Annotated in this window: 55 protein-coding genes and 1 tRNA gene (2 of these 56 running past the window's edge); 15 read left to right on the top strand and 41 right to left on the bottom strand. The window is 65.9% G+C overall.

Annotated elements, in window-relative coordinates:
* From uxuA to BLT73_RS04145, 8 genes are all read right to left on the bottom strand, one after another.
* Positions 1-896 carry the 5' portion of a mannonate dehydratase gene (gene uxuA / locus BLT73_RS04180; RefSeq protein WP_090521189.1) on the bottom strand. The gene continues 331 nt to the left of window position 1, outside the view, so 896 of the gene's 1,227 nt are visible here — the first part of the coding sequence; the start codon lies at positions 894-896; its stop codon lies off the left edge, out of view.
* Positions 893-2,065, bottom strand: coding sequence for an alpha-hydroxy acid oxidase (locus BLT73_RS04175; protein WP_090521188.1), 1,173 nt, complete (start codon positions 2,063-2,065; stop codon positions 893-895). The genes uxuA and BLT73_RS04175 overlap by 4 nt, the downstream gene beginning before the upstream one ends.
* 3 nt (positions 2,066-2,068) lie before the next feature.
* Positions 2,069-3,112 carry an L-idonate 5-dehydrogenase gene (locus BLT73_RS04170; RefSeq protein ID WP_090521187.1) on the bottom strand — a complete coding sequence of 348 codons (1,044 nt, stop codon included), beginning with the start codon at positions 3,110-3,112 and terminating at the stop codon, positions 2,069-2,071.
* Between the two features lie 3 nt (positions 3,113-3,115).
* Positions 3,116-4,390: a TRAP transporter large permease gene (locus tag BLT73_RS04165; RefSeq protein ID WP_090521184.1), complete on the bottom strand. Its 1,275-nt coding sequence runs from the start codon at positions 4,388-4,390 to the stop codon at positions 3,116-3,118.
* Entirely contained in the window at positions 4,387-4,887 is a 501-nt protein-coding gene (locus BLT73_RS04160; RefSeq protein ID WP_090521183.1) for a TRAP transporter small permease, read from the bottom strand. Before BLT73_RS04160 ends, BLT73_RS04165 begins: the two co-directional genes overlap by 4 nt.
* Positions 4,888-4,990: 103 nt before the next feature.
* The gene (locus tag BLT73_RS04155; protein ID WP_090521182.1) at positions 4,991-5,977 is read right to left on the bottom strand and encodes a TRAP transporter substrate-binding protein; all 987 of its coding nucleotides are present in this window, start codon (positions 5,975-5,977) and stop codon (positions 4,991-4,993) included.
* Positions 5,978-6,019: 42 nt separating this feature from the next.
* The gene (locus BLT73_RS04150; protein ID WP_090521854.1) at positions 6,020-6,700 is read right to left on the bottom strand and encodes a GntR family transcriptional regulator; all 681 of its coding nucleotides are present in this window, start codon (positions 6,698-6,700) and stop codon (positions 6,020-6,022) included.
* A gap of 186 nt (positions 6,701-6,886) precedes the next feature.
* Positions 6,887-7,984 (bottom strand): branched-chain amino acid aminotransferase, encoded by a 1,098-nt coding sequence (locus BLT73_RS04145; protein WP_090521180.1) that lies wholly within the window; start codon positions 7,982-7,984, stop codon positions 6,887-6,889.
* Between the two features lie 290 nt (positions 7,985-8,274).
* On the opposite strand from BLT73_RS04145, the gene BLT73_RS04140 reads away from it, so the two are divergent.
* Together BLT73_RS04140 and BLT73_RS04135 are read left to right on the top strand one after the other, a co-directional pair.
* Complete coding sequence (locus BLT73_RS04140) at positions 8,275-8,478, top strand: dodecin family protein (protein ID WP_090521178.1); 204 nt, start codon at positions 8,275-8,277, stop codon at positions 8,476-8,478.
* 124 nt (positions 8,479-8,602) lie between these two features.
* Positions 8,603-9,352 (top strand): sulfite exporter TauE/SafE family protein, encoded by a 750-nt coding sequence (locus tag BLT73_RS04135; protein WP_090521177.1) that lies wholly within the window; start codon positions 8,603-8,605, stop codon positions 9,350-9,352.
* Here the strand turns inward: BLT73_RS04135 and BLT73_RS04130 are convergent.
* The gene (locus BLT73_RS04130) at positions 9,349-9,765 is read right to left on the bottom strand and encodes a SufE family protein (protein WP_090521176.1); all 417 of its coding nucleotides are present in this window, start codon (positions 9,763-9,765) and stop codon (positions 9,349-9,351) included. The genes BLT73_RS04135 and BLT73_RS04130 overlap by 4 nt on opposite strands.
* Before the next feature lie 120 nt (positions 9,766-9,885).
* Here BLT73_RS04130 and BLT73_RS04125 point away from each other — a divergent pair, with 120 nt between their 5' ends.
* Entirely contained in the window at positions 9,886-10,395 is a 510-nt protein-coding gene (locus BLT73_RS04125; RefSeq protein ID WP_090521174.1) for a hypothetical protein, read from the top strand.
* Between the two features lie 3 nt (positions 10,396-10,398).
* Here the strand turns inward: BLT73_RS04125 and BLT73_RS04120 are convergent, their stop codons facing one another.
* The 8 genes from BLT73_RS04120 to rpsB all read right to left on the bottom strand — a co-directional run bounded on the left by BLT73_RS04120 (position 10,399) and on the right by rpsB (position 16,795).
* Positions 10,399-10,842 carry a GNAT family N-acetyltransferase gene (locus BLT73_RS04120; protein ID WP_090521173.1) on the bottom strand — a complete coding sequence of 148 codons (444 nt, stop codon included), beginning with the start codon at positions 10,840-10,842 and terminating at the stop codon, positions 10,399-10,401.
* On the bottom strand, positions 10,839-11,471 hold the full coding sequence (locus BLT73_RS04115; protein ID WP_245727060.1) for a phosphoribosylanthranilate isomerase: 633 nt from the start codon (positions 11,469-11,471) through the stop codon (positions 10,839-10,841). The genes BLT73_RS04120 and BLT73_RS04115 overlap by 4 nt, the downstream gene beginning before the upstream one ends.
* Positions 11,472-11,499: 28 nt before the next feature.
* Positions 11,500-11,907, bottom strand: coding sequence for a LapA family protein (locus BLT73_RS04110; protein ID WP_090521170.1), 408 nt, complete (start codon positions 11,905-11,907; stop codon positions 11,500-11,502).
* Positions 11,908-11,945: 38 nt separating this feature from the next.
* Entirely contained in the window at positions 11,946-12,230 is a 285-nt protein-coding gene (gene ihfB / locus BLT73_RS04105) for an integration host factor subunit beta (RefSeq protein ID WP_090521169.1), read from the bottom strand.
* Positions 12,231-12,422: 192 nt separating this feature from the next.
* Positions 12,423-14,129 (bottom strand): 30S ribosomal protein S1, encoded by a 1,707-nt coding sequence (gene rpsA, locus BLT73_RS04100; RefSeq protein ID WP_281246292.1) that lies wholly within the window; start codon positions 14,127-14,129, stop codon positions 12,423-12,425.
* Positions 14,130-14,353: 224 nt separating this feature from the next.
* Positions 14,354-14,944, bottom strand: coding sequence for a (d)CMP kinase (locus tag BLT73_RS04095; RefSeq protein ID WP_090521166.1), 591 nt, complete (start codon positions 14,942-14,944; stop codon positions 14,354-14,356).
* 111 nt (positions 14,945-15,055) lie between these two features.
* On the bottom strand, positions 15,056-15,934 hold the full coding sequence (gene tsf / locus BLT73_RS04090; RefSeq protein WP_090521164.1) for a translation elongation factor Ts: 879 nt from the start codon (positions 15,932-15,934) through the stop codon (positions 15,056-15,058).
* Between the two features lie 69 nt (positions 15,935-16,003).
* Positions 16,004-16,795 (bottom strand): 30S ribosomal protein S2, encoded by a 792-nt coding sequence (gene rpsB / locus BLT73_RS04085; protein WP_245727058.1) that lies wholly within the window; start codon positions 16,793-16,795, stop codon positions 16,004-16,006.
* A 352-nt stretch (positions 16,796-17,147) separates the two neighbouring features.
* Between rpsB and BLT73_RS04080 the strand changes: the two genes are divergently transcribed.
* The 7 genes from BLT73_RS04080 to BLT73_RS04050 are packed head-to-tail and all read left to right on the top strand — an operon-like array spanning position 17,148 to position 22,101.
* The gene (locus BLT73_RS04080; RefSeq protein WP_176804900.1) at positions 17,148-17,423 is read left to right on the top strand and encodes an STAS domain-containing protein; all 276 of its coding nucleotides are present in this window, start codon (positions 17,148-17,150) and stop codon (positions 17,421-17,423) included.
* A complete protein-coding gene (locus BLT73_RS04075) occupies positions 17,420-17,785 on the top strand; it encodes a response regulator (RefSeq protein ID WP_090521161.1) in 366 nt (121 codons plus the stop codon). Before BLT73_RS04080 ends, BLT73_RS04075 begins: the two co-directional genes overlap by 4 nt.
* A 13-nt stretch (positions 17,786-17,798) precedes the next feature.
* Positions 17,799-19,991, top strand: a complete 2,193-nt coding sequence (locus BLT73_RS04070) for a chemotaxis protein CheA (RefSeq protein ID WP_090521159.1) — start codon at positions 17,799-17,801, stop codon at positions 19,989-19,991.
* 4 nt (positions 19,992-19,995) lie between these two features.
* Positions 19,996-20,463: a chemotaxis protein CheW gene (locus tag BLT73_RS04065; protein ID WP_090521158.1), complete on the top strand. Its 468-nt coding sequence runs from the start codon at positions 19,996-19,998 to the stop codon at positions 20,461-20,463.
* A complete protein-coding gene (locus tag BLT73_RS04060; RefSeq protein WP_090521156.1) occupies positions 20,460-21,302 on the top strand; it encodes a CheR family methyltransferase in 843 nt (280 codons plus the stop codon). The genes BLT73_RS04065 and BLT73_RS04060 overlap by 4 nt, the downstream gene beginning before the upstream one ends.
* A 20-nt stretch (positions 21,303-21,322) precedes the next feature.
* Positions 21,323-21,709 carry a response regulator gene (locus BLT73_RS04055; RefSeq protein WP_090521154.1) on the top strand — a complete coding sequence of 129 codons (387 nt, stop codon included), beginning with the start codon at positions 21,323-21,325 and terminating at the stop codon, positions 21,707-21,709.
* Positions 21,706-22,101 (top strand): hypothetical protein, encoded by a 396-nt coding sequence (locus tag BLT73_RS04050; RefSeq protein WP_090521152.1) that lies wholly within the window; start codon positions 21,706-21,708, stop codon positions 22,099-22,101. The genes BLT73_RS04055 and BLT73_RS04050 overlap by 4 nt, the downstream gene beginning before the upstream one ends.
* 595 nt (positions 22,102-22,696) lie before the next feature.
* Here the strand turns inward: BLT73_RS04050 and BLT73_RS04045 are convergent.
* The 10 genes from BLT73_RS04045 to BLT73_RS04005 all read right to left on the bottom strand — a co-directional run bounded on the left by BLT73_RS04045 (position 22,697) and on the right by BLT73_RS04005 (position 35,498).
* A complete protein-coding gene (locus BLT73_RS04045) occupies positions 22,697-25,741 on the bottom strand; it encodes a CapA family protein (RefSeq protein ID WP_090521151.1) in 3,045 nt (1,014 codons plus the stop codon).
* A gap of 46 nt (positions 25,742-25,787) precedes the next feature.
* Positions 25,788-27,137 (bottom strand): HlyD family type I secretion periplasmic adaptor subunit, encoded by a 1,350-nt coding sequence (locus tag BLT73_RS04040; protein ID WP_090521149.1) that lies wholly within the window; start codon positions 27,135-27,137, stop codon positions 25,788-25,790.
* A gap of 2 nt (positions 27,138-27,139) precedes the next feature.
* Positions 27,140-28,855: a type I secretion system permease/ATPase gene (locus BLT73_RS04035; RefSeq protein ID WP_090521147.1), complete on the bottom strand. Its 1,716-nt coding sequence runs from the start codon at positions 28,853-28,855 to the stop codon at positions 27,140-27,142.
* 111 nt (positions 28,856-28,966) lie between these two features.
* Positions 28,967-30,715 carry a transposase gene (locus BLT73_RS04030; RefSeq protein WP_176804898.1) on the bottom strand — a complete coding sequence of 583 codons (1,749 nt, stop codon included), beginning with the start codon at positions 30,713-30,715 and terminating at the stop codon, positions 28,967-28,969.
* A gap of 354 nt (positions 30,716-31,069) precedes the next feature.
* Entirely contained in the window at positions 31,070-31,291 is a 222-nt protein-coding gene (locus BLT73_RS16955; protein WP_143025621.1) for a hypothetical protein, read from the bottom strand.
* A gap of 50 nt (positions 31,292-31,341) precedes the next feature.
* Entirely contained in the window at positions 31,342-32,229 is an 888-nt protein-coding gene (locus tag BLT73_RS04025; RefSeq protein ID WP_143025620.1) for an alpha/beta hydrolase, read from the bottom strand.
* A gap of 127 nt (positions 32,230-32,356) precedes the next feature.
* Positions 32,357-32,433: transfer RNA gene (locus BLT73_RS04020), tRNA-Arg, on the bottom strand.
* Positions 32,434-32,507: 74 nt separating this feature from the next.
* The gene (locus tag BLT73_RS04015) at positions 32,508-34,517 is read right to left on the bottom strand and encodes a Hint domain-containing protein (protein WP_176804896.1); all 2,010 of its coding nucleotides are present in this window, start codon (positions 34,515-34,517) and stop codon (positions 32,508-32,510) included.
* Between the two features lie 208 nt (positions 34,518-34,725).
* Positions 34,726-35,199 (bottom strand): GNAT family N-acetyltransferase, encoded by a 474-nt coding sequence (locus BLT73_RS04010; protein ID WP_245727056.1) that lies wholly within the window; start codon positions 35,197-35,199, stop codon positions 34,726-34,728.
* A complete protein-coding gene (locus BLT73_RS04005; protein ID WP_090521849.1) occupies positions 35,187-35,498 on the bottom strand; it encodes an ETC complex I subunit in 312 nt (103 codons plus the stop codon). Before BLT73_RS04005 ends, BLT73_RS04010 begins: the two co-directional genes overlap by 13 nt.
* 181 nt (positions 35,499-35,679) lie before the next feature.
* Here BLT73_RS04005 and BLT73_RS04000 point away from each other — a divergent pair, with 181 nt between their 5' ends.
* On the top strand, positions 35,680-36,429 hold the full coding sequence (locus BLT73_RS04000; protein ID WP_176804894.1) for a superoxide dismutase family protein: 750 nt from the start codon (positions 35,680-35,682) through the stop codon (positions 36,427-36,429).
* Between the two features lie 70 nt (positions 36,430-36,499).
* The gene (uvrB, locus tag BLT73_RS03995) at positions 36,500-38,686 is read left to right on the top strand and encodes an excinuclease ABC subunit UvrB (RefSeq protein WP_090521138.1); all 2,187 of its coding nucleotides are present in this window, start codon (positions 36,500-36,502) and stop codon (positions 38,684-38,686) included.
* 13 nt (positions 38,687-38,699) lie between these two features.
* On the opposite strand, the gene BLT73_RS03990 is transcribed toward uvrB, so the two are convergent.
* On the bottom strand, positions 38,700-38,963 hold the full coding sequence (locus BLT73_RS03990) for an I78 family peptidase inhibitor (protein WP_090521137.1): 264 nt from the start codon (positions 38,961-38,963) through the stop codon (positions 38,700-38,702).
* 123 nt (positions 38,964-39,086) lie between these two features.
* On the opposite strand from BLT73_RS03990, the gene BLT73_RS03985 reads away from it, so the two are divergent.
* A complete protein-coding gene (locus BLT73_RS03985) occupies positions 39,087-39,404 on the top strand; it encodes a hypothetical protein (protein WP_090521135.1) in 318 nt (105 codons plus the stop codon).
* 52 nt (positions 39,405-39,456) lie between these two features.
* On the opposite strand, the gene BLT73_RS03980 is transcribed toward BLT73_RS03985, so the two are convergent.
* The 3 genes from BLT73_RS03980 to BLT73_RS03970 all read right to left on the bottom strand — a co-directional run bounded on the left by BLT73_RS03980 (position 39,457) and on the right by BLT73_RS03970 (position 40,926).
* Positions 39,457-39,762 carry a hypothetical protein gene (locus BLT73_RS03980; RefSeq protein WP_090521134.1) on the bottom strand — a complete coding sequence of 102 codons (306 nt, stop codon included), beginning with the start codon at positions 39,760-39,762 and terminating at the stop codon, positions 39,457-39,459.
* Between the two features lie 131 nt (positions 39,763-39,893).
* Positions 39,894-40,529 (bottom strand): ParA family partition ATPase, encoded by a 636-nt coding sequence (parA, locus tag BLT73_RS03975; protein WP_090521132.1) that lies wholly within the window; start codon positions 40,527-40,529, stop codon positions 39,894-39,896.
* A gap of 73 nt (positions 40,530-40,602) precedes the next feature.
* Positions 40,603-40,926: an antibiotic biosynthesis monooxygenase family protein gene (locus BLT73_RS03970; protein WP_090521130.1), complete on the bottom strand. Its 324-nt coding sequence runs from the start codon at positions 40,924-40,926 to the stop codon at positions 40,603-40,605.
* Between the two features lie 116 nt (positions 40,927-41,042).
* On the opposite strand from BLT73_RS03970, the gene BLT73_RS03965 reads away from it, so the two are divergent.
* Positions 41,043-42,092, top strand: a complete 1,050-nt coding sequence (locus BLT73_RS03965) for a dipeptidase (RefSeq protein WP_090521128.1) — start codon at positions 41,043-41,045, stop codon at positions 42,090-42,092.
* Here BLT73_RS03965 and BLT73_RS03960 read toward each other — a convergent pair.
* The 3 genes from BLT73_RS03960 to BLT73_RS03950 form a co-directional block, all read right to left on the bottom strand.
* Complete coding sequence (locus BLT73_RS03960; RefSeq protein ID WP_176804893.1) at positions 42,070-42,738, bottom strand: thiamine diphosphokinase; 669 nt, start codon at positions 42,736-42,738, stop codon at positions 42,070-42,072. The genes BLT73_RS03965 and BLT73_RS03960 overlap by 23 nt on opposite strands.
* Entirely contained in the window at positions 42,735-42,950 is a 216-nt protein-coding gene (locus tag BLT73_RS03955; RefSeq protein ID WP_090521126.1) for a DUF2842 domain-containing protein, read from the bottom strand. The genes BLT73_RS03960 and BLT73_RS03955 overlap by 4 nt, the downstream gene beginning before the upstream one ends.
* Positions 42,951-43,037: 87 nt before the next feature.
* Entirely contained in the window at positions 43,038-44,330 is a 1,293-nt protein-coding gene (locus BLT73_RS03950) for an adenylosuccinate synthase (protein WP_090521124.1), read from the bottom strand.
* Positions 44,331-44,562: 232 nt separating this feature from the next.
* Between BLT73_RS03950 and BLT73_RS03945 the strand changes: the two genes are divergently transcribed.
* Positions 44,563-44,781, top strand: coding sequence for a hypothetical protein (locus tag BLT73_RS03945; protein WP_090521123.1), 219 nt, complete (start codon positions 44,563-44,565; stop codon positions 44,779-44,781).
* 74 nt (positions 44,782-44,855) lie between these two features.
* On the opposite strand, the gene BLT73_RS03940 is transcribed toward BLT73_RS03945, so the two are convergent.
* The 7 genes from BLT73_RS03940 to BLT73_RS03910 form a co-directional block, all read right to left on the bottom strand.
* Positions 44,856-47,021 (bottom strand): calcium-binding protein, encoded by a 2,166-nt coding sequence (locus tag BLT73_RS03940; RefSeq protein ID WP_090521122.1) that lies wholly within the window; start codon positions 47,019-47,021, stop codon positions 44,856-44,858.
* Positions 47,022-47,248: 227 nt separating this feature from the next.
* On the bottom strand, positions 47,249-48,715 hold the full coding sequence (locus BLT73_RS03935; protein ID WP_143025619.1) for a calcium-binding protein: 1,467 nt from the start codon (positions 48,713-48,715) through the stop codon (positions 47,249-47,251).
* Between the two features lie 134 nt (positions 48,716-48,849).
* A complete protein-coding gene (locus BLT73_RS03930) occupies positions 48,850-50,379 on the bottom strand; it encodes a calcium-binding protein (RefSeq protein ID WP_176804891.1) in 1,530 nt (509 codons plus the stop codon).
* A gap of 654 nt (positions 50,380-51,033) precedes the next feature.
* Entirely contained in the window at positions 51,034-53,685 is a 2,652-nt protein-coding gene (gene alaS / locus BLT73_RS03925; RefSeq protein WP_090521117.1) for an alanine--tRNA ligase, read from the bottom strand.
* A 209-nt stretch (positions 53,686-53,894) separates the two neighbouring features.
* Entirely contained in the window at positions 53,895-54,329 is a 435-nt protein-coding gene (locus BLT73_RS03920; protein WP_245727054.1) for a DUF4174 domain-containing protein, read from the bottom strand.
* 69 nt (positions 54,330-54,398) lie between these two features.
* Positions 54,399-56,489: a glycine--tRNA ligase subunit beta gene (gene glyS / locus BLT73_RS03915; protein WP_090521116.1), complete on the bottom strand. Its 2,091-nt coding sequence runs from the start codon at positions 56,487-56,489 to the stop codon at positions 54,399-54,401.
* Positions 56,489-56,569: the final stretch of a DUF6446 family protein gene (locus BLT73_RS03910; RefSeq protein ID WP_245727052.1), read on the bottom strand. It continues 396 nt past the right edge of the window; 81 of the gene's 477 nt are visible here — the last part of the coding sequence; its start codon lies beyond the right edge, outside the window; it ends in the stop codon at positions 56,489-56,491. Before BLT73_RS03910 ends, glyS begins: the two co-directional genes overlap by 1 nt.

The raw sequence follows: 56,569 nt of genomic DNA, 5'->3' as shown, positions 1-56,569 counted from the left end.
CGATCCCCCAGCCGCGCCATCATGCCGGGCAGATCATTGTCGGGCCGCGCGCCGAGCGAGCCCGCGCAGAGCGTGATCCCGTTGGCGGGCAGATCCACCGCCGCCATGCGTTCGGCGTAATCCGCCTCGGTCGACATGATCCGTGGCAGGCCGAGCAGGCTGAACGGCGGATCGTCGGGATGGCAGCACAGCCGCACGCCGATCTCCTGCGCGGCGGGGGCGACCTGTTCGAGGAAATCATGGAAGTTCCGGCGCAGCACCGCGTCGGTGACCGGTGCGTAGCTGTCCAGAAGGTCGCGCACATCCTGAAGGCTGAAGCGCTCCGCCGCGCCGGGCAGCCCGAAGACGACATTGCCGGCAAGCGCCTCGCGCTGCGCGTCGTCCATCTCGGCAATGCGCCTGTCGGCCGCCTCGCGCACGTCGTCTGGGAAATCCTCGGCTGCGCCGCGGCGTTGCAGGATATGAATGTCGAACGCCGCGAAATCGGTGAAATCGAAGCGCATGCAGGTTGCGCCGCTGGGTCGCCGCCAGGCCAGATCGGTGCGTGTCCAGTCGAGGACCGGCATGAAATTATAGCAGATCACATCGATCCCGGCGTCGCGCAGGTTCCGCATGGAGGTGATCCAATTCTCGACATGGGCGCGCCAGTCGCCGGTCTGGGTCTTGATGGCCTCGCTGACCGGTAGGCTTTCGACCACCTCCCAGGCCAGACCCGAGGGCTGGCCGTCGCGCATCAGGCCGATTGCCTCCTGCCGCTTGGCGATCTCCTCCGGCGTCCAGATTGCGCCGGTCGGCAAATGATGCAGCGCGCTGACGACGCCCTGAACACCGGCCTGTCGCATGTCATCGACCGAGACTCGGTCCTGCGGTCCGAACCAACGCCATGTCTGTCTCATCCGCGCCCTTCCCTGAATGTCTGTTCCAATTCCGGCGACCACAGGCAGTGCGGCCCGAAATCGGCAATGTCGTTGACGCCGCACAGCGCCATGGTGATGTCCATCTCGCGCCGGATGATCTCGATCGCGCGGGTCACCCCCGCCTGCCCCATCGCGCCGAGCCCATAGGTGAAGGCCCGGCCGATGAACACCCCGTCCGCGCCGCTGGCGATGGCTTTCAGCGCCGCCTGCCCCGACTGGACGCCGCCATCGAGATACAGCGGATACTCCGGCCCCACCGCCCGGCGGATCGCGGGCAGCATGCGGATGGTGGAGGGCGCGCCGTCAAGCTGCCGCCCGCCATGGTTCGAGACCAGGATCGCATCGGCCCCGGTCTGCACCGCGCGCTGCGCATCCTCGGGATCGTTGATCCCCTTGAGGATCACCTTGCCGCCCCACTTCGCGATGATCTGCTCGACGCGAGCCCAATCCAGCCGCTGATCGAACTGGCGCGAAGTCCATTCCATCAGATCGCCCATATTGGTCACGCCCCTGGCATGGCCGATGATATTGCCGAAACCCCGCCGCTTCGTGCGCGCCATGCCTGCGCACCAATGCGGGCGGCGGGCCATGTCGATCAGATTGGCGACGGTCAGGCGCGGCGGCGCGGTCATGGCGTTGCGCAGATCCGCGTGGCGCTGCCCCTGGATCTGCAGATCGAGCGTCAGCACCAGCATCTCGACCCCGGCGCGGCGCGCGCGGTCGAGCACATTGTCCAGAAACTCCTCGTCGCGCAGCGTGTAGAGCTGGAACCAGAACGGCGCCCGCGTCGCCGCCGCCACATCCTCGATGGAGCAGATCGACATGGTGGACAGGGTGAAGGGCACGCCCGCATCGCGGGCCGCGCGGGCGGCCTGGATCTCTCCATCCGCGTGCTGCATCCCCAGCAGCCCCACCGGCGCAAGCGCCACCGGCATCGAGACATCCTCGCCCATCATCCGGCTGGCCAGGCTGCGGCGCTCGATATCGCGGGCGACACGCTGGCGCAGCAGGATGCGGTCGAAATCGTCGCGATTGGCGCGATAGGTGGACCCGCTCCACGAGCCGACATCGACGTAATCATAGAACATCCGCGGCACGCGGCGGCGATGCATCCGGCGCAGATCCTCGATTTCGGCAATCACCGGCACGGATCAGCCCCCGAACGCGAGCTGGACCTTGACCGCCTGCGCCCGGTCGCCCGCCAGATCGAAGGCGCGCCCCGCGTCGGCCGCCGGGATGACCTGCGTCACCATGGGCGACAGGTCGATCTCTCCTGCGCCGATCATGCGCACGGCCTCGCCGAACTCGGCGTCGAAGCGATGGGTGCCGCAGAGGCGCAACTCCTTGCTGACGATCATGTTCAGCGGCAGGGGCAGCGTGCCGCCGACCCCGATCTGGATGATGCTGCCCTGCGGGCGCGTCACCGCGATGGCCTGCGCGATGGCATGCGGATTGGCCGAACATTCCAGCACGATATCCACGCGCCCCTTGCCCGGCGCCAGATCGGCCAACCCGTCAGGATCGCTGGCCACATTCACCACCCGGTCGGCACCCATCCGCCGCGCCACATCGAGCGTAAAATCCTGCACATCCGTCACCACCACCTCGGCCGCGCCGCGCAGCCGCGCAAGCGCCGTGCAGATCGCGCCGATCGGACCCGCGCCGGTGATCAGCACCCGCCGATCCGTCAGCGGCGGGGCCATGTTCAGCGCGTGCAGGCAGACCGCCAGCGGCTCCGCCCCGGCGGCCTCCTGTGGTGACGCCCCGTCTGGCAGTGCAAAGCATTGCGCCGCAGGATGATACAGCAGATCCCGGAACAGCCCCTGCTCATGCGGCACGCGCATGGCCGAGCCGTTGAAGCGCATCTCCACACAGTGACGTTCATCGCCCGCGCGGCAGAAATCGCATGTGCCGCAGGGACGGGATGGTGACAGCGCGACAAGCTGGCCCTTGCGCAGACCGGACCCCTCCGGCGCGTCCTCGACGATCCCGGCGGCCTCATGGCCCAGAATGATCGGCTCCTGCAAGCGGATCGGGCCGAAGCCGCCATCGTGGTAGTAATGCAGATCCGAGCCGCAGATCCCGCCGCGCAGCACCCGGATCAGCGCCGCATCGGCCGCGCGCAACGGCTCCGACAGGGGCTCGACGCGCAGGTCACGGGCGGCATGAAGGCGGCAGGCAATGTCCTGTGGCATGTCTCAATCCATCAGCGAGGGAAGCCAGGTGCTGATCCACGGCACATAGGACACCAGGAGCAGCACGAGGATGTTGGTCATCAGATAGGGAATCAGCGCCCGGATCACCGGCCCGAGCGGAACGCGGGCGATATTGGCGCAGATGAACATGCAGACCCCGACCGGCGGGGTGCTGAGCCCGATCATCAGGTTCAGCACGGCGAAGACCGCGAAATGCATCGGATCGACGCCGACGCTCTGCGCCAGGGTCAGCAGCGGCACGAACAGGATGATGAGCGCGGCGATGGTCTCCATGAACATGCCGACGATCAGCAGCACGATGTTGATGAGCAGGATCACCAGGATCCTGTTATCGGTCACAGACAGCACCGACTCGGCGATGAATTGCGGGATCCGCTCGCTGACCAGGATCCAGCCGAACACATTGGCGATGCCGACAAGCGCCAGGATCGCGGCCGAGGAGACGGCGCTGTCGATCAGGATGCCCGGCAGCTTCGCCAGCGGCAATTCGCGGTAGATGAAGGCGCCGACCACCACCGCGTAGATCGAGGCGATCACGGCGGTCTCGGTCGGGGTGACGAAGCCGGTCAGCATCCCGCCCACGATCAGCGCGGTCATGGCGAGCGCCCAGAACGCCCCCAGAAACGACGCCCCCAGCTCGCCCCAGCCCTGCCAGGGCTGGCGGGGAAAGCCGCGGCGCACGGCGATGATATACGTCGTGACCATCATCGCGAGGCCCAGCATGATGCCGGGCAGTGCGCCCGCGATGAACATCTTGCCGACCGAGATCCCGGCCAGTGATCCCACGATGATCATCGGAACCGATGGCGGAATGATCGGCCCCACCGTCGACGACGCCGCCGTCACCGCGGCCGAGAAATCCGCCGGGTAGCCCGCTTTCTTCATGCCGGGGATCATCATCCCGCCGATCGAGGCCGCATCCGCGACCGCCGTGCCGGAAATCCCGCCGAACAGCATCGAGGAGGCCACATTGGTCTGCGCCAGCCCGCCCCGGATCCAGCCGACAAGTGCCTGCGCAAAGCGGATGATCCGTTCGGTGATGCCGCCGCTGTTCATCAGGTTCCCGGCCAGGATGAAGCCGGGAATACACAGCAGCACGAACACGTCGATCCCCGCATACATCTTCTGCGGCACCACGACGAGCGGCATGCCCTGATAGAGCAGATAGGCAATCGAGGAGACGCCGAGCGTGATCGCCACCGGCAGCCCGATGATCAGCCCCAGCAGGAAGGTCAGTCCGAGGATCGCCAGGCTCATTCGGTCTCTCCCACCAGATGCTCGGGCTTGCCGTCGCTCACCCCGGTCACCATCCCCAGCACGCGCAGCACCCCCGCCAGCGTCAGCGTCGCCAGCAAAAGCAGCACGCTGCCATGAATGAAATTCATCGGCACGCCCATCGCGGGCGAGGTCTGCATCGCGCCGATCTGGGTGAAGCGCCAGGCCGGTGCGATCAGCACCGCGCCAAAGCCGATCACGATCAGCCCCGAAATCAGCCGCAGAAGCCACGGCACCCGGCCCGGCAGGCTTTCGCTGACCAGATCGACATTGACCAGATCACCGGACAGCAGCGACAGCCCGGTGCCGAATCCGGCCAGATAGAGCAGCGCGAACCGCGTCAGCTCCTCCGTCCAGACCGGAGAGCCGCCCATCGTGCGCCCGGCCACCTGCATGGTGACCGAGGCAATCAGCACCAGGAAGGACAGCGCGGTGCCCGCCCTCAGGATCAGTCGGACCCAGTGGATCAGCGCGTTCATCTCTGTCCTCCTCACAGCGAATGGGGGCACGCCCGACTCGGGGCGTGGCCGATGGATCGGGGACGGGCGGGCGAAGCGTCAGGAACCGTCCGCCCGCCAGGGATCAGCCCTGCGCGGCAAACAGGTCCTCGACGATCGGGCGGATCTCGTCGCCGACACTGCCCAGAACCGCGTCGCGGGCTTGGGCTGCAAAGGCCTCCCGGTCGCTGTCCACGAAGGTCATGCCGCGCTCTTGCAGCGCCTCGACCAGCCGGTCCTCATCGGCGAGGAACAGTTCGCGCTCGTAATCCTGCGCGATCTGCGCGGCCTCGGTGAGGGCGGCCTGATCGGCCTCGGACATCTGGCTCCATTTCATCTCGGAAATGGTCAAATAGATCCAGGACCGGACATGCTCGGTCAGGTTCACGAATTGCTGGACCTCGTTGAAATTCGCCGACTCGATCAGCGCCAGCGGGTTTTCCTGCGCATCGATGGTGCCGTTCTGCAGCGAGGTGAAGACCTCGCTGAATGCCATCGGCGTCGGCTGCGCGCCGAGCGCCTGCCAGGTGTTCACGAACAGCGGCACATTCGGGACGCGCAGCTTCAGCCCGTCGATCTGGTCGGGCGTCACGATCTCGCGGTTGGAGGTCAGGTTGCGCGGGCCGCGCGCGAAATAGGTCAGCGGGCGGATCTGGGCGTTGGAAATGATCTGTTCCTCGATCTGCGCGCCGATCTCGCCCGAGGCGACCTCGTCCATCTGCTCCAGCGACAGATAGGCGTAGGGCACCGCCAGAAGCGCCGCCATCGGCGCCCAGTTCTGAAGGCTTTCGCCGGTGATGGTCATGTCGGCCGTGCCGAGCTGCATGCCGTTGATGAGATCGATTTCCTTGCCGAGCGATTCGTTCGGGAACACCTCGACCGCGATCCGGCCCTCGCTCAGCCGCGCGGCCTCCTCGCCGAATTTCAGCGCGGCCTTGTGCCAGCTGTTCTGTTCATTAGCCAGATGGCCCAGCTTCAGCGTCACCTCGGCGGCATGGGCCTTGATGGCGGGTGCGGCCAGAACCGAGGCTCCGGCCAGTATGGTGAACTGGCGGCGATTGAGATTGGTCATGGTGGTCTCCTCCTGTTGAACTTGCTGAAACGCGGCGGGCGGTCACGGGCAGAACAGATCCGGCGCGCGTTTCTGGATTTCGGGCAGATCGTGCAGCACCTCGCAGAGATGCCGGCGCATGGCGGCCTCGGCCGCGTCCGCGTCGCCGGCGCGCAGCGCATCCACGATGGCTTCATGCTGGTCGATCAGCTTATGGGCGTCGAACGCCTTCACGGTGATGTGGCGCAGCCGGTTCATCTGGGATTTCAGCCCTTCCAGCACCGACCACACCGCATCCTCGCCCGCCTCGACGGCCAGCAGGCGGTGAAACCTGTCGTCGAGATTGACGAATTCCACCGCGTCCTCGCGCGACAGCGCCCGGCGCTGCGCGGCGATCTCGGCCTCGAAGCGCCGCACCATCTCCGCATCGGCCCGCGCGGCGACCTTTCGGGACAGGTCGCTCTCGACCGCCTCGCGGATGAAACGCGCGCACATCACGGCCGAGACCGAGATCCGGCTGATATAGGTGCCGCGCTGCGGGCGGATCTCGGCCAGCCCGTCGGCGGCGAGGCGGATAAAGGCCTCGCGCACCGGCTGGCGGCTGACGCCGATGCGCCCGGAGATTTCGGATTCGCTCAGCCGCGCACCGGGGATGAGATTGCCGCGCAGGATTTCCTCGCGCAGCCAGCGATAGACCTGCTGCGCCGTGGAGACCGCGAAGTCGAGTTCGGGCTGTGCGACCATCTTCCCCCCTTGCCGCAGGGTCAGCTTACGGCGTTTCTGCCGAATGCATACTTCCATACCAGTCGGGAGGCAAGAGGGGTGCGCATGTCCCGGGGAGCCGAGCGGCATGTTGCTGCCTTGTCGGGTCAGCCGCGCCGGATCGCGCGGCGGTGGATCACCGCGCGGCGACGCGCCAAAGGGTCAGGTTCAGAACACCCGATCCACCCAGCCATGCGGGTCCTCGGCGCGGCCGAACTGGATGTCGGTCAGCGCCTTGCGCAGCTCCGCCGTGACCGGCCCCATGCCGCCCGAGCCGATGGTCAGGTCGAAATCCCTGCCCTTGATCTGCGCAATCGGGGCCACGACCGCGGCGGTCCCGCAGGCGAACACCTCGACCAGCCGGCCCGATTCAAGATCCGCGCGCCACTGGTCGATCGCGTAGGGTTCCTCGCGCACGGTCCGGCCCCGGTCCCGCGCCAGGGTTATCAGCGAATCGCGGGTGATGCCGGGCAGGATCGTGCCGGTCAGCGGCGGGGTCTGGATCGAGCCGTCCTCGAACACGAAGAACACGTTCATCCCGGCCAGCTCCTCGACCCAGCGGCGTTCCACCGCGTCGAGGAACAGCACCTGCTCGCATCCTTGCGCCGCACCTTCCTTCTGCGCGGCAAGGGCTGCGGCATAGTTTCCGCCGCATTTCGCGGCCCCGGTTCCGCCCGGCGCGGCGCGGGTGAAATTCTCCGACACCCAGACCGACACACCCGACACGCCGCCCTTGAAATAGGATCCGACCGGGGAGGCGATGACGATGAACTGGAAACTGTCGGAGGGATGGTTGCCGATGGCGATCTCGGTTCCGATCATGAAGGGCCGCAGATACAGCGCCGCCTCGCCGCCGCTGGGGATCCAGTCGCGGTCGATGCGGACCAGCTCGCGCACCGCCGCGACGAAGCTGTCTTCGGGCAGTTGCGCCATCGCCAGCCGCTCGGCCGATTTGTTGAAGCGCCGCGCATTGGCCTGCGGCCGGAACAGCGCGCCGCCGCCATCGGGCATCGGATAGGCCTTCATCCCCTCGAAGATCTCGCCCGCGTAATGCAGCACCATGGTGGACGGGTTCAGCGTCAGATCGCTGCGCGGGCCGATCTTCGCGTCATGCCAGCCCTGCTCGGCAGAGTAGCTGATCGTGACCATGTGGTCGGTCAGATATTTGCCGAAACCCGGATTGGCCAGCATCTCGGCCCGGCGCGCGGCGGGCACCGGATCGGTTGCGGTCTGCGTGGTGAATTCGTTCGTCGTGGACCTGTCCATGCGGCCATCCCCTTTATCCCTGCGTCCCGCCCCCTCGTGCGGGACCGCCCTGTCGTGCCGGGCCGAAGCCCGGCGGCCCGACCCCGTTGCGCCGCGACCGATCGGCGCGCGCAACTCTCCCGCGTCTTCATAGCAGGCGGCAACTGACCGCGCATCAACAGAAATGCCTGCCGGGGCGGCGGCTGTCGAGACGGCGCGCCCGGATGCCCCCGCGCCTCCGGCGACAGAGCGGCCGAACCAATTCACCCCGGCGCGCGTTGAGCCGCCGTCCCAACCAAGGAGGAACGACTATGACGATCGCACGTGTCACAGAAATCTCGTCCACCTCGGAGACCGGTTTCGAGGATGCAGTCCGCAACGGCATCAAGCGCGCCAACGAGACCCTGCGCAACGTCAAGGGCGCCTGGGTCAAGGAGCACACGGTGGATTGCGAGAACGGCAACATCACCCGCTATCGGGTCAACCTGATGGTCACTTTCGTTCTGGACGACTGATCCGGCCCAGATCCGGCGCGGCGGCGCGCCGGTGAGATCCTCCGCCGCGCGGCCCCGGTTGCGGGCCGCGCGGCGCGTGTTTTGACGCTTCCCCTGCCTGCGCCGCCATGCCAGCTTGCCGGCCATGGCGGATCTGATTCTGGTTTTTGTCGCGGGATGGCTCGGCGGCATTCTGAACGCGGTGGCGGGGGGCGGCACCTTCATCACCTTCCCCGCGCTCGTCTTCATCGGCGTGCCGGAGGTGGCGGCCAATGCCTCGGCCACGGTGGCGGCGATGCCGGGCTATCTGTCCTCGGCCATCGGGTTTCGCCGCGACATTGCCGAGATGGACCGGAGCCTGCTGCTGCGGCTGACCGGCTGGACCATGCTGGGCGGCGCCGTGGGCTCGGGGTTGCTGCTGATCTCCTCCAACGCGGCCTTCGCGGCCCTTGTGCCGTTTCTGCTGCTGGCGGCGACGCTGGTGTTCTTGCGCGGCGCGCAGATCCGGGAATGGGCAGCGCGGCGTCGCGGCGCGGTCACCGCCTATGGCGCCGGGACAATGCTGCCTGTGGCGATCTATGGCGGATTTTTCAATGGCGGGCTGGGCATCGTGCTGCTGGCGCTGTTCGCGCTGTGGGGGATGACCAATCTGCACGCGATGAACGGGCTGAAATGCTGGCTCAGCTTCGCGCTGTCGGTGATCTCGCTGGTGATTTTCACGGTCGGCGGAAAGATCGTCTGGGGACCGACGCTGGTGATGGGGCTGGGCACGATTGCCGGGGGGCTGATCGGGCCGGTCCTCGCGCGGCGCATCCCGATGCCGGCGCTGCGCATCCTGATCGCCGTGGTCGGCTTCGGCACCACGGCGATCTTCTTCCTGCGGCTGCTGGCTTAGCCCGCCGCTGCGGTCGCGGCCTGTTCGCGGATACGCGCCACCATTGCCCGCAACCCGTTCGAGCGTTGCGAGGAGAGGTGATCGTTCAGCGAGAGCCGCCCCAGCTCGGCCTGCGCGTCCACCGCCGCGACCTGCGCCACCGGCAGCCCGGAATAAAGCGCATGGACCACCGCGATCAGCCCGCGCACGATCACCGCGTCGCTGTCGCCGATGAAATCGAAGCGCCCCTCTGACACGCGCGGGATGATCCAGACCTGGCTGGCGCAGCCCTCGACCTTGCTGGCCGGGGTCTGAAGCGCGGGGTCCATGGCGGGCATCGCCTTTCCCAGCTCGATCAGGTGGCGATAGCGCTCTTCCCAGTCATCCAGGAACTCGAATGTCTCGACGATGTCTTCGAATGCTTCGGTGCTCATGCTGCGCCCTCCTTGTGGCGGCGGCTCCCTGCTATCGCGCGGCGGCGCCAAGGTCAAAGAGGCTTTGCGCCCCGGCCCCCTATCGCCTATCACGGGGCGGACACAATTGCCGGAGACATCATGCGCATCGCGACACTTGCCCTGACACTCGGCGCCGTTCTGCTGGCCAGCGGCTGTTCCCGTTTCGGCAGCGACAGCGGGCTGAACCCGCTGCGCTGGCTCGGCGGCGGCTCGCGCATCCCCGCCACGCTGGAGCCGGAAGATGGCTGGGCGCGCCAGGACGAGGCGCGCCAGCCCGTCCCGCAGATCCTGTCGGCCGGGATGGAGCCGCTGAACGAGGGCGAGTTGCTGGTGGTGCGCGCCTTCGCGCCGGTCAAGGGGTGGTGGGATCTGGAAATCGTCACCGAGCGCGTACAGCCGGCCAACCAGCTTCGCCCCGATGATGACGGCATCCTGCGGCTGGTGCTGATCGGCAATCCGCCCCTGCCCGACAGCCCCGAGGCCGCGATGCCGGCCAACCCGGCCGCCGACGTGCTGACCGTGGCCCTGCCGATCTCGACCATCCAGCTCTCGCGGCTGCGCGGGATCGAGATCCGCTCCGCCAGCGGCGGCGTGGCGCTGCGGCCCTGACGCTCACAGGGTTTTCTTGAACCCGATATGGCTGGGTGCAAAGCCCATGCGCGTGTAGAAGCGATGCGCATCGTCGCGCGCGGCATTGGTGGTGAATTGCATCAGCGTCGCGCCTGCCTGCCGGGCGCGGGCCTCCGCATCCGCGATCAGCGCCGCGCCGACGCCTTGCCCGCGCAGCTCTGCGGCCACCCGCACCCCCTCGATCTGCGCCCGCCGCGTGGCGGACAGGGACAGGCCGGAGATCACGGTCAACTGGTAGCAGGCCAGGACATGTCCGTCCCGCTCACCCACGACAAGCAGATTTCCCGGTTCGCCCTGCATGGCGTCGAACGCGTCGAGGTAATGCGCCAGATCGGCGCGTTCGCGGCTTCGCCCCAGAATGTCATCCGCCAGCAGCGCCACCACCGCCTCAACATCGGCTCTGAGGCCGGGGCGGAAGCGGATCATCCCGCCGCCGCCAGGAAGGCGCGGATCCGGTCGGGATCCTTCTGGCCCGGCGCGGCCTCGACACCGGACGAGACATCGACGATGCGCGCCCCGGTCAGCCGCACCGCCTCGGCCACGTTCTCGGGGGTCAGCCCGCCCGCCAGCATCCACGGCGTGAGCCATTTGCGCCCGACCAGCAGGCGCCAGTCAAAGGCCAGCCCGTTGCCGCCGGGCAGTGCCGCCTGCCTGGGCGGCTTGGCATCGACCAGCAGAAGATCGGCCACCAGCCCGTAATCCCACAGCGCCTCCAGATCCTCAGGCCCGGCCACGCCCACCGCCTTCATCACCGGCAGGCCATGCCGCGCCTTGATCTCCGCCACGCGCGCGGGCGTCTCGGACCCGTGAAGCTGCAACAGGTCGAGCGGGACGCGCGCCAGCGTGGCATCGAGCGTGGCATCGTCGGGATCGACGAACAGCCCCACGCGCGCCACGCCCACCGGCACCTCCGCCGCCAGCTCGGCGGCAATCTCGGGCGAGACATGGCGGGGCGATTTCTCGAAGAACACGAAACCGACAAAGGCCGCCCCGGCATCCACCGCGGCGGCCAGATGGTCGGGCCGCGTCAGCCCGCATATCTTGACCTGAGCCAAATTCGCGGCCTCCCTGCCCCCGGCGCGCCTAGCGCGTGGCCGGCAGGGTGGTGCCAGCCGCGGGCTCCGGCGAGGCGACGGGGCGCGGCTGTTGCTGGTCGAGGATCGCCAGCACGTCATCCTTCGGCGCGTTGTGGCGGTCGCGGAGCTGATGGACCTCGCGCTCCAGGCTGTTGACCTCGCGCGCGCGCCGTGCGGCCTCGCTGCGGATATGCGCCTCGCGCAGCCATTCCCAGACAAAGCCGATCACGATGCCGAACAGGATCGCCAGGAAGATGACGATGAAGAGCGGCAGCGAGATCTGCCAGCTGACGCCGAAATAGCTGGCCAGCCCCTCGGGCATCGCCTTCAGCGTGACCGCCGAGCGATTGGCCAGGGCGATGGCCACCAGGATGATGGCCAGCAGGGCGACGAAAATCAGGCGGATGAAGCGCATGGGTTACCTCTGATCGGGTGCTGTCCCGATGTGCCAGATCACGCGTCGTCGTTCAACCTGTCACGCAGCAGCTTGCCGGTCTTGAAGAACGGCACGTGCTTTTCCTCGACCGGCACGGATTCCCCGGTGCGCGGGTTGCGCCCGATCCGTGCGTCGCGCCGCTTGACGGAGAACGCGCCGAAGCCACGCAGCTCCACCCGCTCGCCGCGCGACATCGCGTCGATGATCTCGTCGAAGATGGTGGAGACGATCCGGTCCACATCGCGCTGGATAAGATGTGGATTCTCTTCCGAAATCTTTTGAATCAGTTCTGAACGTATCATTATTACCCCCGGACGTTGTTTCCAGGCGGTGTCGGGACAAATCCGCCTGGCTGTGGAAGGTAAAACGCGAAACTTATCATTTAGTTGCACGGAATCTTGTTTATCTTCCGTTGGGCATGAAAGAAAGCCCCCGGCCAGAAGCCGGGGGCTGTCCATTTCGTTATATTATAGCCGGTAACGGCCTGTTAACGCTCAGTCGCGGCTCTTCAGCGCGGCGCCCAGGATGTCGCCCAGCGAGGCGCCCGAATCGGAGCTGCCATACTGCTCGACCGCTTCCTTCTCTTCGGCGATCTCGCGGGCCTTGATCGACAGACCCAGGCGGCGCGACTTGCTGTCCACGTTGGTCACGCGCACATCGACCTTGTCGCCGACGCCGAAGCGCTCGGGACGCTGGTCCTGACGGTCGCGGGCCAGATCCGAGCGGCGAATGAAGGATTTCGCGCCGTTATACTCGACCTCGATCCCGCCATCCTCGATCGCGGTGACGGCCACGGTGATGACATCCCCGCGCTTCACACCCTCGACCGCTTCGGCCATGGCTTCGTTTTCAAGCGCCTTGATCGACAGCGAGATGCGCTCCTTGTCGGTATCGACCTCCTGGACCACCGCCTTGACCACATCGCCCTTGCGGAAGTCCTGGATGGCATCCTCGCCACGCACATCCCAGGAGATGTCGGACAGGTGCACCATGCCGTCGATATCGCCCTCGAGACCGACGAACAGACCGAACTCGGTGATGTTCTTGACCTCGCCCTCGATGACCGTGCCGGCCGGGTGGGTTTCGGCAAAGACTTCCCACGGGTTGCGCATGGTCTGTTTCAGGCCGAGGCTGACGCGGCGCTTGGCCTCGTCGATCTCCAGCACCATGACGTCGACTTCCTGAGAGGTCGAGACGATCTTGCCGGGATGGACGTTCTTCTTGGTCCAGCTCATCTCCGAGACATGGACCAGGCCTTCGATGCCCGCTTCCAGCTCAACAAACGCGCCGTAATCGGTGATGTTGGTGACGCGGCCGGCATGAACCGAACCGATCGGGAATTTCTCGGCAACGGTGTCCCACGGATCGGCCTGCAGCTGCTTCATGCCCAGGCTGATGCGGTGGCTGTCGCGGTTGATCTTGATGACCTGAACCTTGACGGTTTCCCCGATGGACAGGATTTCCGAGGGGTGGTTGACGCGGCGCCAGGCCATGTCGGTGACGTGCAGCAGCCCGTCCACACCGCCCAGATCCACGAAGGCGCCATATTCGGTGATGTTCTTGACCACGCCGTCAACAGTCTGGCCTTCGGTCAGGTTGGCGATGACCTCGGCGCGCTGTTCGGCACGGCTTTCTTCCAGAATGGCGCGGCGCGACACGACGATATTGCCGCGGCGGCGGTCCATTTTCAGGATCTGGAAGGGCTGTTTCAGACCCATCAGCGGGCCGGCATCGCGCACCGGGCGCACATCGACCTGAGAGCCGGGCAGGAACGCAACCGCACCGCCCAGATCGACGGTGAAGCCGCCCTTGACGCGGCCGAAGATGGCGCCATCAACGCGCTCTTCGGCGGCATAGGCTTTTTCCAGACGATCCCAGGCTTCCTCGCGGCGGGCCTTTTCACGGCTGATCGAGGCTTCGCCGCGGGCATTTTCCACGCGGTCCAGATAGACCTCGACCTCGTCGCCGACGGTGAGCTGCGACTCTTCGCCGGGATTTGCAAATTCCTTGAGATCGACGCGGCCTTCCATCTTGTAGCCCACGTCGATGATGGCCTGGCCGGCCTCGATGGCAATGACCTTGCCCTTGACGACAGAACCCTCGTCGGGGGTATCAATATCGAGGCTCTCGTTGAGCATCGCCTCGAAATCTTCCATGCTTGCGCGTTCAGCCATAAGCGTTCGGTTTCCTTTTGTTTCTATGCTGGCCTGACGGTTGGCTCCGCCGGTCTTTATGGGGCCTCTCGGAACGACAAAGGGTCGCGGCGCATCGCCCGACCCGATCAGTAGCGGCCTGTTCTGGCCATGTCATTCGATTGACTTGGCCGGGCATATAAGCGGAATCGGTCAGGATCACAAGGGCGTAACCCCGGTGCCACCGGCAAAGTTTCGCCATCTAGCGGGTGCCGATCTGCCCCTGCGTCATGCTAGCTTCGTGTCTGGCGCTGTTCGACCAGCCGGATCGCCTGAGCGACGGCCTCGTCAATCGACATCTCCGTGGTGTCCAGCGTCACCGCATCCTCGGCCGGGCGCAGGGGTGCCGTGGCCCGCGCCGCGTCGCGCGCATCGCGTTCGCGCAGCGCCGCCAGCGTTTCCGCCGCATCTGCCCCGATCTCGGCGGCACGGCGGCTGGCGCGCACCTCGTCCGAGGCGATCACATAGAGCTTCAGCTCCGCCGCCGGGCAGATCACCGTGCCGATGTCGCGCCCATCCAGCACCGCCCCCGGCTCGGTGCGCGCGAAGCTGCGCTGAAACTCGACCAACGCCGCGCGCACCTCGGCAATCGCCGCGACCCGGCTGGCCGCCTGCCCCGCCTCGTTCGAGCGCAGATCGCTCCGCTCCAGATCGCCCGGCTGCAACTCCCGCGCAGCCGAAAGCGGATCCCCGCCCTTCGCCCCCACGGCACGATAGAGCAGCCCGGTATCGAGATGGTGAAACCCGAAACGCTGCGAAAGCGCCCGCGCGATCGTGCCCTTGCCCGACGCGGCCGGCCCGTCAATGGCGATGGTGAACGGCATCTGGCGACCTCGTGTTGCCCTAGCTGGGATGTGCCATGCGCGGCGGGGGGCAGGCAATGAAAAACGCCGGCCCCGCGCGGGACCGGCGTCTTGGATCGGATCGGATCGGGATCAGTTGCCGCCAAGCGTCTTGGCGACCTCGGCTGCGAAATCCTCTTCCTTCTTCTCGATGCCTTCGCCCACGCCCATGCGCACGAAACCCAGCACCTCGACGCCCGCATCCTTCGCGGCCTGCGCGACGGTGACGTCCGGGTTGATGACGAATTTCTGGCCCAGCAGGGTCACTTCCTCGAAGAATTTCGCCATGCGGCCCGTGATCATCTTCTCGATCACCGCATCCGGCTTGCCGGATTCACGCGCCTGCTCGGTCAGCACGTTCTTCTCGCGCTCGACGAGCGCCGGGTCCAGATCGGCTTCGGACAGCGAGGCCGGGCTGGTGGCGGCGATATGCATCGCGATCTGCTTGCCGATCTCGGGGTTGTTGCCCTTCAGCGCGACCAGAACGCCGATCTTGCCCATGCCTTCGGCGGCGGCATTGTGGACATAGGAGACCACGCTGTCGCCCTCGACCGAGGCCATGCGGCGCAGTTCCATCTTTTCCCCGATCTTCGCGACGGCGTCGGTGACGACCTCGCTGACCGGCTTGCCGCCCAGATCCGCGTCGCGCAGCGCCTCGACCGAGCCGACATTCAGCGCGGTCTGGGCGATGCCCCGGACCATGTTCTGGAAATCGGCATTCTTGGCGACGAAATCGGTTTCCGAGTTCACCTCGACCGCGACGCCCTTGCCGCCATCGACGGCCACGGCCACCAGACCTTCGGCTGCGATCCGGTCGGCCTTCTTGGCGGCCTTCGCCAGACCCTTGGTGCGCAGCCAGTCCACGGCCGCCTCCATGTTGCCGTCATTCTCGGTCAGCGCCTTCTTGGCGTCCATCATCCCTGCGCCGGTGGTTTCGCGCAGTTCCTTCACCATCTGAGCGGTAATCGCCATTTGGCTTCTCCTTCCATGGGGATCGGACGGGACATAGCCCCGCCCGGTAACAATAAGGTAACGCGGAGATCAGGCGTCGGATTCGGCGGCGACGGTCTCTTCGCTGGTCGCGGCTTCCTCGGCCGGGGCCTCCGACAGCGCGCCCAGATCGACACCGGCGGCACCCATCTGCGCGGTCATCCCGTCCAGGGCGGCGCGGCTGACCAGATCGCAATAGAGCGCGATGGCGCGGGCCGCATCGTCATTGCCGGGGATGATGTAGTCCACGCCCTCGGGCGAGCAATTGGTGTCGACGACCGCGACCACCGGGATGCCCAGCTTCTTCGCCTCGGCAATCGCCAGGTCTTCCTTGTTCACGTCAATGACGAACAGCAGGTCCGGCAGGCCGCCCATCTCGCGGATCCCGCCCAGCGAGGCCTGCAGCTTCGCCTGCTCGCGCTCGAGCTGGAGGCGTTCTTTCTTGGTCAGACCCTCGGCGCCCTGCGCCATGGTCTCGTCGATCTGCTTGAGGCGGTTGATCGACTGCGAGACGGTTTTCCAGTTGGTCAGCGTGCCGCCCAGCCAGCGATGGTTCATGTAGAACTGCGCCGATTTCTCGGCCGCGTCGGCCACCGGCTTCTGCGCCTGGCGCTTGGTGCCGACGAACAGCACCCGGCCGCCCTTGGCGACCGTGTCGCGCACGACCTGCAGCGCCTGATCCAGCATCGGCACGGTCTGGGTCAGATCGACGATATGGATGCCGTTGCGGTCGCCATAGATGAACTCCGCCATGCGCGGGTTCCAGCGTTGCGTCTGGTGACCGTAGTGAACGCCAGCTTCCAGAAGCTGACGCATCGAGAATTCAGGGAGCGCCATGTCCATGTCCTTTCCGGTTTGCGCCTTGGCAGAGGATTTCAGGGTCTCCCCCAACCGGTGGACCTGTCCGGGATGTCTCCCCCGACCGGCCCGCCTCTGCCTGTGAAGTGGGCTGGCTGTTATGCGATGCCGGCTGGATTGGCAAGCCCTTTTGCACAGCGCCCCGCTCGCGCGGCCGGGAAGGCTGCAATTTTAGCTTCTTTCCCTGCCCGCCCCACCGCGTCCTGTCGTAAAATCCGGGCAGCATCAACCGAACCTTAAGATGCGGCTGGCTAGAACGGGCCGAACACGGCGATCAGGGGGACCACGCCAGCCATGTGGCATTGCATCTCGAACCGGCGCAGGGGGCCTGCCCGGCATGACCAGTAAGCTGACCCTTCCGGCGCGTCTGGACCTGACCGCGGCGCGACCACTGGCCCGCGACATCGCGCAGATGCCGGGCGATATCCTGCTCGACGCTTCCGCCGTCACCCATCTGGGCGGGCTGTGCCTGCAGATCATCCTGGCCGCGCGCCAGCACTGCAAGGCCCAATCGCGCGGCTTCGCAATCGCCGCGCCCTCGGCCGAATTCGCCGCCGCCCTGTCGATTTTCGGCATAGCCCAAGCAGAGATTTCAGCGCAGGAGGCCGCATGAGCCTGAGCATTCTTGCCGTCGATGACAGCCGCACGATCCGCGACATGCTGCGCCTCACCCTGACCGAAGCGGGCATGGACGTGACCACCGCCGATGACGGCCTCCACGGGCTTGTGGTGCTGGAGGAGATGCGGCCCGACGCGATCATCTCGGATGTGAACATGCCGCGGATGGACGGGTTCCAGTTCATCGAGGCGGTGCGCCGGATCGACCGGTTGCGCGCCGTGCCGGTGCTGATGCTGACCACCGAAAGCGCGCCGGAGCTGAAGGCGCGGGCACGCAATTGCGGTGCCACCGGCTGGATCGTCAAGCCGTTCGACCCGCAGAAGCTGGTCAGCTCGCTGCAAATGATTACCGGTTAAAGGGGTCGGGCCGATGTCGAATGATCCCATGGCCGAGATCCGCGCCTCGTTCTTCGTCGAATGCGAAGAGCTGCTGGAGGGGCTGCAGGATGCGCTGACCGCGATGGATGCGGGGGGTGACGACCCGGAAACCGTGAACACCGTGTTCCGCGCCGTCCATTCCATCAAGGGCGGGGCCGGTGCCTTCGGGCTGGATGCGCTCGTCGGCTTCGCGCATCAGTTCGAAACCGTGCTGGACGAATTGCGGGGCGGCCGGATCGCGGTGACGGATGCGGCGGTCAAGCTGTTCTTCCGGGCCGCCGACACGCTGCAGGATCAGGTCCGCGCCGCGCGGGACGAGCGCGACCCTCCAACGAACGCTGACACCGTGCTGGCGGCGCTGTCCGCCCTTCTGGGCGACGCAGGCCCAGCCGGCGAGGAGGAGACGCCCGATTTCGCCCCTACCGGGCTGGCGCTGGATCTCGACGCCCTGCCCGGCCCTGAGGAGCCGCCGGCCGAAACGCATTGGCGCATCCGATTCACCCCGGGCGCCGGGCTCTATGCCAGCGGCAACGAGGCGCTGCATATCCTGCGCAGCCTTTCGCAACTCGGCCGGGCGCAGATCACCTGCCTGATCCCGGAGGATCTGCCTGCGCCGACGCCGGAGAACGCGGAAACGCCGTGGCTGTCCTGGCTCATCGCGCTGCAGGGCGAGATCGAAGAATCCGATATCACCCAGCTTTTCGACTTCGTCGCCGATCTCTGCGTGCTGGAGATCACGCAGCACCCGGACGAGGCCGCCTCGATGACGCAGGACATGGTCTCCGTCGTCGAGGCGGCGCGCGGTGATCCTGAACATCGCAAAACCTCCTCGACGCAGCCGGTTGATTCCGCGACGCAGCCTGCGGACAGCCGCGCGCGGCTCACACTGCCGCTGCCTCCGGTTGCGGACAGCCTTCCCGCCCCGAACGCCGCTGATCCGCCCTTCGGCCCATCCCGCGCGGCCTCCGCCCCTCCGGTCCCCGAGCCCGCGGCCACGGTCCGCGTCGATCTGGAGAAGATCGACCGGCTGGTCAACCTGGTGGGCGAGCTTGTCATCAACCAGGCCATGCTGGCCCAAAGCGTCGAGGAAGCCGGGATCGGGCATCATTCGGACGTGATGAACGGGCTGGAATCCTTCATGACGCTGACCCGCGACATCCAGGAAAGCGTGATGATGATCCGCGCCCAGCCGGTCAAATCCCTGTTCCAGCGCATGGGCCGCATAGTCCGCGAAGCCTCGGCCAGCGTCGGCAAGGAGGTGCGGCTCCAGACCGACGGCGAATATACCGAGGTGGACAAGACCGTCATCGAACGCCTGGCCGACCCGCTGACCCACATGATCCGCAACGCCGTCGATCACGGGCTGGAGGCGCCGGCGCAGCGTGCGGCCTCCGGCAAGCCGCCCGAAGGCGTGATCCGGCTGTCCGCCAGCCATCGCGCCGGGCGCGTGCTGATCGAGCTCGAGGATGACGGCGCCGGCATCAACCGCCCGAAAGTGCGCGACACCGCCATCTCCCGCGGGCTGATCGCGCCGGATGCGCAGCTCACCGAGCCCGAGATTGACGGGCTGCTGTTCCTGCCGGGCTTCTCGACCGCATCCGAAATTTCGTCGCTGTCGGGCCGCGGGGTCGGGATGGACGTGGTGAAAAGCGCCATCACCGCGCTTGGCGGGCGGATCTCCATCGCCAGCGCGCCGGGATCGGGGACGAAATTCTCCATCTCGCTGCCGCTGACCCTGGCGGTGCTGGACGGGATGGTCGTGCAGGCCGCGGATCAGACCCTCGTGGTGCCGCTCTCGGCAATCATCGAAACCGCCAAGCTGGAGGATGCGAATATCCAGCGCCTCTCCGCCAGCGGCGACATGATGCAGATCCGCGGCGAGTTCGTGCCGCTTTTCGACCTGGGCCGCCAGTTGGGTTTCCGCGCTCGCAGCGAGACCGCGCGCTCCGGCATCGTGCTGCTCACCGCGCAGGATAATGGCCACCGCGCGGCGCTGATCGTCGACGCCATCATGGAGCAGCGCCAGGTGGTCATCAAAGGCCTGGGCCAGAATTACGGAAACATCCCCGGCGTCGCCGCCGCGACCATTCTCGGCGACGGTAAGATCGCGCTGATCCTCGACCCGGCCGACCTCGCGCGCTGCGGCCGCCATGTCCACACTCCAGAGCTCAAAGCTGCAGGATAATCCCATGTCTGAACCCCAGAACAGCTCGCCCGAGCTCGATATCGAACTTCTCTCCTTCCGCATCGACGACCAGGAATACTGCGTGGACATCATGTCGGTCCGCGAGATCCGCGGCTGGACTAACGCCACGCCCCTGCCCTACGCGCCGCCGCATGTGAAGGGCGTCATCAATCTGCGCGGCACGGTGCTGCCGGTGGTCGATCTGTCCGCCCGGCTCGGCATGCCGCCCATCGATGCCGAAGACCGCAACGTCATCATCGTGGTCAAGATCGACGGCGAGCTGGTCGGACTGCTGGTCGACGCCGTTTCCGACATCCTGACCGTCCCGCGCGAGGAGCTGCAATCCCCGCCGGAGCTTGGCGCCGATCCCTCCGCGCGCTGCGTGGAATCGCTGCTGCTGATCGAGGGCAAGCTGATCCGGGTGCTGGACCTGGCCGTTCTGCTGCCACGCGAGGCGCGGGACGCGGCATGAACCAGCGGGCCTTCACCCCGCCGGCCTGGTCGATCTCCGACAGGGAATTCGACCAGCTCAGCCGGACGATCCACCGCTATTCCGGGATCGTGATCGGGCCGGAAAAACGTGGCATGATCCGCGCGCGGCTCCAGAAACGGCTGGTGGCCCTGCAGCTGGACACGCTGGCCGAGTATCTCGACATCGTCAGCGGCGTGTCGGGCCGGGCCGAGCGCGAACGCTTCGTGTCCTCGCTGACCACCAATGTCACCAGCTTCTTCCGCGAAAAGCATCATTTCGCCTTCCTGGTCGAGGCCATTCTGCCGGCGCTCGGCGACACCACGCGGCCGATCCGGATCTGGTCGGCCGGCTGCAGCAGCGGGCAGGAGCCCTATTCCATCGCGATGAGCGTGCTGGATGCGCATCCCGAGATGGCTCAGCGGCTCTCGATCCTCGGCTCCGACATCGATGCGGACGTGCTGGCGAAAGCGCGGCGGGGGATCTATGCCGGCAGCTCGCTGACCGGCATCTCCGACGACTTCCGCAGCCGGTTCTTCGAGCCGGTGGAGGACGGGCGCGGCACCGATCTGCGCATCCGGGCGCAGCTGCGCGATCTGGTCACCTACCAGCAGATCAACCTGAATGCCGGATGGCCGATCTCGGAAAAGTTCGATGTCATCTTCTGCCGCAACACGGCGATCTATTTCGCGCCGCAGACGCAGTGCCTGCTCTGGCGGAAATTCCACGACGTGCTGCGGCCCGGCGGCTGGCTGCTGATCGGTCATTCCGAACGTGTCCCGGCAGAATGCCATCACCTGCTGCAACCGGCCGGCATCACCGCCTATCAGAAACCCGGCTGAGCAGCCGCACGGAGATCGAGATGTCCCTGAAGGATAAGCTGCATGTCCTTGTCGTCGACGACATGTCCACCAGCCGCGGCCTGATCGTGCAGGCCCTGGACTCCATCGGCATCATCCATATCCGCCACACCGCCAGCGGGGCCGAGGCGATCGAGCTTCTGGCCCGGCAGCCCGCCCATCTGGTCCTGTCGGATTACAACATGCCCGGCATGGACGGGATCGAGTTGCTGCGCCAGATCCGCGCCAATCCCAGCACCAAGGGCACAGGCTTCATCCTTATCACCGGCAAGGCCGACAAGGCGGTGGTGGAGGACGGGAAATCGCTGGGGATGAACAACTTCATCCGCAAGCCCTTCGATGCCGCCGCGCTGAAAACCTGTCTCGAAGCGGTGGTTGGCCGACTGTGACCCAGCCCGATCATCTCCCCGTCCGCCGCTTCCTGCAGAACGCCGCCCTTTTGCTCGGCACGGCCCGCCGCGATTCGGAGGCGGTGCAGCGCCACCTGTCGGAATGTCTGGGCCTGTCCCATCTGACGCGAACCGGATCGCTGAACCCGCAATTGCTGCAATCGCTCGACCGGGTGACGCAGCTTCTGACCGAGCTGGAGACGGCAATGGCCAGCAGCGCCGAGATGGTCCGGGACGACGCGATCGAACCATGGCCGGTCCTCGCCTCCCGGCTGCGGCTTCAGCAGGTGCGCGACGCGCTCGGTCAAGGCGAGACGGCCACCGGTGCAGCGCACGGCGCGACCGCGGCACAGGCGGAGGAGATCTGGCTTCGCGACCGGGCTGACGACTGAGCGGCAGGTCGGTGCGGGCTTCTGGCGGAGAACCAGGGGGAAACCAGCCTCGGCACGGACCAGGTCAGGCGCGAGGCTGCCACGATCTCGACCGCGTGGGAACGGATCACGCCAGACTCAACGCAATGACGCGACAGAGCAGCGCGCGCATATTCGCCGGTTCGGGCTCGGCCCTCGGCCTGACCCGCGATCTGTTCCCTACAGAAGGAAGCGGGCGCTCCTTCAATTGCGCTGCGCAGGTGGCAATCTGGTGTCGAAGGGAGGCGGGGCGAGGGCGTCGCGGCTCACCCGGCTGGCTGACCTTTGGCAGACGACATCCTGCCGCCGGGCTGACAGCTTGCGCCGGGCCGCCAGCGACCGCCCGTCCGGCCACTTCCACGGGCCTGACCGAATCCACGGGCCCGACGGCTTTCGCCGCGCTGACAGCTTCCGCTGCGCTGACAGTTCCCGTGGGTCTGACCGCTTCAACGGGGCCGACCTATTCCGCCAGGCTGACCGCTTTCGCGCCGCACACTCACGCGATGCCGGCGCCGGGGTCGGTGGCGTGCAAGGCGGATGACAAGTCAGATCCCGTGCCGAGGGCGGATCCGCCGCGCTATTCCGCCGCGACCGCATCGTCCTGCGTCGCCCCGGATCGCGCGGCCAGGCGCATCTCCAGATACAGCCCGGCCGCGTCGTGATGCTCGCGCAACTCCTCCTCCAGCATCTCGCCCAGCAGATCGGCTGCGCCGCGGAACTCCGCCTCGTTCACGGGGCGGTTCTGGTAGCGGGTCACGTCATTGTCGATGACCAGCGGATAGATCCGCAGATGGTCGCCCGCCCGGTCCTCGGCGCCGAAATTCAGCGTCACGGCCAGGCCGAGCGGCAGCACGTCGCGGCGGTTGAACCGGCCCGGCGTGTTCCAGATGAAATTGCCGATATTGAACAGCACCGGCCGCCCGTCGATGCGCGCCGCCTGCTGGGTGACATGCGCGCCATGCCCGATGATGAGGTCGATCCCTGCCGCCATCAGCGCCGCGGCACCGTCGCGCTGCGTGTCGGTGATCTCTCCGTAATCGCGGCCCCAATGCGGGAAGGCCACGAAGAGCGGATCGGGCAGCACCTCGCGCAGCGCGGCGATCTGGTCTTTCATCGCTTCGGGCGAGAGCATCGCAATGCCGCCCCGCCCGCCGCGCGCATACCAGCGGAAACGCCGGTCATAGCTGCGCCGGTGCTCGAAGCCGGGAAACACCACGAGCGCGCGATCCCGGCCCGCGACCCGGAACCGCCGGATCAGCGGATGGCTGGCCGTGGCCGCGTCCGGCCCGGCGCCGATCCCCGCGATTCCCAGCTGATCGAGCCAGCCCATCGTCTCTGCGATGCCCTGCATGCCGCAATCGAGCGCGTGGTTGTTGGCCAGCGTCACCGCGTCGATGCCTGCCTGTTTCAGCGCGATCGCCGTGCGCTGCGCATCGCACCAGCCCAGAAACTGCTTGCGCCCCTGCAGCGCCGGGTCGGTCCGGCCGCAGAGCGGCACCTCCAGATTGGCGATGGTCATGTCCGGCAGGGCCAGGATCCCGCGCAGATGGCGCAGCGAGTAGCCATGTCCGTGCCGGCCCAGCACCGGCTGCAACTCGGTCATGCGCGGATGGTTCATGTAGCTCTCGCCGAAGCCGATATCGCCGAGGAACAGCACGCTGAATTCATCCTCGCGCGGTGCGCGGCGGCGCACCGGCTGATCGTCCGCCTCGGCCGGGCGGGAGGCGGCATCATCCGGCGCAGCTTTGGCGAGATCCAGCACCGACAAGGCCCGGTCGAGCGCGTCCGGCGCGTCGATTTCAGCGATCCGGTCGCGGGCCACGCGATGCAGCGCCACAGCCCATCGCTGCGGCTGATCCGGCGTCTCCTCCATGGCGGCGAGCGCGAGGTCCAGCCGCTCCACCCCGAGACCCTCTGCCTCGATCTGGGCGGGGGTGATCTCGATCAGCAGCGCGTCGATCTGGCTGTCCCAGTCAAGTGCGGCCGGATCGTCCAGCAGGCGGCAGGCGCTGCCCGAGAACGCCGCCGAGCCATCCCCCGGCGCGCAGAGCCCCAGCACCCGGCCGCCTTGGCCTGCCGCCGCCTCGATCCGCTGGCGCAGCGGGCGCGTCTCATGGGGCAGGCCGATCAGGGCGATCACCGGCGGGCGGGCCGGGGCGCGTTTCGGAAACAGCATCTCCAGAATGGCGCGCGGGATTTCCCGGCCCCGTTTTCCCATCGGATGCATGTGAATCTGCAGGCCCGGCCGGCTGTTCACCTCGCAGATCGCGGCGCCGTTCGCCTGCCACGGCACAGTCACGTCGGGCGAGATGAAATCCACCCCGCACACATCCAGCCCGATCAGCCGCGCGGTCTGCACGGCAAGCTCGGCATTCTGCGGATGGACCTGATCGGTGACATCGAAGGGCTCGCCGCCGCGCGAGACGTTGGATTCGATGCGCAGCGCCACCTCAACCCCGTCCTGCGGCACGTCGTCGGGGGTCAGCCCCTGCTGCCTCAGCACGCGCAGCGCGTCGCGGTCGAGCTTCAGTGCCTTCAGCGTCGCCATGCTGCCCCGCAACAAGGGCTCGCGCGCCGGACGCCGGTTCTCGCGCGCGACCAGCCGGCGGATGGTGGAGACGCCGTCGCCCGTCACATGGGCGGGCCGCCGCTGGATGGCCCCCACGAATCTATCGTTCACCACCAGCAGCCGGTACTCGGTGCCCGCGATCACGCTCTCGATCACCACATGGCGCGACACGGCCTGCGCCCGCCGAAAGGCCGTGCGCAGTTCCGCCGCGTCACGCACGCCCACTGACACCCCGCGCCCCATATTGCCGTCGCGCGGCTTTACCACCACCGGATAGCCGATGTCTGCGGCACAGATCGCCGCCTTTTTCGCGCTGCTGGTGACGTGCTGCCGGGCCACAGGCAGGCCTGCCTGGTCAAGCAGGCGATGCGTGACGTCCTTGTCGCGCGAGATGGCGCGGTTGATCGAGCGGGTGTTCGACGATTCCGTGCCCTTCAGCAATTGCGCATGCCGCCCCTGCCCGATGCGGATGTAATGCGACCGGCCCACCACCGACCAGGGCAGGCCGCGCGACACCGCCGCCTCGATCAGGCGCATGCTGTCGGCGGAGGGGGTTTCGGCATCGACCTTGCGCAGCATCCCGCTCAGCGCCGCGCCGAAACTTGCGAACAGCGCACCGCCTGTGGACCCGCCCTGCAACGCCCCCAGCAGATCGAGCGCGGCGCGCCCCGCCGCCAGCCCCACCCGTTCGGAGGCGGTCTCGAACAGCGCCTGCCCGCGCCTTGCCAATTCTCCCGGCAGCTCGGGATGGTTGGGCGTCGCGGTCTCGCGCCAGGCGGCGTATTTGAACGGCCAGTTGCAATAGCGCTGAAACAGCAGCGCCAGCACCTCGACCACGCCTGCGGCCGGCACATCGCCGCGGGCCGCCAGCAGACGCCGCCAGGCCGGATAGTCCGTGATCTCCGGCCGCATCCGGTCGCCGCATGCGCGCAGCCTGGCGACGGTCGCGGGGGGGACGGTCAGCCCTTCCGCGCCGGACAGCGTCAGGCGGATCGCCCGGCGGCGGGTGTGGACATTGCCCGGCAGGAGCATCTGGTGTTCGGCGATCTTCATCTCGGCATCTCCCTGTGTCTCGGCCCGCCGGCCCGGTCAGCCCTGCTCAGCCCTCGCGCATGGCGCGCGACAGGAAGCGGGTGATCGGGGTGAGCAGATAGTCCAGCGTCGTGCGGGCGCCGGTGCGGATCATCACCTCGGCGCTCATGCCGGGCTGCATCGGCACGGCCCCGCGCTCCACATCCTCGCGGGCCAGCTCGATGCGCGCGGCGTAGTAGGCGGCACCGCTTTGCGGGTCGATCAGCCGGTCGGCCGAAATGGTCTGCACCACCCCGTCGATGGGCCGCTGGCTGCGGCGGTTCAGCGCCGACAGCCAGACCTGCGCCGCCTGGCCCTGCGAGACCTGGTCGATATCCAGCGGGTCGATCGTGGCCTGCACGACCAGCGTGTCGCTGACCGGGACGATGTCCATCAGCGGCTGTCCGGCCGCAATCACCCCGCCCACCGTGTGCACCTGCAACCCGGTCACCACGCCATCGACGGGCGAGCGGATCTCGGTCCGGCCCATCACGTCGGAGGCGGCGGCGAGACGCTGGCCCAGCTCATAGGCGCGGCTGCGCGTCTCGCGCAATTGCTCGACGATCTCGGTGGTGCGGCTGTTGAGCAGTTCCGACCGGCGCAGCGCATTTTCCTCGATCCGCTGCCGTGCGGTGCCGATGGCGGCGCGGTAGCTCGCGATCTCGCCCTGCAGCTCCGCCCGGTCGCGCTGCAATTGCAGCATGCGCGGCTTGTCGGTCAGGTTGCGGTCATAGAGCGCGCGCACATCGGCGATCTCCTCGTCGAGCAGTTCCAGACTGCTCTCCGAGGCTGCGACCTGCCCCTGCAACCCCTCGATCTCCGCCTCCAGCCCGGCGACGGAGCGGCCGAAGATCGTCAGCCGGTCCGCGAGCAGCGTGCGGCGGCTGTCGAAGATGCTGTCCTGCCCGGCCATCGCGGCCTGCGCGGCGGCGTCACCGATCTTCTCGGTCAGTTCTGACGGAAAGTCGATCTCCCCGGCCTCCGCCTGTTCGGCCAGCAGCCGCGCCTCGGTGGCGCGGGCCTCGAAATATTGCGCCTGCACCTCGTTCAGATTCGAGGCGGGGACGGTGTTCTGCAACCGGATGAGGGTCTGCCCCGCTGCGACCTGCTGGCCCTCCTCGACCTCGATCCGGTCGATGATGCCGCCTTCGAGATGCTGGACGGTGCGGACATTCGTGTCGACATTGACCACGCCCGGCGCCACCACCGCGCCTTCCAGCGGCGCGGCAGCGGCCCAGACATAGAATGTCCCGGCAAACACCGCGATCACCGCAAAACCCGCCAGCCCGAAGCCGCGGCCAAAGGGGCGGCCCGCATCGGCGGGGCCGGGTGGTGCGTCCTGCGCCGCGTGTCGGGTGGGATGCGCGATCTCGGTCATGGTCAGGTCACGCTCCTGAGATGATCGCGGGCGCGGATCTGGGTGTCGCGGCCGGTATTCTCCGTCACCTCATGCGCGCGCCGGCCGCCGAGGATCAGGAAGCGGTCGGCCATGCGCGCGATCTGGGCAGAGTGGATGGACTGGGTGATGATGATCGACGCCCCCTCGGATTTGAGCTGCGCCACGGCCGCCTCCAGCAGCCGCCGCGACGGGCTGTCAAGATTGGCCGACGGCTCGTCCAGCACGATGATGCGCGGCCGCCGGTAGAAGGCGCGGGCAAGCGCGATGCGCTTGCGCTCGCTGCCCGACATGCCGAAGGTCGTCCCGGTGATGAGCGTGTCATACCCGTCCGGGAGCCGCACGATCTGGTCATGGATGCCGACCAGCCTGGCCGCATCGACCACGTCATCGAAGCTGCCCTCGTCCATCCGGGCGATGTTCTCGCGCACGGTGCCGGCGAACAGCTCCGTATGCTGCGGCATGAAGCCGATGATGCCGGCCCGCTCCGCCGCAGGCAGGCGCGACAACTCGACGTCGCCCAGCCGGATCTGTCCCTCGCGCGGGCTCAGCACACCCACCAGCAGGCGCGACAGGGTGGTCTTGCCGGTCCCGGCGGTGCCGTTGACGACCAGCACCTCGCCCGGTTTCAGGCTCAGCGACAGGCGGTTGAACAGATAGGACCGCTCTCCGGGCTGTCGGAAGCTCATCTGGTCGAGGATCAGCGGCGCGCGGCGCGTGTCGGCCTGGACCGAGGCGCCCGCCTGCGCCTCGTCCGCGAGCCGTTTCTTCACCGCGGCATAGGCGGTCCGCGTCTCGCGCAGATTGCGGTAATTGCTGATCGCGTCATTGGCCAGCGAATAGCCGAAGCCCGACATGATCCGGGCCGCAAAGATGCCGCCGAAGCTCAGCGTGCCGATGACGACCAGCCAGACACCCACCGCGATCATGGCGATGCGCAGGAACTGCCCGATCCCGCGGCGCAGCGTCTTGAACAGGATCTGCCGGTCGTCGATCTGCTGTTTTTCGTCCAGCCGGGCCGAGGCGGTGCGCCGCCAGCGTTCGGTCAGCGCCGCCCCCATCGAGAAGGCGCCGACGCTCTCCTTGTTCTGCCCCGCGGCCTGCACGAGCGCCGATTGCTCGCGGTAGGCACTGCCCGAGGCGCGCCGCGCGTCGCGGGTCAGCATGTCGCTCAGCACGCCGACGATCAGCAGCAGCAACAGCGCCCCGAGCGCGATGAGGCCGAGCAGCGGGTGGATGAGGAACACGCCGAGGAAGAAGAGCGGGGCAAACACCAGGTCCAGCCAGGTCACCATCGGGCCGGAGACGAAGCTGCGCAGCTTGCCGACATAGCCGAGCGACTCGGTGATCTCGGCGGCCTGGTCGGGGCTGCTGGCATCGGCCAGCCCGCGTCCGACCATCTGTGGGCCGAAGAGCCGTTCGATCCACACCCCCCACCGGACCAGCATCCGCCGCCGCAGCACGTCGAGCGCCATGCCGCAGCACACGGCGATCACCACCATGACGGTGAGCATCACCAAGGTCTCGAAGCTGCGGCTGGCCGGCACCCGGTCGAGCGCCTGGATCAGGTAGAGCGGCATGGCGAATTTCAGCAGGTTGAAACAGGCGGTGAAGATCGCAAGCATGCACAGACCGGGGCGCGAGGCGCGCCAGGCCGCCTGCATCGGCGACACCGTCCCGGCTTTCCGCCGCCTGGCCATCAGCCCGCCCCCGGCCGCCGGAGGCAGGCCGGCAACGCCGCCCGCGACACCGGCCGCCTGCCCTGCCGCACCCGCCTCATGGCCGCTTGCGGCGCAGCACCCGCTGCCGCCTCATTCCGCCGCCGCGATCCGCTGGAAGGCCGCGCCGATGCCGCCGCCCTCGTAATCGCCCTCCAGCCCCCCGGCGGCGCCGGTGGCGTCGTCCAGGTATTCGTCATCGTCCAGCCCCTCATTCTCGATCGGAGAGGAGAGCGGCCAGGCCGGCCGTTCCGCCGGACCCGGCATGGGCCGGCCCTGCATCCGGACCGCGAACAGGATGGTGGCGATGCGCCCCACCAGCTCCGAGATGTCGCCACGCCCGCGCCGGGAACGCGACAGGGCCGCCAGCAGCGCCCCGGTCGCGTCCTCCAGATCCTCGAGCCCCGCATCCAGCACGGCGCGCACCGCCGCCACCGGCACCGTGGCGGTTTCGACGAAGCCCGGCATATAGGCCGTGTGCTTCAGCCGTGGCACGCTCAGCTCGATCACCCCGAAATCGGTCATCCAGTCCTGGCGGCGGAACCCGTTGCGCCAGTCGCGCCGCTTGCGGTCGCGGGCGCGGTAAGCGACGCCGCAGATCCGGTCGGCCTCCTCCTCCATCACGTGATGGGCGGCGAGATCAAGGATCTCGCGCGCGATGGCGGTGCCGGACATGCCCAGCCGGTTCGCCTCCGCCATGCCCATCCCCATCGGCACGAGATTGCCTAGCGCGACCTGCGCCGGCACCACCGCATCGGCAATCTTGCGCAGCGCCGGCTGCATGGGCCCGCCGCGCAGCGCCGCCCGCGCGGCGCGGTCGCGGATCGCCATCATCAGCGCGCCTTCCTGCAACTCCCAGGGCGAATAGACGCGCAGCCCCGTGGCCGCCTCCGCCTCGCGTACGCCAAGCGGCGAGCGGCCCAGACGGCCGCTGAGGCCCAGCACGTCGTGGCCGGCCTGCCCCAGCATGTCGAAACCGTATTTCGCCCCCATCGCGTCATAGGCGGCGAAGACCGTCCCGATGGTAAACTCCATGATGCGCCCGCTATGGATGAGCTGCGCCGTTTCGAGTTGCTGCAACCCGTCGGCAATCTCGATCACCGCCACGTCGCAGCCCTCTGCAGCGGCGTGGTTCATCAGCCGGCAGGTCGCGTCCTCGATCTCCGGGATGCTGACAAGATAGGTACTGGCGTGGCCCGCATCGGTGAAATCCAGCGACAGATCGGCCCCCGCATCGCGCACGATCCACATATCGCCGCCCGCGCCCGTGCCGGTGATCTTCAGCGCCGCCACCCGGAACCCCAGCCGCTTGAAGCCGCGCACGAGCGAGGTGGCGGTCAGCGTCTTGCCCGCGTTCATCGAGGTGCCGAGCGACAGCACGGCCGGGATCGCGGGCGCGGTTTCGGGCGCGTCGACGCCGAACTGCCGCAGATTGAGCCGTCGCCCCGCCGCATCACCCAGAATGCCAATCGGGGTGATCTGGGTCGGCGGCTTCATCCGCTGATGGCGCGAGATTTCCAGCGAGGCGATGCCGCCCGCCGCGACCAGATCGCAGGGTGCCAGATCCGGGCCGATCTGCGCCTCGTACTGATCCGGCGCATAACGGTTTCCGAAACAGACGATGATTTCATCGCCTGGAAACATATGCGCACGGCGGCCGTCGGTCAGTTCCAGCTTGGTGTGTTTTCCGATCTCGTCGATCCGCGCCAGGACCAGATCGCCGGGCGCCGGACTCAATTCGCCCTGCAGCAGCGTCTTGTAGGCCTTTCGCGGCACCCGCCTGGTGCTGAATGCACGTTTCGCGCGGGAAATCCGCGCCTTGCTGACCGCGACATGACGCATAATGCAACCTCGAACCATAACTACAGACCATCACCCAGAGTATCCCCCCGGCAACGTCATGGTTATGGTTAACAACCGGAATTACGCGATTGCAACGCGCAGTTTCCGGGTTGAAATCAGCCCGATAGGATCAACCGCGAAATTCTCGCACCCCGCGAAAACCGGCCATTAAATGCAACTTGTTTGCAGCCGGTTGAGCGGCACAATTCAATTACTGCTTGCCACAAGACGGAATCGCATTTTCGGCATCTGCGAAAACACGTCGTAATTGCGTAAAATCCAGATGAAGAAATTCTGACGGTTTTGACGGTGGAAAACATGGCGTGGCAGGGATGAGAAAATCGACTGCCCGGTTTATCTGCGCAGGCGATCCGCCGAAATTTCTGGGTCCACCAGTCGTCGACGCGGTGTCTTCTCAGTCAACAGCGCGGCAGACAGGCCGATTTCCGCCCGCCCCGCCCAGGGATCGGCGGATATTTGCCGATATTTGCGCAACCGCACTCCCGCATCGTGGCAACCCGCAGATACGTGCCGCACCACCCGGATGCGGGCCAGCGGCGACTTGCGTGATTCCATGGCGGGCGGCCGATCGACCTTTGGCCAGACAGTCCCGGCACAATGACGGATCAGAACCCGAGCGCCTCGACCATCTCATCGGCCTGCAACATGCCGCGCGCGCTGTGGCCCACATCCGGCGCCTCCACCAGTGACCAGTTGAAACGCCAGCCACGCGCCTCCGCCGCCTGCTGCGCGCGCCGAAATGTCGTCTCGCCCCGGTCGAAGCGGTTGTCGCCCTGCCGGGTGGCGGGCTCCGTCATGGTCAGATCCTCGCTGCCGGTATCCTCATCGCCCAGATAGATGGTGATCGGGGCGGCCAGGTAGTCGCGCATCCAGCCCGCCGCCTCGCCCGGATCGTCGAACCCGCCATAGCCATAGGGCACCTTCTCCTCCAGGCTGGGCAGGACATAGGTGGAGGGGTTGGCCAGAATGATCCGCTCCACCCCCTTGGGCATGGCATAGGCCGCGGCGCGCGACAGGAACTGGCCGCCCGCCGAATGGCCGAAGAGATAGCTGGGCGCATCCGGCCGCCCCTCCTGCGCGCGCGCCCATGCGATCAGCTCATCGACCAGTTCGACCGTCCAGTCATCCTCGTCCCGCAATGCACCGTCATCCACCACCCCGCCGCGGTGATAGGACCAGTTCGGAAACCGGTCCCGGTCGAACAGCGGCGCGTAGAGCGAGAAACAGCCGCGCTCGGCCAGGGGGATCGCGGCCTCCAGATATTGTTCCGCGGTGCGGCTGTTGCCGTGAAAGATCATCAGGATGGCGGGCGCGGCGCAGCCCTGCGGGCGATACTGGAACACCTGCATCTCGCGCCCGTCGACCATCGCCCTTTCCCGCGTGACCCGCGCATTGTCGGCCGCAGCGCCGTTTGCTCCGGCCGACACGCCCAGCATAGCTGCCGCAAGCGAGCGGCAGGTGGAGCGGAGTTGGGATCTGGACCACCAGGCCATGCGGCGCCTCCCGGGTTGATGCGCCCGACAGAATTGGGACGTGCAGGCGCGGTTTCAATACGGACGGTCCCGGCGGCTGGTTCCGCGTCGATGCTTGGGGTGCCCATGAAAGACCGTTCCTTGACGATGGCGGGCCCGGAAGGACTTGAACCCTCAACCTTGGACTTAGAAGGTCCCTGCTCTATCCAGTTGAGCTACGAGCCCGCGCGGCGCTGTTGATGGCCGAAATCGCCGCGATCCGCAATCTCAAATGGCAAGGCCGCGCGCGCCGATCCAGATTACTGCAACAGCGGCTTTCGGTTTTGCACATGGCGCACCGCCAGCTTGCGACCCATCCGGCCCGAGGCGCAAAGCCGCGCGGTCGGCCGCTCGGCCCCGTCTCGCAATTCGGGAAACAGCGTCAGGATCTCGTCAAGCGCCGCATCGCCGACGGAGCGCATGGCCTGCCTGCCGGTGTGCAGCGATTCCGAGGCCGCGCCGTTGGCGGTGATGATCTGGTGATCGTCGAACAGCAGGTGGACGTATGTCACCTCGGTCATGTCCGTCGCCACATCGATCCCCTCGACCTGGCAAAGCTGCTTGGCGGCCACCAGCACCTCCATCGCGCCGAACATGCGCTGCGCGATCTTGGAACGGACCAGCATCCGGTGCTGCGGCGACACCATCAGATCCGCGACCGGCAGCCCGGCGCCGAGCGCACCGGCGCGGATGCGGATCGGGGCGAGATGGGGGTTGTCCGCAAGCGTCCGCGCGTCGAGATGCCGCTTGCCCACCCAGCGAACGGGCTGGCAGCCGCAATCCTGCGTCACCACCATGTCGCCCACGGAAAGATCAACCGCCGCGCAGTCGCGCCCGCTGGCGATGGCAATCCGTGTGTCGGCCGCGAAGCAGATGACGTTGGTGTTGTCCCAGGTCAACTCCGATCCCTGCACGGCGCTGCCGCCATTGCGGATGGTAAAGGTGAAATCCTGGCCGAGCGCCGTCAGATCATTCAGCGTGCCGTCGGCCTGGTCGGCCCGCATCCATTGCAGCGGGTTGCCGTAAGGCGACTGGCCCGCGGCGACGCGCTGCGCGTTGATCTCTTCCAGGTTGGCCTGATTGTAATAGCCGCTCAGATCGACGAAATCATTGTCGCCCTGCCCGGTGCCGGCCGCGATATCGCCGTTATTGGCGTCTCCGCCGGTGGCATTGTTGAAATCCGTGATGATGTCGCCGGTCTCGGCTAGGAACGTGTCGAACCCGTCGCCGCCGGTGAGCGTATCGGTCGCACTGTCTGCGACATGGGTGTTCTTGGCCGAGCCGTTGGGATTATACGAGCCGCCGACGATGAAATCGTTTCCGGTCCCGCCATCCACGCTGTCCGCCTCGGTGCCGCCGATAACGAGGTCGTTTCCGCCCTCGCCCACCACCGTGTCCGTCCCGGCCCCGCCGATCAGCCCGTATTCGCCGTAATAGCCCTGCCCGCCCGCGAGAACGGAGTCGTCTCCGTCTCCGCCATAGATCTGATCGGCACCATCATCGCCCGACAGCACATCGCTGCCGCCGCGGCCATACATGGTGTCGTCGCCCTCGCCGCCATTGTTGGTATAAAGGAATCCTGTTTGAGAGTTGGCAAAGCCAATGTCGTCGCCCTCGCCGACATCGATATAGTCGTTTCCCTCCTGACCGCCAGTTCGGTCGTTGCCAGAGCCTCCATTGATAGAGTCATCGCCGGCTCCACCAAAAATTTCGTCGTTGCCCGCATCTCCTGAAAGCGTATCGGACCCGGCATTGCCATAGATCAGATCCGAGTCGCCGCCGCCGGATATCTTGTCATTTCCGTCACCGCCCGACAGGCTGTCATTACCGGCGTCGCCGAGGATCAGGTCGTTATCGGCACCACCCGCGATTGTATCATTACCGATGCCGCCATAGATGTCGTCGACCCCGGCACCACCGTCGATATTGTCATCTCCCTCGTTTCCAAGAACAAGGTCGATACCTGCTCCACCAGAGATGACATCGTTGCCAGCATTGCCGATGAGGTAGTCGTTACCTTCATCGCCGAACAGCGAATCCGCCCCTTCGCCTCCACGGATTTGATCGTTGCCGAGACCACCTCGAAGTGTGTCGTTGCCATCGTTTCCTTCGAGGTAATCGCCGCCATCGCCACCAAGCACGCTATCAGCCCCGCCAAGACCACGGAGCGTGTCATTGCCTGCGAAGCCCTCGATCGTGTCGTTCTCGGGAGCTCCGTTCTGGTCGCCGGAGAGGTTGTCATTGCCACTGGTGCCGGGAATGCGTGCCATAAAATACACTCGCAAAGTCTGCCCTGGCGGGCCGATTGGAAACGGTGCCCCATGGACAACTTGGGGCGCTAAAATTGAACGGAACGGTGTCGCCACACGTTCAGGTAATATGTCTGATTGGCCTATCCAGAACCGGACAGGCACGCAAGAAAACATAAGTTAACGCTGTTAGCTTGGCCTGAAAGGCAAGCGGAAACCCGCCGGGCGATCAGGCGCCGGACAGATCCCGGCGCATGAACGCACTCATCGGGTCATGCCCGTAGCTGCCGAAAGGCGGGCAATCGCAGAACCCGTTGCGGCGGTAGAACGCCCGCGCGGGTGCGAAGCTGGGCTGCGCGCCGGTCTCAAGCGCCAGGGTCGCGGCGCCCATCTGCCGCGCGGTGTCGATCAGCGCCGCCAGAAGCTGCCGCGCCGCACCGCCGCCGCGCGCCTCTTGCAGCACATGCATGGATTTCAGTTCGGCCAGACCGGCACCGAGATCCTTCACCGCCCCCATGCCGATGGCCCGCAGCCCCGCAAAGGCGGCCAGAAAGGTGATGCCGGGCGCACGCAACGCGGCGCGGTCCATCATGTGGATGGATTCGGGCGGCGTGTCGGCGTGGCAGAATTCGGTGTGGCGGGCAAAGAGCAGGTCGAGACGCGTGTCCAGCGGATCCGCCGGACCGATTGTCAATGCGTCCAAGGCGCCCGCCGGTCATTGGCGAAATTCTCGCCATATCCGCGGGGACGGATATTCTGCGCCCGCTTCTGCGGATCGAGCACGACATAGTCGAGCCCCTTCTCCTTGGCGTAAGCCTCGGCCTCGTCGCGCGTCGAAAACCGCAACCTGACCTGCGACTGGGTGTCGTCGGAACTCGTCCAGCCCATCAGCGGATCGATGTCGCGCGCATCGGCATGGGGAAATTCCAGCACCCAGTTGCGGCTGCGGGCCGTGCCGGACTGCATGGCGTTGCGGGCGGGCTGATAGATGCGGACTCGCATGGGCTGGTTCCTGTGCCGTGATCTTGCCCGGTTATCCGATACTGGCTGGCGGCGCGCAAGAGCCTGGGAGGAACTGCCGAGGAACGAAGACCGCCGCGGCACGTTGGTCGGGTGCGGCGCGCTTGCCGAGATCCTGCCGCAATCGCGCCTGACGATATTTCGAGCAGGAGGAGGAATTCAGATGCGCATTACCACCGGAATCTGCGGCCTGCTGGCCGCCGCGATGCTGAGCGGCGGGGCCGCCCTCGCCCAGACCGAGGACGCCGAGGCGGCGGCATCCGATATGCCCGAAGCGGAGTCCGTCACCACCGACAGTGACGGTGCGGCGGGACAGGATGCGACCGGCAGCATGAGCGGCACCGACACCGACGCCGACCCTGGGACGATGAGCGGCTCCGACACGGGCGCCGACTCCGGGGCGATGAGCGGCTCCGACACCGCCGAGACCGAACCCGGCGGCGCAGCGGCCGGGATGGGGACCGACGCCGCCCCGGCCCACTCCGCCACCATCTCCGATGCCGAAGGCGCCCAGATCGGCGCGGTCGAGCTGTCCTTCTCTGCCTCGGGTCTCGCCGTGGTGGACATCTCATTCACCGGGGTTCCGGCCGGTGAACATGCCGTGCATTTCCACCAGACCGGCATGTGCGAGGCGCCGTTCGATTCCGCGGGCGACCATCTTGCGGGCGACATGGATCACGGCGTGATGGCTCAGAACGGGCCGCATCCGGGCGACATGCCGAACATCACCGTGCCAGACAGCGGCGAGATCAGCCTGACCTATTTCGTGCCGGGTCTGACCGAAGATCTGGTGGCCGACGATGACGGCACCGCCTTCGTGATCCACGAAGCCTCGGACGATTACCGCTCGCAACCCAGCGGGGATGCCGGCGGGCGGCTCGGCTGCGCGGTCGTCACCGAAGCCGCGGGCTGAGGCTTGAACTTTCGCGGCGAGACCCGATCTGGTATGCGAACACCACCGGAACTCTCGCCGCGGGGATCTCATGGGTCATAACAACACCAACGCGCCGGTCGCCCGCTTCCCGGAGGTCACCCGACCGAAGCTGGAAGGCGGCCGGCGTTTCGTCATGCAGACCGAATTCCAGCCGGCGGGCGATCAGCCGACGGCGATTGCGGAGCTGTCGCAGGGCGTGCGGGACGGCGACCACGATCAGGTTCTGCTGGGGGCGACCGGCACCGGCAAGACCTACACCATGGCCAAGGTGATCGAGGAGACACAGCGCCCGGCGATCATCCTTGCCCCGAACAAGACGCTGGCCGCGCAATTATACGGCGAATTCAAGGGGTTCTTCCCCGATAATGCCGTTGAATATTTCGTATCCTACTACGATTACTACCAGCCAGAGGCCTATGTGCCGCGCTCGGACACCTATATCGAGAAGGAATCCCAGATCAACGAGGCCATCGACCGGATGCGCCATTCCGCGACGCGGGCTCTTCTGGAACGCGACGATGTGATCATCGTGGCCTCGGTGTCATGTATCTACGGCATCGGCTCGGTCGAGACCTATTCGGCGATGACGCAGGATATGGTTGTTGGCCAGATGTACGATCAGCGCGAATTCATCGGCCAGCTCGTCGCGCAGCAATATCGCCGCCTCGACGCCGCCTTTCAGCGCGGCGGGTTCCGGGTGCGCGGCGATGTGGTCGAGGTCTGGCCGGCCCACCTGGAGGACCGGGCCTGGCGGTTCGATTTCTTCGGGCCGGAGCTTGAAAAGATCACCGAATTCGACCCGCTGACCGGCGCGAAAAGCGACGAGTTCAAGCAGATCCGCATCTATGCGAACAGCCACTATGTCACGCCCCGCCCGACCATGCAGCAGGCCATCAAGGGCATCAAACAGGAGCTGAAGACCCGGCTGGAGCAGCTCAATGATGAGGGCAAGCTGCTAGAGGCGCAGCGGCTGGAGCAGCGGACGAATTTCGATCTGGAGATGCTGGAGGCCACCGGCGTCTGCAACGGGATCGAAAACTATTCCCGCTATCTGACCGGCCGCGCGCCGGGTGAGCCGCCGCCCACGCTGTTCGAGTTTATCCCGGATAATGCAATCGTTTTCGCGGATGAATCCCATGTCAGCGTGCCGCAGATCGGGGGCATGTATCGCGGCGACTACCGGCGGAAGTTCACTCTTGCCGAGCACGGGTTCCGCCTGCCCTCCTGCATGGACAACCGGCCCTTGAAATTCGAGGAGTGGGACGCGATGCGCACCCAGTCCGTGTTCGTGTCCGCCACGCCCAAGGAATGGGAGCTGGATCAGACCGGCGGGGTGTTCGTCGAACAGGTGATCCGTCCCACCGGGCTGCTCGATCCGCAGGTCGAGATCCGCCCGGTCGAGATGCAGGTCGATGATCTGCTGGACGAGGTGCGCAAGGTCACCGCCGCCGGGATGCGCACGCTGGTGACCACCCTGACCAAGCGGATGGCGGAGGATCTGACCGAATATCTGCACGAACAGGGCATCAAGGTCCGTTATATGCACTCCGATATCGACACGATCGAGCGAATAGAGATCCTGCGCGACCTGCGGCTCGGCGCGTTTGACGTGCTTGTGGGCATCAACTTGTTGCGCGAAGGTCTTGATATTCCTGAATGTGGTCTTGTCGCGATCCTCGATGCGGACAAGGAGGGCTTCCTGCGCTCCGAGACCTCTCTGATCCAGACCATCGGCCGCGCGGCGCGGAACGCGGATGGGCGGGTCATCATGTATACCGACAACATGACCGGCAGCATGGAACGCGCCATTGCCGAGACCGACCGCCGCCGCGCCAAGCAGATCGCCTATAACGAGGAACACGGCATCACGCCCCAGACCGTGCGCAAGAATGTCGAGGATGTGCTGGCCGGGCTGTGGCAGGGCGACACGGATCAGTCCCGCGTCACCACCAAGATCGACAAGCCGATGGTAGGATCCAACCTTGCCGCCCATCTGGATGCGCTGCGCGCGCAGATGCGCAAGGCCGCCGAGAACCTGGAATTCGAGGAGGCCGCGCGGCTGCGCGACGAGGTCAAGCGGCTGGAGGCGGTGGATCTGGCCGTGTCCGACGACCCGCTGGCCCGGCAATCGGTCATCGAGGAGGCGGCGGAGGCCGCGGTGGGCAGATCGGGGCGTTCGACCGCCGGACGTGCCGGGCAGCGTGGCGGCAACAAGCGCTCGAAGCGGCGGCGGTGATCCGCCCCTGCCGTCAGCCGCAGCTCACCCGCTCGATAAATCCCTTGTCATCGACATACACGTTCAGCCGCGCCGGGCTGTAATCCTGCGTGACCATGGCGCCGGGCTGGATGACCCGATGCGGCAGGCCGGGCGGGAAGGTAAATTCGCCCACATTCCGCCCCGGCAGCATGTCGTATTCGGGTCCGCAGCGATCGGGCAGGCCGCTGCCGGGCGCGGGTGGCGCACAAGCCGACAGCATGGCGGCGACGGGCAGGATCAGGGCAAGCTTGCGCATGATGGATCATCCTTTCATTGACAGCAGACAGCAGCATCCGCATCCGGTCAACGCCGATGCCGCGAATATGATGCCACCGTGATTGGCAGAGCGCGTTGAGACCCGAACGCAAGGAGAGGCACCATGACATACCCGACACTTCTGACCTTGGCCCTCGCCGCCGCAGCCCTCCCGGTCGCGGCGCATGCATCATCCCCCGACGCATGGGAGGAATTCCGTACGCAGACGCAGGAACGCTGCCTGTCGGCCCTGGATGCGCCTCTGCGGGAGGAGGCCGAGATCGAGGTGAACCCGTTCGGCTCCGAAAGCTACGGCGTTGCGCTCCTGACAGTGCCGTTGCCGGACGAGGGCAGCGAGCGGATCGTCTGCATCCATGACAAACAGGACGGCTCTGTCGAACTGACCGCGCCCTTCGATCCGCCGGTGGCAGGCCAAAGATAACCGATCAAGGCCAAACTCAGGGCATCGTCCTTGCAGCCCGCCCGGTCCACCCCTATCCGCAGGTGACGTCCAGCAACCTGCCCGTCCGGTCAAATCTGAAATTCAGACGAGACGGGTTCAGGTCGGTCGTTTGCACGTTGACCGAGCCATCCGGGTTATCGGCAGGCCGGAACCCATATTGCTGATACAGCGTCCCGGCCGGCAAGGTGATCTGCGGAGATTGCTGGCCGACATATTGCTGATACGCCGCAGCGCCACACGGATCGCTCGCATCGGCCGCCGGCTCCGGTTCCGTGGCGGTGACATCCTCTCCCGGAGTGACGGTGCAGGCGACCACCAGTAGCGGCGCGAATGCCATTCCGCCCCTCATAAGCAAACTCATAAGCGTCTTCCCCCTCTAACTCGGCGACGACAGCCCCGCCATGTATGGCGGTGCAGGCCGAACTATAACCGGAAGCAATCTCGTGACCGGAAAGTTCCCCGCGCCGATCAGCCAAGCTGCGCCAGCACCTCTTCGGTAAGGCGGTCGAGTTCGTCGCGGGCGGGACGTGCATCGCTGCGTTCACCGACCGAAAGCCCCTGCCCCAGCGTCTCGGCATAGGCCACGCGGTTGCCGATCTGGACCTCCGCCACCTCCGCTCCCAGCTCAGCGGCGTTCTGCGCCACCTCCGCCCCGAGCCTTGTGTTGGGCCGCGCCCGGTTCAGCACCACCATGACCGGCGCCTTTTCGCGCCGCGCCAGGTCCAGCACCCCTTCGGTCGCCCACAGATCCACCTGGCTCGACGCGACCGGCACCACCACCAGATCCGCGACCCTCAAGGCCGGGCGCAGGTCGCTGTCGATCTTGGGCGGGGTGTCTATGATGACCACGTCGAAACGCCTTTTCAGCTTGTCGCTTTCGTAAGACGCCCCCCAGGCCGAGGAGGTCGAGAATTCCAGCCCGTCATCCTCGCCCATCCGCCCCATCCGCTCCATGAACCAGCGGCCGAGACTGCCTTGCGGATCGGTATCGACAAGCGCCACGCTGAGCCCGCGCCCCCGCATCGCGACGGCCAGATTGGCCGCCAGCGTGGTCTTGCCGGAGCCGCCTTTCTGCTGCGCGACGGTGATGATGCGTCCGGCCATGCCTGCCCCCTTGCTGGTTTCGGGCGATCCTAGCGGTGCGTTGCCGGGTTTGCGAGGCGATTTTGCGCCTGAATCATGCCTCGAACACCGACTGCACCTCATACATCACCGGCTCGAAACTGCGGCAAAGCTGGTTGATGACGCGGTTACGCTCGCGCATCTCCTCGGTGCGCAGCATGGCCTGGTAATCGCCGCGCGTGTGCCATTGCGAATAGGTGGCGATGCGGGTCTGGGCGTCGTTCAGATGCACCGCCCCGCCGACGAATCCGGGCTGTTTGGAGATCACCTGCTCCCAGGCATCGGTCAGCCGGTCCAGCAGGTCATGGGCGGTCCCCGGCGTGACCTCGAAGGTGGTGATGACGGTCTGGCCGTCGAAATCATGGCGAATCTGGGGCATGTGCCTCTCCCTCGATATGGCTGGGGTCAGCCTGCCACGGAAAATGCGGGCGGCAAAGCGGGTTGCGGGCAGCAGCGCGATATCGCAGCATCGCGGCGAAACGCGACGGAGCGCCCATGATCCCGGTTTTCGACGGCCATAACGACTTTCTGCAACGTCTGCTGGCGGATCGGCCCGATCCGCTGGCAATCTGGCGCGACGGCGATGGCAGCGGGCATATCGATCTGCCCCGGCTGCGGCGGGGCGGGGTGTTCGGCGGGTTCTTCGCGCTGTGGGCGCCCTCGCCGCCCGATCCCTCCGGCACGGATTGGCATGCGCGGCAGGAAACCCCGCCCTACGCGGTGCCGCTGGATCAGCCCATTGATCCCGATGCCGCCACCGCCCATATGCTGCGCCTCGCCGCCCGCCTGGTGGCGATGGAGCGGGATGGCGCGCTGTCGATCTGCTGCAGCGTGGACGAGATCATCGCCGCCAAGCAGGCCGGCCGCATCGCCGCGATCCTGCATATGGAAGGGGCCGAGGGGGTGGCCGATCCCGACATGTTGCATCTGTGGCACCGGATCGGGCTGCGCTCGCTCGGGCCGGTCTGGTCGCGGATCAACGCCTATGGGCATGGCGTGCCCTTCGCCTTCCCGGCCGATCCCGATCGTGGGCCGGGCCTGACCGATGCCGGCAAGCGGCTGATCGAGGAATGCGACCGGCTGCGCATCCTGGTCGATCTGGCGCATCTGAATGCCAGGGGGGTGGAGGACGTGGCCCGGATCAGCGGCGCGCCGCTCGTCTCCACCCATTCCGGCGCTCATGCCGTCAGCGCCTCGACCCGCAATCTGACCGATGCGCAGTTGCGGCTGATCGCCGACAGCCGCGGCGTGGTGGGGCTGAACTTCGCGGCGGGTTTCGTGCGCCCGGATGGCTGCCGGTTGCGCTTTGACGGCTTCGATCCTTACCTGAGACATCTGGACCATATGATTGAAATACTGGGCGAAAATGGCGTCGCGCTCGGCTCGGATTTCGATGGTGCGCTGATGCCGAATGACCTGCAAGACGCGGCCGCCCTGCCGAATTTGCTGGAGGCGATGCGCGCGCATGGCTATGGCGCGGAGCTGATTGAGAAGATCGCCTGGCGAAACTGGATCGACGTGCTCAGGCGGACATGGGAGCGGTGATCGCCGTCAGCGCCTGATCCAGGCAATCCTGCGGCAGCATCACGATGAGCGGCCCCCGGCTGGTCAGGCGCACCGGCCCCGTCGCCTCGTTCGAGGTGCCGACGCGCCCGTCCGGCGCAAATGCGATGCCATCCACCGGCCAGCGAAGCCCGGTGCTTTCCGCGCGGGCCGGACCCATCGGAAACAGCGAGACCCGCGTGCCGGCGGCAAGCGGGAGTTCCAGCAGCGGCGGAGCCAGAAAGGCGACATCCTCGCCCGCCAGCATGATGCAGGGCGGTGCCCTGTGCCGCACCATCACGTTCAGCGCCGCCAGCGTGTGATCCAGCCGCCGCCCGGCAAACCCCACCGCCAGCACGAAACCCGCCTCGATCCGGCTCAGCGCCTTGCCGAAATCGGTGCTGTCCTGCTCGGCCACATGGATCAGCCGGTCGGCGCCGAGCGCCGCGCGCGCCGCGTCCGAGATGGAATCGAAATCCCCGATCGCCTTTTGCGGCATGTGCCCGAAGGACAGCGCCAGATCGGCACCGCCATCCGCGGCCACCAGCAACGGCGCGCGCCGCAGCGCCTGTTCCAGATCGGCGCGCGCCACCGCGCCGCCGCCGATCAGCGTCACCCCGCCCGGCGTCCGGGCCAGCGTCGCGCTCACTCCTCGCCCTTGCCGATGCCGGTGAAAACGCGTCTGAAGGGCAGGATCCAGATGATGCCCAGCACCACGATCAGCAGGAACTCCGCCCAGATCGGCAGCCGCCCGAAGCGGTCATTCACCCAGGCGAGCGCCACCCAGGCCACGACGATATAGCCCGGCAGACCCAGAAGCAGGATCAGCAGAGACAGGCGTTTGCGGGTCTTGAGATCCATTGGGGTATCCTTTCGCCGGACAGCATAGCGCCTGGCGGGGAAATGTCACCGGCCCGACCGGTGCCCCGCCTGTGGCGCGCGCGGGTCTCAATCCGCGAAGGGATCGGTGACCAGGATGGTATCGTCGCGCTCGGGGCTGGTGGACAGAAGCGCCACCGGGCACTGGATCAGCTCCTCGACCCGGCGGACATATTTGATCGCCGCCGCCGGCAGATCGGCCCAGCTTCGCGCGCCCTCGGTGGATTCCTGCCAGCCCTCCAGCTCCTCGTAGATGGGCGTGACCTTGGCCTGAAGCGCCGCGGCCGTCGGCAGGTAGTCATAGCTCACACCGTCGATCTCGTAGCCCACGCAGATCTTCAGCGTCTCGAACCCGTCCAGCACGTCCAGCTTGGTCAGCGCGATGCCGTTCACACCGGATATCGCGCAGGTCTGGCGCACCAGCACCGCGTCGAACCAGCCGCAGCGCCGCTTGCGCCCGGTGACGGTGCCGAATTCATGGCCCCGCTCGCCCAGCCTCTGGCCATCCGCATCGTTGAGCTCGGTCGGGAACGGACCTTCACCGACGCGGGTGGTGTAGGCCTTGACGATGCCGAGGACGAAATCGATGGCGCTCGGTCCCAGCCCGGTGCCCGACGCCGCCATCCCCGACATGGTGGTGGAGGAGGTGACGTAAGGATAAGTGCCGAAATCAATATCCAGCAGGCTGCCCTGCGCGCCCTCGAACAGGATCCGCTTGCCGCCCTTTCGGGCCTCGTTCAGCACCTTCCAGACCGGGGCGGCGAATCCCAGCAGCTTCGGCGCCACCTCCATCAGCCTGGCCTTGAGCGCCGCGCGGTCGATCGGATCGGCCCCGAGGCCCTGGCGCAGCGCATCGTGATGCGCCAGCAGCCGGTCCAGACGCGCATCCAGCGTTTGCTCGTCGCCCAGATCCGCCAGCCGGATGGCGCGGCGGCCCACCTTGTCCTCATAGGCCGGGCCGATCCCGCGCCCGGTGGTGCCGATCTTGGCCGCCCCCGCCGCCTCCTCGCGCAGCCGGTCCAGATCCTGGTGCAGCGGCAGGATCAGCGGCGTGTTTTCCGCGATGATCAGGTTGTCGGTGGAGATCTGCACGCCCTGCGCGGCCAGCTTGTCGATCTCTGCAAACAGCGACCACGGGTCCAGCACCACGCCATTGCCGATCACCGCCAGCTTGCCCTGGCGCACGATGCCCGAGGGCAGCAGCGACAGCTTGTAAACCTGGTCCCCGATGACCAGCGTATGGCCGGCATTATGCCCGCCCTGGAAACGCGCGATGATCTCTGCCCGCTCCGACAGCCAGTCGACGATCTTGCCCTTGCCTTCGTCGCCCCATTGCGCGCCGACAACCACCACATTGGCCATGCTTTTCCCTTCCGCGGTCGTGAATGCCCGGCCCGTATAATCCTCTGCGCATCAGGGGGAAAGGCCAATCCATTGCAGCCCCGGCAGGCCGGGCCGCAACCCGGCGGGACCGCGGCATCCCCCGGGTTGCAACCCAGCCATGCAGCATCGGCAGTGGTGCTGCGCTGCAGCATCCCCTAGCTTCATCCACAGGGAGGAAAACCGTTCGACATAGATTATGCAGAGGTTTTCCATGACCGACCAGACCAGCAACGTCACCATCACCTTCTCCGACCGGCTCGGCGCCCTGCTCAGCCGCATTGGCCGCAGCTTCGAGCGCCTGGCCGAGGCCCAGTCCCGCAGCAAGGAAGTCGAGGCGCTCTACGCCAAATCGGACGCGGAGCTCGCCCGGCTGGGAATCCGCCGCGACCAGATCCCGCAATACGTGTTCCGCGACCGCGCCTGGATGTAATCCGGCCATACCCGGCATGACAACGGGCGCCGCGCGGCGCCCGTTTTCCGTTTCAGCAGCCCGTCGCGGCCGCGTCAGACGAACAGGAAATCATCCGCGTCGAGCTGCCCCGAGGCTGTGCCGTTCAGCACCACCGTCGTGCCGCCGAAGGCCACCACCGCCTTGCCGCCCTGCTGGCTGATGCCAAGTTCGGAGAAATTCCCGCCATCGATGGTGCGGAACTCGATCAGATCGGCGCCGATCTTGAAATCCTGGATCACGTCGCGCCCGTCATTCTGGAAGAAGACGAATGTGTCGCGCCCGGCCCCGCCATTCAGCAGATCATTGCCCTTGCCGCCGACGATCCGGTCGAACCCGCCCTGCCCGCTGATCGCATCCGCACCCTCATGGCCCCGGATCAGGTTGGCCGCATGATTCCCGCTCATCACGTTGGCCTTGGCGTTGCCGGTGCCGCTGACCGCGTTCGGACCCACCAGATGCAGGTTTTCCAGCGCCGCCGAGAGCTGGAAATCCACCGAGGAGAGCACCGTGTCGATGCCGGTCTGCGGCCCCTCGATCACGCGGTCGCCGAGATTGTCCACGACATAGCGGTCATTGCCCTTGCCGCCGAACATCTTGTCGGCCCCCCAGCCGCCATCGAGCGTGTCGTCCCCGCCCCAGCCGATCAGCGTGTCGTTGCCGGGCAGGCCGCGCAGCAGGTTCACGCCCTCCGTGCCCTCGATCTTGTTGGCCTGGTAGTTCCCGGCGCCATTGACCGGGCCGGGGCTGCGCAGGATCAGATTCTCCACATGCCCGCCGAGCTGGTAATTGGTCGAGGCGACCACCGTGTCGATCCCCGCGCCCGGCGCCTCGATCACCTTGTCGCCGGCATGGTCCACCAGGTAGCGGTCATTGCCCTTGCCGCCGAACATCTTGTCGACCCCGGCGCCGCCCTCCAGCCGGTCATCGCCGCCCCAGCCCTTCAGCGTGTCATCCCCGGCCTTGCCCTTGAGGATATTGCCGCGATCATTGCCGGCGATCACGTTGTCCAATCCGTTGCCCGCCCCGGTCACGGCGGTCCGACCGGTCAGTGACAGGTTCTCGAGATTGTCATACATCCAGAAATTCACCGAGGAATAGACCGTATCCTCGCCTCCGTCGGCTCCCTCAACAACGCGAACGCCCCTGGCCGAGATATTATAGAGGTCATCGCCATCGCCGCCTTCCAGCCATTCGCCTGCCGTCGTACCGGTCAGCGTGTTCGGATGGGCGTCGCCGATACTGTCGTCGCGATACGTGTCTTCCTGATGCCCGTCATCGCCGTCAGTCGGTTCCGCCGGCGTCTCAGTGCGCTGATCGGGATCACGCATATCGGACGGAACCTCCACCGGCTCGGAGCCGGGGAAATCCGAGTTCCCGATATCCACCGAGGAAAGGTAGATCTGATCGACACCCGAATCGGCAAGGATCTTGACCGCCAGCACATCGCTCAGCTTGACGGTCTTTTCGGGCACAAGTTTCGCGGTGATGGTAATATCGCCATTATTTGAACTGCTTGTCGAAGAGAATGACCCCGCGAGCAGCGGCCAGATCGAGTCCAGCGAAATATCGGCCCCGTTGAAGGTCATGCTGATTTCCACTGGCACGCCCGCCGGCAGGATACGCTCACCCGCCGATAATGTGGCGATATAATCGCCGTCCTTGATCGTCTTCTTGACCGACCAGGGCGTCACGTCATTGGTTTTTTTCAGCTTGAGCGTGTAGGGTGTCGGATATTCGTCGTCCGCTGTTCGGCTTAACTCAATCACAGGAAACTGTCTGACTTGCAGGACATACCGGCCACTGCGCGGCGCGGTAAACTCTTCCGTCAGCATCGGCGTGCCGGGGACGGGGAGGAAGTCGTCGTAGGAATAATTGCCGCCAAGGCCATTCATAATTATCGCGAAAAAACTCAAAGGCGCGGGATTACTTTCCTGCAGCCAGAATCCCCTGATAACGTTTTGCAGCTCAATATTGTCGGTCTTGTACTCGATCTGATAGGTGTCACCCGCATCCAGATCCAGGACGAAGGTATCATAATCGAAGCTCTTCAGCCCCTTAAAAGTGGTGTCGTGGACATATCCGGTGGTCAGCTCACCCTCGGTCAGCCGACCGAGCGGCCGCGTGCTGCCGGGCGCAGTCAGCTTCACCGCTTCCTCGCCGTCAGGCGGGACCGGATGGCCGTAGAGATCTTCGTCCGGAGTTTCCTTGATAATGCGCATACCGCCCTCCACAACTTTTGGGAGAGGCTTACCTCAGACCGGAAAAAATTTGAATTATATAATAAGACAGGTAGTTACCCGCCTTATGAAGATCGCGGCCGCGTGCCTCTAGCCGGACAACCGACATCCGGCATGTGTCAGCCGCTCAACCGGTGAGATTAAGGCTCATCCGCGACGCGGCGCGGTGTTGCCCTGCGAAAAAACAGGCCGCCGATACAAGCTGGATTTCAGAAGAACAGAAAATCGCCCGCGTCCAGATCGTCGGCATTCACAGCATTCAGCACCACCGTACTGCCGGCGAAGGCCAGCACCGCCTTATTGCCCTGCTGGCTGATCGTCAGATCGTCGAAACGGCCGCCGCCGGTCCTGAACTCGATCAGATCGGCCCCGATGGTGAAATCCTGGATCACGTCGCGCCCGTCATTCTGGAAGAACACGAATGTGTCGCGCCCGGCCCCGCCATTGAGCAGATCATTGCCCTTGCCGCCGACGATCCGGTCGAACCCGCCCTGCCCGCTGATCGAGTCGGCCCCGTCATGGCCTTTCAGGATATTCGCGGCGTGATTGCCGCTCATCATATTGCCCGCGGCATTGCCCGAGCCGCTGATCGGCTTCGGCCCGACCAGATGCAGGTTTTCCACTGACGCCGAGAGCCGAAAACTCACCGAGGATAGCACCGTGTCGGTGCCAGTCCCCGGCGCCTCGATCACCCGGTCGCCGATGTCATCCACCATATAGCGGTCATCGCCCTGTCCACCGAACATCTTGTCGGCACCCCAGCCGCCATCGAGCGTGTCATCCCCGTCCCAGCCTTTCAGTGTGTCGTCGCCGGGAAGCCCACGCAGGATATTGGCTTCTTCAGTGCCCGAAATATCGTTATCCTGATGATTTCCGGTGCCGTCGATCTTCCCAAAACCGCGCAGGATCAGATTTTCGACATGGCCGCCAAGCTGATAATCGGCCCATGAGATGACGGTGTCAGTGCCTGAAGCTGCCGCCTCGATCACCTTGTCCCCGGCATGACCGACGATATACAGGTCATCGCCCTTGCCGCCGAACATCTTGTCCGGGCCCGGCCCGCCATCCAGACGGTCATCGCCGCCCCAGCCTTTCAGCGTGTCTTTGCCGTGCTTGCCCAGCAGAACATTGTCGTTCAGGTTTCCGGTGATGACATTATTCAGATTATTTCCGATGCCTGTCACGGCTTCAGGACCGGCCAGAGTCAGGTTCTCGATCTCGTAGTAACCCGACATCTCATAGTCCACTTCGGCAATGACAGTATCGATGCCCTCACCAACCCATTCCACCGCGCTCATAAATCTTTCCGGGCCGGTGATGATGTAGAGATCATCGCCCTTTCCACCATGCAGCGGGGTGGCGCCGTCCCCGATCAGAGTATTCGGACCGTCGTCACCGGCAATAATGTGATCCGGCACAACGGGCGGTGGCATGACGGCTTCAGGATTGATATGGGCCACCAGGATCGGCCTGATGTCGGCGATATCTGCCTGACGCTGATCTGAAGGCGCAGCCTTATACGGCGGTAGCGGAAAGGGCATTTCCGACACGCGGATGCCGGGGTTCACCATGCCCTGCATCGCGGGTTCGGCCGCTGGCCCGGCCATCACGATAATAGAGGTCGCGTCAGGGCCCCTGGAAAAGGACCGCGTCACGGACGGCTTGTTCACGGTCATGGTGCTCTCCTTTGGGGCGACGCGACTTTATCATGTCATAACAAAGAATTACGCGATTATATACGGTTAATCGTCGCGATGCTTAAAGCTCGGCCTCGCAGTGAACGGGGAGGATATTTTGTCCCGCGCCGCCACTAGACGAAGATAAAATCATCGGCTGACATTTCGTAGCCCTTGCTGGCCACCTCGTCGGCGTAGCTCATCCTGATGCTCAGATTCCAAGCTGCCGATTCGATCTCGACCATCCGACCTACTGTGTCGATGTCCGCGAAGCTCCGCGCGCCGCTGGTGATGACGATCTTGTCCACCCCGGGTTCGAAATCCCAGATGTCGTTCCCGCGGCCGTCATTCCCGGCAAAGACGAACCGGTCGGCCCCGGCACCGCCCTCAAGATGATCTGCACCATGGCCGCCGATCAGCACGTCGCGCCCGTCCCCGCCATGGATCTCATCATTGCCCGCGCCGCCGCGCAGCGTGTCGTGACCCCGATGGCCCCACAGCTCGTCATTTCCGCCCAGCCCCGAGAGCAGGTTGCTGACGTCATTGCCGGTGATCTGGTTCGCCTTGGCATTCCCGGTGCCGTTGATCTCGCGCAGACCTTCCAGACCCAGATGTTCGAGCGACTGCGCGAGCGTGTAGCTCACCTGGGAATAGACCGTGTCTTCGCCGGTATGTGGTGCCTCGATCACCTTGTCGCCGACATTATCCACGAAGTAGGTGTCGTCGCCCTTTCCGCCGAACATCTTGTCCGCACCCCAGCCGCCATGCAACCGGTCGTCCCCACCCCAGCCGATCAGCGTGTCATCGCCCGGCGCACCGCGCAGTTCGTTATCGCCAGACGTGCCCTCGATCCGGTTGTCCTGAGAATTTCCGTCCCCGTCGATGCCCCAGTCAGCCCGCAGGATCAGGTTCTCGACATGGCCGCCAAGCTGGTGATAGGTCGTGGCGACCACCGTGTCGATGCCGGCGCCCGGTGCCTCGATCACCTTGTCGTCCAGGTCATCGACGAGATAGCGGTCATTGCCTTTGCCGCCAAACATCTTGTCGGCGCCTCTGCCGCCCTCCAGCCGGTCATCGCCGCCCCAGCCTTTCAGCGTGTCATTGCCGTCCTTGCCCTTGAGGATATTGCCGATCTGGTTGCCCGCGATGACATTGTGCATGTCGTTGCCCGCGCCCGTCACTGCCTTGCTGCCGGTCAGGCTAAGATCGTCAAGATACGACCCCATCCAGAAGTCGACCGAGGAAAACACACTGTCCGTGCCTTCGCGAGGCCCTTCGACCACACGTACGCCCCTGGCAGAGACGATATAGGTATCATCGCCCTCGCCGCCTTCCAGAACTTCGCCCTTCACATTTCCCACAAGCCGGTCCGGGCCGGACATATCGGGCAGCGCTTCGCGGGTCTTGACCAATGTGACGCCATATTCATGTGTGCCGGAGACGGTCTGGTATTCCCCCTGAGAATCCTCGACGGAAATTGCAATATAGGACCCGAGCTTGAAATAGTAATCGCCGGCATTTTCGGCAGTGAATTCCAGCGTCCTTCCGAAATCGCCGTTGAACCGGTCCCGCGACGCGCTGTCGCCATGCATGATGCGCTGACCGGCGGTCGACCGGTTCGGGTCGTCATACCATACATCCACGCGGACCGGACCGACTGTCACCAAGCTGTCGATTTCGGGGGCAATATACCCGGGAAGTTCGATATCAAGTCTGTAGCTGGCGCCTTTTTCCAAGCTGGCGAGATAATAGTCATAATCCCAGTAAAACTGTGGTTGGGCATGCAAATATGAGGTCGTCGGGATATTTTCGGCTAGTTTACTGACCCGCGTATTGGGATCCGCCTTCATATTGGAGATAGTGCTCTCGTAAATCGTTCCGATCGCGGCATCGGTGTCGCGTGTTTCGGTCTCTTTAATGATCTGCATCTAAACTTCTCCGGCAGTTTCCTGAAACTCTCAGGATTTTTGACGGTTGGTCAAGCTGCAAATAAGGTCAGGTTAATTCGGAGATCGAAGCAATTGCGCCTCACGAATAAAGGGATTTCCGGTAGAATTCGATACCAGTATTCAGTGTGTCAATTTTATGTCAGCGGTCAGGAAAATTATAATTCAGCGACAACGGTCTGCCAGCTTCAGCATTCGGGTCTGGACCGGCTTACGCGCCAGATGATCGTTGCCAAGTGCGATCTGTCGGACCGCCAAGATGCGCAGGCCCCGCCACCCTCGCGACAGAGCCCGCTCTCGCTGGCCGCGAAACGAGTCCGGCTTGGAGCGACCCCTTAATCTGCCGCCTCGACCGGGCGCAGCACTTTAAACTCACCCCGCCGCGATCACGCCTTCCACCGCCGCAATCGCCGCATCTGCCGCTTCCAGCGACGGCGCCCCGCCCTGCGCCCGGTCGGGGCGGCCGCCGCCGCCCTTGCCGCCAAGCGCCTCGGTCGCGGCCTGTACCAGCGATACAGCCGACACACGCGCGGTCAGATCGGCGGTCACACCCGCCGCCACCGCCGCCTTGCCCCCCGCTTCAGCCATCAGCAGCACCGCGCCCGAGCCGAGCTTCTGCTTCATCTCCTCGATCAGCGGGGCCAGTTCCTTGCCGGAGACGCCCTCGACCTTGCGGCCGATGAACTTGACGCCCGCGATCTCTTTCGCGTCATCCGCGCCACCGCCCATGGCCATCTGGCGTTTCAGCGTCGCCAATTCGCGTTCCAGCGCCCGGCGCTCATCCCACAGCGCTTTGACCTTGTTGACTACGTCGCCCGATTGCGCCTTCAGCAGCCCGGCAATCTCGCCAAGCTGCGTATCCGATCCGCGCAACTGCTCAAGTGCTGCCTGCCCGGTCAGCGCCTCGATCCGCCGCACCCCGGCCGAAGAGGCGCTGTCGCCCAGCAGAACGAACATGCCGATATCGCCGGTGCGCGCGACATGGGTGCCGCCGCACAGTTCCAGCGAATAGGTCTGCCGATCCGTGCCCTTGCCGGACTCGGCCGCCTTGCCCATCGACACGACGCGCACCTCATCGCCGTATTTCTCGCCGAACAGCGCCTGCGCGCCGATCCCGCGCGCATCGTCCGGGGTCATGATCCGCGTCTCGACGGGGGAGTTCTGGCGGATGAAATCGTTCACCTCCGCCTCGATCCTGCCGATCTCCTCCGGCGTGACCGCGTGATTATGGCTGAAGTCGAAGCGCAGCCGGTCCGGCGCGTTCAGCGAGCCGCGCTGCGCGACATGATCGCCCAGATGGCGGCGCAGCGCCTCGTGCAGCAGATGGGTGGCCGAGTGGTTGGCGCGGATCGCCCCGCGCCGCGCGTGATCCACCTCCAGCTTCGCGGCCTGTCCGCGGCTGATCTGGCCCATCGTGACCTCGCCGATATGGATGAACACGCCACCGGATTTCTTGCTGTCGGAGATCCGCACCATGCCGCTTTCGGTCTGGATCGTGCCGGTATCGCCAACCTGACCGCCCGCTTCGGCGTAGAACGGCGACTGGTTCACCACGATCTGAACGGAATCGCCCTGTGTCGCGGTCTCGACCTCCGCGCCGTCCTGGACGAGCGACAGCACCTGCGCCTCGGCCTCCTCGCTGTCATAGCCCAGAAATTCCGTGGCGCCATGTGTCTCGCCCAGTGCGAACCAGATCGCGGCATCCTTGGTCTCGCCGCTGCCGGCCCAGGCCGCGCGGGCCTGCGCCTTCTGCTCGGCCATCGCCGCGTCAAAGCCCGCAATATCGACCGCCCGCCCCTGCTCGCGCAGCGCATCCTGCGTCAGATCCAGCGGGAAACCATACGTGTCATAGAGCTTGAACGCCGCCTCGCCCGGCAGATCCTTGCCCTCGGGCAGTTTCGCGACCTCATCGTCCAGCAGACGCAGCCCCCGCTCCAGCGTCTTGCGGAAGCGCGTCTCTTCGGAACGCAGCGAATCCTCGATCATCGGCTGCGCGCGGCTGAGTTCGGGATAGGCCGCCCCCATCTGGCGGACCAGCGACGGCACCAGCTTGTGCATCACCGGTTCCTGCACACCAAGCATATGCGCGTGCCGCATCGCCCGGCGCATGATCCGCCGCAACACATAGCCGCGTCCTTCATTCGACGGCATCACCCCGTCGGCCAGCAGGAAGCTGGTCGAACGAAGGTGATCCGCGATCACCCGGTGATGCACCTTGCCCGGCCCGTCCGGGTCCGAGCTGGTCGCATGGGCCGAGGCCTCGATCAGCGCCCGCATCAGGTCGGTGTCGTAATTGTCGTGCTTGCCCTGCAACAGCGCGCCGATCCGTTCCAGCCCCATGCCGGTATCAATCGACTGCATGTCGAGTTCGCGCATCGAGCCGTCCTCGAACTGCTCATTCTGCATGAAGACGAGGTTCCAGATCTCGATGAAGCGGTCGCCGTCTTCTTCCGGGCTGCCCGGAGGCCCGCCCCAGATCTGGTCGCCATGATCGAAGAAAATCTCGGTGCACGGACCACACGGCCCGGTCGGTCCCATCTGCCAGAAATTATCGCTGGTCGGGATGCGGATGATCCTGTCGTCGGAAAGCCCCGCCACCTTCTTCCAGATTTCTGCCGCCTCGTCATCGGTGTGATAGACCGTGACCAGCAGCTTGTCCTTCGGGATGCCGAAATCCTTGGTCAGAAGCTCCCACGCAAACGGGATCGCCTCGGATTTGAAGTAATCGCCGAAGCTGAAATTGCCCAGCATCTCGAAGAACGTGTGATGCCGCGCGGTATAGCCGACATTGTCCAGATCGTTATGCTTGCCGCCCGCCCGCACGCATTTCTGCGAGGATGTCGCGCGCACATAGTCGCGCTTCTCGACCCCGGTGAACAGGTTCTTGAACTGCACCATGCCGGAATTGGCGAACATCAGCGTCGGATCGTTGCGCGGCACAAGCGGCGAGGACGGCACGACCTCATGGCCATTGCGCGCGAAGTAATCGAGAAAGGTCGAGCGGATATCGTTCAGGCTTGGCATGGCGTTCCCTAAGGCTGGTCGCCCCGATGTAATTGCGCGCGCGGGCCATGTCCACATGCGCGCGCAAGGCGGATCGCGCCATCGCGCCGGGGGATCGCGAAAAGGAAACGCGCCCGACCTTGGGGCGGGACGGGCGCGTCGCTGCCGCTGCCGCGGCAGCAGGTCCGGGGGCGGACGGGAATACCGCGCCCGGCCTTGAGAAAGACAGATCAGCCGTCGTCGCGCATCTCGCGCCGCCGCATGGGCATGGCGTCGATGATCTCGGCCAGGCGGGACATCCCGACCGGCTCTGCGGCAGAGAACTTCACTCCGCCATCCTTGCCGATCAGATAGACGGCAAAACCCTGCGGCGACAGTTTGCGGCGCAGCGTGCCGTCCGCTTGCGGGTCGGTATCGGTGACGATCACCATGTCGCGCTCGGCAATCTCCGCCGCCGCCTCCGCGAAAACCTCCATCTGCCGCGTGAAGTCCGCGTCATCGGCCGAAGGCGCCATGACCACAACCGGCCGCGCCTCCCACCGGAACGCATCCAGATCGACGGTGTCCGCCGCCAGCGGCGCGGCCTTGTTCTGCCGCCATTCCTCGACACTGGCTGCCATCGCGCCCCCGGTCAAAAGCGCCACGCATGTGGCGAATGCTGTCATCCGTTTCATGGTCAGGAAACGGGTGGCCGCCACCGAAAGTTGCAGCGCGGGGCGCGAAACCCGCCCCGCTCAACCCTCGATCCGGGTGAAATCCGCGATCTCGCGCCCCGCCGCGCGGATGCGCGACAGAAGGTTGAGGCGATTGCGCCGGACGATCTGGTTTTCGGTGTTGACCTGAACCGCGTCGAGAAACGCGTCAATGGGCGCGCGCAGCCCGGCAATGGCGGACATGGCGGCGGGGAAATCTTCCTTCGCCACGGCCGCGCGGATCGCCGGTTCCGCCGCGTCGAGCGCGGCGAACAGCGCACGTTCCGCCCCGGTCTCGGCGAATTTCGGATCGGCCCCGAAGCTGTATTCGACACCGTCCTTCTCCTCGGCCTGCGCGAGAATATTCGACGCCCGCTTGAGGCCTTGCGTCAGGTTTTGCCCGTCCTCCGTGCTGAGCATCTCGTTCAGCGCCGTGGCCCGGTTCACCACCAGCACAAGATCGTCATTGCCGGGCTGCGCGAGCACCGCGTCGATGATGTCATGGCGGATGCCCTGGTCGCGGAGATGGACTTTCAGGCGGTCGTGGAAGAAGGCAAGAAGGTCGGCATGTGCGGACTTATACCCGGAAGTTTTGAGTAGCGTGGTCAGCATCAACCCAGCCGGAGTCATGATTTCCAGCAGATTTCCACGGATGCCATTCCCCAGCACCAACCGAACAACTCCCAACGCCGCCCGGCGCAGCGCAAACGGATCCTTCGACCCCGTCGGCTTCTCGTCAATCGCCCAGAACCCGGTCAGCGTGTCGATCTTGTCGGCAAGCGCCACGGCCACGGAGACCGGCGCGTCCGGCACCGCATCGCCAGGCCCCAGAGGAGAGTAATGGTCCCGCGCCGCGTCGGCCACCGCCTCAGCCTCACCCGCCGCGAGCGCATAATACCGCCCCATCGTCCCCTGCAACTCAGGGAACTCGCCCACCATCTCGCTGCGCAGATCCAGCTTGGCCAGCTCCGCCGCTCGCGCGGCCTGATCCGGCTCGGCCCCGACCAGAGGCGCGATCTCGCGCGCGAGCGCCGCGATCCGGGCCACGCGATCCGCCTGCGATCCCAATTTATTATGGAATGTAACCGATTTCAGCCCCTCGGCCCAATCCGCCATACCGGCCTTGGCGACCCTCAGATCGTTCTCCCAGAAGAACACCGCATCCGACAGCCTCGCCGCCAGCACACGCTGGTTGCCCGCAAGGATGGTCGCGCCGTCATCCGGGGTTTCGATATTGGCGACGGTCACGAAGCCCTCGATTCGGCCGGTCTTGGGATTGCGGGCGGAAAAGAACTTCTGATGCTCCTTCATCGAGGTCTGCAACACCTCGGGCGGCAGGTCGAGAAACCGCGCCTCGATCTCGCCCATCAGCGGCACCGGCCATTCGACCAGCCCGGCCACCTCGGCCAGCAGGCCCGGATCCTCGACGATCTCCCAGCCGCGGGCAAAGGCGAGATTGGCGGCCTCTTGCGCAATCGCCCCCTCGCGTTCGGCGCTGTCGAGCATAACCTTCGCGCGCCGCAGCTTCGCCGCGTAATCATCAAAATCCACGACGGAAAATTCATCCGGCGCCATGAAACGATGGCCGCGCGTAGTGTCACCCGCAGCGATCCCGTCCACCTCCAGCGGCACGACCTCGGCCCCCGCTTCATCCGACAGAATGCACAGGATCAAATGCAGCGGGCGCACCCATCGCAGGCTGCCATCCCCCCACCGCATCGACTTGGGCCAGGGGAAATTGCGGATCGCAGCCGCCAGCACCTCGCCCACAATTTCCGCAGCCGGACGGCCGGGGCGGTCGATCACGGCGAAATAGACCTGCCCCTTCTTGTCGTCGCGCAGCTCCAGCTGATCCTTCGTCAGCCCGGTGGAGCGCAAGAACCCCTCAAGCGCCTTGTCCGGCGCATCCGCGCGCGGACCCTTGCGTTCTTCGCGCACGGGTTTGGACGCCGCATCCAGGCCCTCGACCGACAGCGCCAGCCGCCGCGGGGTCGAGAACGCGCCCGCGCTGCGATAGGTCAGCCCGGCCTCGACCAGCCCGTCGGTCACCAGCTTCTTCAGATCCGCCCGCGCCCGCGCCTGCATCCGCGCCGGGATCTCCTCGGAAAACAGTTCAATCAGCAGATCGGGCATTATTCGAGCGTCCTTGATTCTTCGGCGGTCTCATTCGCCTGATGCCAGATATAGGCGCGCCCGTCCGGGTAGACGGCGAT

Origin of the sequence: Paracoccus isoporae (assembly GCF_900101865.1) — a bacterium.
GTDB classification, from domain to species: Bacteria; Pseudomonadota; Alphaproteobacteria; order Rhodobacterales; family Rhodobacteraceae; genus Paracoccus; species Paracoccus isoporae.
The sequence above is the reverse complement of the archived record's forward strand: the minus strand, read 5'-3'. Positions and strand labels throughout refer to the sequence as shown.

Bases quoted from the DNA above. Each gene is read 5' to 3' on its own strand.
- glyS (WP_090521116.1), bottom strand. From the start codon at position 56,489: ATGCCCGATCTGCTGATTGAACTGTTTTCCGAGGAGATCCCGGCGCGG.
- BLT73_RS04170 (WP_090521187.1), bottom strand. From the start codon at position 3,112: ATGCCACAGGACATTGCCTGCCGCCTTCATGCCGCCCGTGACCTGCGC.
- BLT73_RS04040 (WP_090521149.1), bottom strand. From the start codon at position 27,137: ATGACCGAGATCGCGCATCCCACCCGACACGCGGCGCAGGACGCACCA.
- BLT73_RS04150 (WP_090521854.1), bottom strand. From the start codon at position 6,700: ATGGTCGCACAGCCCGAACTCGACTTCGCGGTCTCCACGGCGCAGCAG.
- BLT73_RS03935 (WP_143025619.1), bottom strand. From the start codon at position 48,715: ATGACCGTGAACAAGCCGTCCGTGACGCGGTCCTTTTCCAGGGGCCCT.
- BLT73_RS04165 (WP_090521184.1), bottom strand. From the start codon at position 4,390: ATGAGCCTGGCGATCCTCGGACTGACCTTCCTGCTGGGGCTGATCATC.
- BLT73_RS03920 (WP_245727054.1), bottom strand. From the start codon at position 54,329: ATGACAGCATTCGCCACATGCGTGGCGCTTTTGACCGGGGGCGCGATG.
- BLT73_RS04015 (WP_176804896.1), bottom strand. From the start codon at position 34,517: ATGGCACGCATTCCCGGCACCAGTGGCAATGACAACCTCTCCGGCGAC.
- BLT73_RS03990 (WP_090521137.1), bottom strand. From the start codon at position 38,963: ATGCGCAAGCTTGCCCTGATCCTGCCCGTCGCCGCCATGCTGTCGGCT.
- BLT73_RS04055 (WP_090521154.1), top strand. From the start codon at position 21,323: ATGTCCCTGAAGGATAAGCTGCATGTCCTTGTCGTCGACGACATGTCC.
- BLT73_RS03965 (WP_090521128.1), top strand. From the start codon at position 41,043: ATGATCCCGGTTTTCGACGGCCATAACGACTTTCTGCAACGTCTGCTG.
- BLT73_RS03980 (WP_090521134.1), bottom strand. From the start codon at position 39,762: ATGGCATTCGCGCCGCTACTGGTGGTCGCCTGCACCGTCACTCCGGGA.
- BLT73_RS04145 (WP_090521180.1), bottom strand. From the start codon at position 7,984: ATGGACAGGTCCACGACGAACGAATTCACCACGCAGACCGCAACCGAT.
- BLT73_RS04025 (WP_143025620.1), bottom strand. From the start codon at position 32,229: ATGGCCTGGTGGTCCAGATCCCAACTCCGCTCCACCTGCCGCTCGCTT.
- BLT73_RS03970 (WP_090521130.1), bottom strand. From the start codon at position 40,926: ATGCCCCAGATTCGCCATGATTTCGACGGCCAGACCGTCATCACCACC.
- BLT73_RS03950 (WP_090521124.1), bottom strand. From the start codon at position 44,330: ATGGCCAATGTGGTGGTTGTCGGCGCGCAATGGGGCGACGAAGGCAAG.
- rpsB (WP_245727058.1), bottom strand. From the start codon at position 16,795: ATGGACATGGCGCTCCCTGAATTCTCGATGCGTCAGCTTCTGGAAGCT.
- BLT73_RS03945 (WP_090521123.1), top strand. From the start codon at position 44,563: ATGACCGACCAGACCAGCAACGTCACCATCACCTTCTCCGACCGGCTC.
- BLT73_RS04120 (WP_090521173.1), bottom strand. From the start codon at position 10,842: ATGATCCGCTTCCGCCCCGGCCTCAGAGCCGATGTTGAGGCGGTGGTG.
- BLT73_RS04125 (WP_090521174.1), top strand. From the start codon at position 9,886: ATGCGCATCGCGACACTTGCCCTGACACTCGGCGCCGTTCTGCTGGCC.
- BLT73_RS04130 (WP_090521176.1), bottom strand. From the start codon at position 9,765: ATGAGCACCGAAGCATTCGAAGACATCGTCGAGACATTCGAGTTCCTG.
- uvrB (WP_090521138.1), top strand. From the start codon at position 36,500: ATGGGTCATAACAACACCAACGCGCCGGTCGCCCGCTTCCCGGAGGTC.
- BLT73_RS04075 (WP_090521161.1), top strand. From the start codon at position 17,420: ATGAGCCTGAGCATTCTTGCCGTCGATGACAGCCGCACGATCCGCGAC.
- BLT73_RS04000 (WP_176804894.1), top strand. From the start codon at position 35,680: ATGCGCATTACCACCGGAATCTGCGGCCTGCTGGCCGCCGCGATGCTG.
- BLT73_RS04095 (WP_090521166.1), bottom strand. From the start codon at position 14,944: ATGCCGTTCACCATCGCCATTGACGGGCCGGCCGCGTCGGGCAAGGGC.
- BLT73_RS04070 (WP_090521159.1), top strand. From the start codon at position 17,799: ATGTCGAATGATCCCATGGCCGAGATCCGCGCCTCGTTCTTCGTCGAA.
- BLT73_RS04035 (WP_090521147.1), bottom strand. From the start codon at position 28,855: ATGGCCAGGCGGCGGAAAGCCGGGACGGTGTCGCCGATGCAGGCGGCC.
- ihfB (WP_090521169.1), bottom strand. From the start codon at position 12,230: ATGATACGTTCAGAACTGATTCAAAAGATTTCGGAAGAGAATCCACAT.
- BLT73_RS04140 (WP_090521178.1), top strand. From the start codon at position 8,275: ATGACGATCGCACGTGTCACAGAAATCTCGTCCACCTCGGAGACCGGT.
- BLT73_RS03940 (WP_090521122.1), bottom strand. From the start codon at position 47,021: ATGCGCATTATCAAGGAAACTCCGGACGAAGATCTCTACGGCCATCCG.
- parA (WP_090521132.1), bottom strand. From the start codon at position 40,529: ATGGCCGGACGCATCATCACCGTCGCGCAGCAGAAAGGCGGCTCCGGC.
- alaS (WP_090521117.1), bottom strand. From the start codon at position 53,685: ATGCCAAGCCTGAACGATATCCGCTCGACCTTTCTCGATTACTTCGCG.
- BLT73_RS04135 (WP_090521177.1), top strand. From the start codon at position 8,603: ATGGCGGATCTGATTCTGGTTTTTGTCGCGGGATGGCTCGGCGGCATT.
- BLT73_RS16955 (WP_143025621.1), bottom strand. From the start codon at position 31,291: ATGGAATCACGCAAGTCGCCGCTGGCCCGCATCCGGGTGGTGCGGCAC.
- BLT73_RS04060 (WP_090521156.1), top strand. From the start codon at position 20,460: ATGAACCAGCGGGCCTTCACCCCGCCGGCCTGGTCGATCTCCGACAGG.
- BLT73_RS04005 (WP_090521849.1), bottom strand. From the start codon at position 35,498: ATGCGAGTCCGCATCTATCAGCCCGCCCGCAACGCCATGCAGTCCGGC.
- BLT73_RS04045 (WP_090521151.1), bottom strand. From the start codon at position 25,741: ATGAAGATCGCCGAACACCAGATGCTCCTGCCGGGCAATGTCCACACC.
- BLT73_RS04155 (WP_090521182.1), bottom strand. From the start codon at position 5,977: ATGACCAATCTCAATCGCCGCCAGTTCACCATACTGGCCGGAGCCTCG.
- tsf (WP_090521164.1), bottom strand. From the start codon at position 15,934: ATGGCGATTACCGCTCAGATGGTGAAGGAACTGCGCGAAACCACCGGC.
- BLT73_RS04030 (WP_176804898.1), bottom strand. From the start codon at position 30,715: ATGCGTCATGTCGCGGTCAGCAAGGCGCGGATTTCCCGCGCGAAACGT.
- BLT73_RS04080 (WP_176804900.1), top strand. From the start codon at position 17,148: ATGACCAGTAAGCTGACCCTTCCGGCGCGTCTGGACCTGACCGCGGCG.
- BLT73_RS04065 (WP_090521158.1), top strand. From the start codon at position 19,996: ATGTCTGAACCCCAGAACAGCTCGCCCGAGCTCGATATCGAACTTCTC.
- BLT73_RS03985 (WP_090521135.1), top strand. From the start codon at position 39,087: ATGACATACCCGACACTTCTGACCTTGGCCCTCGCCGCCGCAGCCCTC.
- BLT73_RS03955 (WP_090521126.1), bottom strand. From the start codon at position 42,950: ATGGATCTCAAGACCCGCAAACGCCTGTCTCTGCTGATCCTGCTTCTG.
- BLT73_RS04110 (WP_090521170.1), bottom strand. From the start codon at position 11,907: ATGCGCTTCATCCGCCTGATTTTCGTCGCCCTGCTGGCCATCATCCTG.
- BLT73_RS04160 (WP_090521183.1), bottom strand. From the start codon at position 4,887: ATGAACGCGCTGATCCACTGGGTCCGACTGATCCTGAGGGCGGGCACC.